Origin of the sequence: Halalkalibacter akibai JCM 9157 (genome assembly GCF_000513135.1) — a bacterium.
GTDB lineage: Bacteria > Bacillota > Bacilli > Bacillales > Bacillaceae_D > Halalkalibacter > Halalkalibacter akibai.
In genome coordinates, this window is sequence record NZ_BAUV01000010.1 from 57,672 (window position 1) to 106,015 (window position 48,344).

The 48,344-nt window shown below is 37.0% G+C and carries 51 protein-coding genes and 1 pseudogene; 39 read left to right on the forward strand and 13 right to left on the reverse strand.

Annotated features, from left to right (window positions below):
* Positions 1 to 28 precede the first annotated feature (28 nt).
* From JCM9157_RS08185 to wrbA, 4 genes are all read left to right on the forward strand, one after another.
* Complete coding sequence (locus JCM9157_RS08185) at positions 29 to 448, forward strand: hypothetical protein (RefSeq protein WP_035663746.1); 420 nt, start codon at positions 29 to 31, stop codon at positions 446 to 448.
* A gap of 135 nt (positions 449 to 583) precedes the next feature.
* Positions 584 to 1,705 carry an alanine dehydrogenase gene (ald, locus tag JCM9157_RS08190; protein WP_035663747.1) on the forward strand — a complete coding sequence of 374 codons (1,122 nt, stop codon included), beginning with the start codon at positions 584 to 586 and terminating at the stop codon, positions 1,703 to 1,705.
* A 136-nt stretch (positions 1,706 to 1,841) separates the two neighbouring features.
* A complete protein-coding gene (gene ykzS, locus JCM9157_RS08195) occupies positions 1,842 to 2,036 on the forward strand; it encodes a protein YkzS (RefSeq protein WP_035663748.1) in 195 nt (64 codons plus the stop codon).
* A 171-nt stretch (positions 2,037 to 2,207) separates the two neighbouring features.
* Entirely contained in the window at positions 2,208 to 2,807 is a 600-nt protein-coding gene (wrbA, locus tag JCM9157_RS08200; protein ID WP_035663751.1) for an NAD(P)H:quinone oxidoreductase, read from the forward strand.
* An 81-nt stretch (positions 2,808 to 2,888) separates the two neighbouring features.
* On the opposite strand, the gene JCM9157_RS23925 is transcribed toward wrbA, so the two are convergent.
* Entirely contained in the window at positions 2,889 to 2,978 is a 90-nt protein-coding gene (locus JCM9157_RS23925; RefSeq protein ID WP_035663752.1) for a YjcZ family sporulation protein, read from the reverse strand.
* A 212-nt stretch (positions 2,979 to 3,190) separates the two neighbouring features.
* On the opposite strand from JCM9157_RS23925, the gene JCM9157_RS08210 reads away from it, so the two are divergent.
* The 8 genes from JCM9157_RS08210 (at position 3,191) to JCM9157_RS08235 (ending at position 7,509) form a co-directional block, all read left to right on the forward strand.
* A complete protein-coding gene (locus tag JCM9157_RS08210) occupies positions 3,191 to 3,508 on the forward strand; it encodes a hypothetical protein (RefSeq protein ID WP_148296833.1) in 318 nt (105 codons plus the stop codon).
* Between the two features lie 46 nt (positions 3,509 to 3,554).
* A complete protein-coding gene (locus JCM9157_RS08215; protein ID WP_035663754.1) occupies positions 3,555 to 4,121 on the forward strand; it encodes a DUF4256 domain-containing protein in 567 nt (188 codons plus the stop codon).
* A gap of 83 nt (positions 4,122 to 4,204) precedes the next feature.
* Positions 4,205 to 4,354: a hypothetical protein gene (locus JCM9157_RS24590; protein WP_156321478.1), complete on the forward strand. Its 150-nt coding sequence runs from the start codon at positions 4,205 to 4,207 to the stop codon at positions 4,352 to 4,354.
* A 30-nt stretch (positions 4,355 to 4,384) separates the two neighbouring features.
* A complete protein-coding gene (locus JCM9157_RS08220; protein ID WP_035663756.1) occupies positions 4,385 to 4,915 on the forward strand; it encodes a GNAT family N-acetyltransferase in 531 nt (176 codons plus the stop codon).
* A gap of 434 nt (positions 4,916 to 5,349) precedes the next feature.
* Entirely contained in the window at positions 5,350 to 6,255 is a 906-nt protein-coding gene (locus tag JCM9157_RS08225; protein ID WP_035663757.1) for a phosphatase PAP2 family protein, read from the forward strand.
* 76 nt (positions 6,256 to 6,331) lie between these two features.
* Positions 6,332 to 6,724: a serine aminopeptidase domain-containing protein gene (locus tag JCM9157_RS25710; protein WP_052013024.1), complete on the forward strand. Its 393-nt coding sequence runs from the start codon at positions 6,332 to 6,334 to the stop codon at positions 6,722 to 6,724.
* 10 nt (positions 6,725 to 6,734) lie between these two features.
* Entirely contained in the window at positions 6,735 to 7,259 is a 525-nt protein-coding gene (locus JCM9157_RS25715) for a serine aminopeptidase domain-containing protein (RefSeq protein WP_052013025.1), read from the forward strand.
* A gap of 40 nt (positions 7,260 to 7,299) precedes the next feature.
* The gene (locus tag JCM9157_RS08235) at positions 7,300 to 7,509 is read left to right on the forward strand and encodes a CDGSH iron-sulfur domain-containing protein (protein WP_035663759.1); all 210 of its coding nucleotides are present in this window, start codon (positions 7,300 to 7,302) and stop codon (positions 7,507 to 7,509) included.
* Positions 7,510 to 7,595: 86 nt separating this feature from the next.
* Here the strand turns inward: JCM9157_RS08235 and JCM9157_RS08240 are convergent, their stop codons facing one another.
* The 3 genes from JCM9157_RS08240 to JCM9157_RS08245 form a co-directional block, all read right to left on the reverse strand.
* Positions 7,596 to 7,814, reverse strand: coding sequence for a hypothetical protein (locus JCM9157_RS08240; RefSeq protein WP_035663762.1), 219 nt, complete (start codon positions 7,812 to 7,814; stop codon positions 7,596 to 7,598).
* An 82-nt stretch (positions 7,815 to 7,896) separates the two neighbouring features.
* Complete coding sequence (locus tag JCM9157_RS24595; protein ID WP_156321479.1) at positions 7,897 to 8,061, reverse strand: hypothetical protein; 165 nt, start codon at positions 8,059 to 8,061, stop codon at positions 7,897 to 7,899.
* A 103-nt stretch (positions 8,062 to 8,164) separates the two neighbouring features.
* Complete coding sequence (locus JCM9157_RS08245) at positions 8,165 to 8,536, reverse strand: hypothetical protein (RefSeq protein WP_035663764.1); 372 nt, start codon at positions 8,534 to 8,536, stop codon at positions 8,165 to 8,167.
* A gap of 361 nt (positions 8,537 to 8,897) precedes the next feature.
* Here JCM9157_RS08245 and megL point away from each other — a divergent pair.
* Positions 8,898 to 10,080 (forward strand): annotated as a pseudogene (gene megL, locus JCM9157_RS08250) (methionine gamma-lyase).
* A 126-nt stretch (positions 10,081 to 10,206) separates the two neighbouring features.
* Here megL and JCM9157_RS08255 read toward each other — a convergent pair.
* Positions 10,207 to 10,635, reverse strand: a complete 429-nt coding sequence (locus JCM9157_RS08255; RefSeq protein WP_035663765.1) for a hypothetical protein — start codon at positions 10,633 to 10,635, stop codon at positions 10,207 to 10,209.
* A 198-nt stretch (positions 10,636 to 10,833) separates the two neighbouring features.
* Here JCM9157_RS08255 and JCM9157_RS24600 point away from each other — a divergent pair, with 198 nt between their 5' ends.
* Positions 10,834 to 10,995 carry a hypothetical protein gene (locus tag JCM9157_RS24600; RefSeq protein ID WP_156321480.1) on the forward strand — a complete coding sequence of 54 codons (162 nt, stop codon included), beginning with the start codon at positions 10,834 to 10,836 and terminating at the stop codon, positions 10,993 to 10,995.
* 65 nt (positions 10,996 to 11,060) lie between these two features.
* Here JCM9157_RS24600 and JCM9157_RS25265 read toward each other — a convergent pair whose 3' ends face one another.
* Together JCM9157_RS25265 and JCM9157_RS08260 are read right to left on the reverse strand one after the other, a co-directional pair.
* Positions 11,061 to 11,282: a hypothetical protein gene (locus JCM9157_RS25265; RefSeq protein ID WP_235714857.1), complete on the reverse strand. Its 222-nt coding sequence runs from the start codon at positions 11,280 to 11,282 to the stop codon at positions 11,061 to 11,063.
* 17 nt (positions 11,283 to 11,299) lie between these two features.
* The gene (locus tag JCM9157_RS08260) at positions 11,300 to 11,992 is read right to left on the reverse strand and encodes a 3'-5' exonuclease (protein WP_235714863.1); all 693 of its coding nucleotides are present in this window, start codon (positions 11,990 to 11,992) and stop codon (positions 11,300 to 11,302) included.
* A gap of 608 nt (positions 11,993 to 12,600) precedes the next feature.
* Between JCM9157_RS08260 and JCM9157_RS08265 the strand changes: the two genes are divergently transcribed.
* Together JCM9157_RS08265 and JCM9157_RS08270 are read left to right on the forward strand one after the other, a co-directional pair.
* Positions 12,601 to 14,349 (forward strand): ABC transporter ATP-binding protein, encoded by a 1,749-nt coding sequence (locus JCM9157_RS08265; RefSeq protein WP_035663767.1) that lies wholly within the window; start codon positions 12,601 to 12,603, stop codon positions 14,347 to 14,349.
* Positions 14,350 to 16,383, forward strand: a complete 2,034-nt coding sequence (locus JCM9157_RS08270; protein ID WP_035663768.1) for an ABC transporter ATP-binding protein — start codon at positions 14,350 to 14,352, stop codon at positions 16,381 to 16,383.
* A gap of 157 nt (positions 16,384 to 16,540) precedes the next feature.
* On the opposite strand, the gene JCM9157_RS08275 is transcribed toward JCM9157_RS08270, so the two are convergent.
* Positions 16,541 to 17,776, reverse strand: coding sequence for a helix-turn-helix domain-containing protein (locus tag JCM9157_RS08275; RefSeq protein ID WP_035663770.1), 1,236 nt, complete (start codon positions 17,774 to 17,776; stop codon positions 16,541 to 16,543).
* Positions 17,777 to 17,922: 146 nt separating this feature from the next.
* Between JCM9157_RS08275 and JCM9157_RS08280 the strand changes: the two genes are divergently transcribed.
* From JCM9157_RS08280 to JCM9157_RS08295, 4 genes are all read left to right on the forward strand, one after another.
* Complete coding sequence (locus JCM9157_RS08280) at positions 17,923 to 20,205, forward strand: beta-glucosidase (protein ID WP_035663773.1); 2,283 nt, start codon at positions 17,923 to 17,925, stop codon at positions 20,203 to 20,205.
* Between the two features lie 99 nt (positions 20,206 to 20,304).
* On the forward strand, positions 20,305 to 21,690 hold the full coding sequence (locus tag JCM9157_RS08285) for an MFS transporter (RefSeq protein ID WP_052013026.1): 1,386 nt from the start codon (positions 20,305 to 20,307) through the stop codon (positions 21,688 to 21,690).
* Positions 21,691 to 22,101: 411 nt separating this feature from the next.
* Positions 22,102 to 23,013: a LysR family transcriptional regulator gene (locus JCM9157_RS08290; protein WP_035663777.1), complete on the forward strand. Its 912-nt coding sequence runs from the start codon at positions 22,102 to 22,104 to the stop codon at positions 23,011 to 23,013.
* Between the two features lie 117 nt (positions 23,014 to 23,130).
* On the forward strand, positions 23,131 to 24,240 hold the full coding sequence (locus JCM9157_RS08295) for a 5-methyltetrahydropteroyltriglutamate--homocysteine S-methyltransferase (protein WP_035663779.1): 1,110 nt from the start codon (positions 23,131 to 23,133) through the stop codon (positions 24,238 to 24,240).
* A gap of 173 nt (positions 24,241 to 24,413) precedes the next feature.
* On the opposite strand, the gene JCM9157_RS08300 is transcribed toward JCM9157_RS08295, so the two are convergent.
* Entirely contained in the window at positions 24,414 to 25,292 is an 879-nt protein-coding gene (locus tag JCM9157_RS08300) for a Cof-type HAD-IIB family hydrolase (RefSeq protein ID WP_035663781.1), read from the reverse strand.
* A 221-nt stretch (positions 25,293 to 25,513) separates the two neighbouring features.
* On the opposite strand from JCM9157_RS08300, the gene JCM9157_RS08305 reads away from it, so the two are divergent.
* The 9 genes from JCM9157_RS08305 to cysK all read left to right on the forward strand — a co-directional run bounded on the left by JCM9157_RS08305 (position 25,514) and on the right by cysK (position 33,727).
* Positions 25,514 to 26,743 (forward strand): Bcr/CflA family efflux MFS transporter, encoded by a 1,230-nt coding sequence (locus tag JCM9157_RS08305; RefSeq protein ID WP_035663784.1) that lies wholly within the window; start codon positions 25,514 to 25,516, stop codon positions 26,741 to 26,743.
* Positions 26,744 to 26,956: 213 nt separating this feature from the next.
* Positions 26,957 to 27,217, forward strand: coding sequence for a GNAT family N-acetyltransferase (locus JCM9157_RS26020; RefSeq protein ID WP_369384714.1), 261 nt, complete (start codon positions 26,957 to 26,959; stop codon positions 27,215 to 27,217).
* A gap of 35 nt (positions 27,218 to 27,252) precedes the next feature.
* On the forward strand, positions 27,253 to 27,540 hold the full coding sequence (locus JCM9157_RS26025; RefSeq protein ID WP_369384715.1) for a GNAT family N-acetyltransferase: 288 nt from the start codon (positions 27,253 to 27,255) through the stop codon (positions 27,538 to 27,540).
* A gap of 149 nt (positions 27,541 to 27,689) precedes the next feature.
* The gene (locus tag JCM9157_RS08315) at positions 27,690 to 28,382 is read left to right on the forward strand and encodes a nuclease-related domain-containing protein (protein ID WP_035663786.1); all 693 of its coding nucleotides are present in this window, start codon (positions 27,690 to 27,692) and stop codon (positions 28,380 to 28,382) included.
* 223 nt (positions 28,383 to 28,605) lie between these two features.
* Complete coding sequence (locus tag JCM9157_RS08320; protein WP_035663788.1) at positions 28,606 to 29,451, forward strand: ABC transporter ATP-binding protein; 846 nt, start codon at positions 28,606 to 28,608, stop codon at positions 29,449 to 29,451.
* The gene (locus JCM9157_RS08325) at positions 29,384 to 30,151 is read left to right on the forward strand and encodes an ABC transporter permease (RefSeq protein WP_035663791.1); all 768 of its coding nucleotides are present in this window, start codon (positions 29,384 to 29,386) and stop codon (positions 30,149 to 30,151) included. Before JCM9157_RS08320 ends, JCM9157_RS08325 begins: the two co-directional genes overlap by 68 nt.
* A gap of 29 nt (positions 30,152 to 30,180) precedes the next feature.
* A complete protein-coding gene (locus JCM9157_RS08330) occupies positions 30,181 to 31,188 on the forward strand; it encodes an aliphatic sulfonate ABC transporter substrate-binding protein (RefSeq protein WP_035663794.1) in 1,008 nt (335 codons plus the stop codon).
* A gap of 82 nt (positions 31,189 to 31,270) precedes the next feature.
* On the forward strand, positions 31,271 to 32,686 hold the full coding sequence (locus JCM9157_RS08335) for a copper resistance CopC/CopD family protein (RefSeq protein ID WP_035663797.1): 1,416 nt from the start codon (positions 31,271 to 31,273) through the stop codon (positions 32,684 to 32,686).
* A 111-nt stretch (positions 32,687 to 32,797) separates the two neighbouring features.
* Positions 32,798 to 33,727, forward strand: coding sequence for a cysteine synthase A (cysK, locus tag JCM9157_RS08340; protein ID WP_035663800.1), 930 nt, complete (start codon positions 32,798 to 32,800; stop codon positions 33,725 to 33,727).
* Between the two features lie 301 nt (positions 33,728 to 34,028).
* Here cysK and JCM9157_RS08345 read toward each other — a convergent pair whose 3' ends face one another.
* A complete protein-coding gene (locus JCM9157_RS08345; RefSeq protein ID WP_035663801.1) occupies positions 34,029 to 34,259 on the reverse strand; it encodes a hypothetical protein in 231 nt (76 codons plus the stop codon).
* Positions 34,260 to 34,623: 364 nt separating this feature from the next.
* Here JCM9157_RS08345 and JCM9157_RS08350 point away from each other — a divergent pair, with 364 nt between their 5' ends.
* Complete coding sequence (locus JCM9157_RS08350) at positions 34,624 to 35,625, forward strand: DUF3231 family protein (protein WP_035663802.1); 1,002 nt, start codon at positions 34,624 to 34,626, stop codon at positions 35,623 to 35,625.
* Positions 35,626 to 36,335: 710 nt separating this feature from the next.
* Positions 36,336 to 37,334: a DUF3231 family protein gene (locus tag JCM9157_RS08360; protein WP_035663805.1), complete on the forward strand. Its 999-nt coding sequence runs from the start codon at positions 36,336 to 36,338 to the stop codon at positions 37,332 to 37,334.
* A gap of 57 nt (positions 37,335 to 37,391) precedes the next feature.
* On the opposite strand, the gene JCM9157_RS08365 is transcribed toward JCM9157_RS08360, so the two are convergent.
* Entirely contained in the window at positions 37,392 to 38,432 is a 1,041-nt protein-coding gene (locus JCM9157_RS08365) for an ATP-binding protein (protein WP_035663806.1), read from the reverse strand.
* A 165-nt stretch (positions 38,433 to 38,597) separates the two neighbouring features.
* Here JCM9157_RS08365 and JCM9157_RS08370 point away from each other — a divergent pair, with 165 nt between their 5' ends.
* The 3 genes from JCM9157_RS08370 to JCM9157_RS08380 all read left to right on the forward strand — a co-directional run bounded on the left by JCM9157_RS08370 (position 38,598) and on the right by JCM9157_RS08380 (position 41,863).
* The gene (locus tag JCM9157_RS08370) at positions 38,598 to 40,139 is read left to right on the forward strand and encodes a S41 family peptidase (protein ID WP_035663808.1); all 1,542 of its coding nucleotides are present in this window, start codon (positions 38,598 to 38,600) and stop codon (positions 40,137 to 40,139) included.
* Between the two features lie 284 nt (positions 40,140 to 40,423).
* Complete coding sequence (locus JCM9157_RS08375) at positions 40,424 to 40,756, forward strand: SRPBCC family protein (RefSeq protein WP_035663809.1); 333 nt, start codon at positions 40,424 to 40,426, stop codon at positions 40,754 to 40,756.
* A 141-nt stretch (positions 40,757 to 40,897) separates the two neighbouring features.
* Positions 40,898 to 41,863, forward strand: a complete 966-nt coding sequence (locus JCM9157_RS08380; protein ID WP_035663810.1) for an alpha/beta hydrolase — start codon at positions 40,898 to 40,900, stop codon at positions 41,861 to 41,863.
* Positions 41,864 to 42,163: 300 nt separating this feature from the next.
* Here JCM9157_RS08380 and JCM9157_RS08385 read toward each other — a convergent pair whose 3' ends face one another.
* On the reverse strand, positions 42,164 to 43,537 hold the full coding sequence (locus JCM9157_RS08385) for a hypothetical protein (protein ID WP_035663812.1): 1,374 nt from the start codon (positions 43,535 to 43,537) through the stop codon (positions 42,164 to 42,166).
* Positions 43,538 to 43,745: 208 nt separating this feature from the next.
* Entirely contained in the window at positions 43,746 to 44,600 is an 855-nt protein-coding gene (locus JCM9157_RS08390) for an HAD family hydrolase (protein WP_148296834.1), read from the reverse strand.
* Positions 44,601 to 44,669: 69 nt separating this feature from the next.
* Here JCM9157_RS08390 and JCM9157_RS08395 point away from each other — a divergent pair, with 69 nt between their 5' ends.
* From JCM9157_RS08395 to JCM9157_RS08410, 5 genes are all read left to right on the forward strand, one after another.
* The gene (locus JCM9157_RS08395; RefSeq protein ID WP_035663814.1) at positions 44,670 to 44,888 is read left to right on the forward strand and encodes a hypothetical protein; all 219 of its coding nucleotides are present in this window, start codon (positions 44,670 to 44,672) and stop codon (positions 44,886 to 44,888) included.
* Positions 44,889 to 45,045: 157 nt separating this feature from the next.
* A complete protein-coding gene (locus JCM9157_RS24890) occupies positions 45,046 to 45,192 on the forward strand; it encodes a hypothetical protein (RefSeq protein WP_162831758.1) in 147 nt (48 codons plus the stop codon).
* Positions 45,193 to 45,315: 123 nt separating this feature from the next.
* Positions 45,316 to 45,951 carry an FMN-dependent NADH-azoreductase gene (locus JCM9157_RS08400; protein WP_035663815.1) on the forward strand — a complete coding sequence of 212 codons (636 nt, stop codon included), beginning with the start codon at positions 45,316 to 45,318 and terminating at the stop codon, positions 45,949 to 45,951.
* Between the two features lie 234 nt (positions 45,952 to 46,185).
* Complete coding sequence (locus JCM9157_RS08405; RefSeq protein WP_035663816.1) at positions 46,186 to 46,386, forward strand: cold-shock protein; 201 nt, start codon at positions 46,186 to 46,188, stop codon at positions 46,384 to 46,386.
* Between the two features lie 139 nt (positions 46,387 to 46,525).
* Positions 46,526 to 47,971 (forward strand): DEAD/DEAH box helicase, encoded by a 1,446-nt coding sequence (locus tag JCM9157_RS08410; protein WP_035663818.1) that lies wholly within the window; start codon positions 46,526 to 46,528, stop codon positions 47,969 to 47,971.
* The last annotated feature ends 373 nt before the right edge of the window (positions 47,972 to 48,344 follow it).

Sequence of the window (48,344 nt, forward strand, 5' to 3'; positions counted from 1 at the left end):
GGTAAGATTAATAGCTGAGGTGAAAATTATGATTATAATTATAAGTTATGCATTACATATGCTTGTTTCAGTTCTATTCTTTTTACTTATCCCGTTTCCTTTTTTAATTAAAGGAAGTTTACTGGACGAGCCTGGTAGATTTGAGCTTTTGTTAAAAATCTACAAACGAATCATTTGGGTTGCTCATGGAGGGGTGATCGTTTCGCTAGTTTCTGGCTTTCTTTTAACTTCCTCATGGACGACAGTTTGGTTTATCATTGTTATCTTGATATGGCTTGTCCTCAGTGCATTTCTTGGAATGTCTGCAAAAATGATTAGAATAATTTTAGAAAGAATAACCGGTAAGGAAAAAGCTGAAGATGAGATTGCTAAATTAAGATTCTACAGCTTTATGTTAATGATCTCAATTTTATCGATGTTTCTAATGAAATTCGTAGTGTATCTTTAGGTTTTGGCAAATATTTGTAAGCTCTTTTGTGTAAATTAACAAAAGGGCTATAAAATATTTTGCAATCTAGACAATGTCAGCTCTTCATAAAATGGCTATACTGACATTAATAAGGAAGTTTGAGGAGGACATAAAATGTTAATAGGTGTACCTAAGGAAATAAAAAACAACGAAAACCGAGTAGCGATGACACCTGCAAGTGTAATGACACTAGTGCAGGGTGGACATAGAGTTATTATTGAGAAACAAGCAGGAGTAGGTAGTGGGTTTGAAGACGAAGCTTATATCCAAGCTGGAGCGGAAATTGAAGAAGATGTAGCCTCTATTTGGAGCAATGTTGATATGATTATGAAGGTGAAGGAACCTTTACCATCGGAATATGCTTTTTTTCGTAAAGGATTAATTTTATTCACATATCTTCATCTTGCGGCTGAACCTCAATTGGCAAAAGCATTAGTGGAAAATGAAGTAACTTCGATCGCCTATGAAACAGTTCAAGTAGGACGTACTTTACCTCTTCTAACACCAATGAGCGAAGTGGCTGGACGTATGGCGGCTCAAATAGGAGCTCAGTTTCTTGAAAAGCCAAAAGGTGGAAAAGGTATTCTCCTTTCAGGTGTACCAGGAGTAAAAAGAGGAAAAGTAACTGTAATTGGCGGTGGGGTAGTTGGAACAAATGCTGCTAAAATTGCAATGGGTCTTGGAGCGGATGTTACGATCATGGATTTAAGTCCCGATCGACTACGTCAATTAGATGATTTATATGGAACCGATATCCAAACATTAATGTCTAATCCCCTTAATATTGCAGAAGCTGTAGCAGATTCTGATTTAGTCATTGGAGCTGTTTTAATCCCTGGAGCAAAAGCGCCAAAGCTTGTGACGGAAGAAATGATTCAATCGATGAAGCCAGGATCTGTTGTAGTGGATGTTGCAATAGACCAAGGTGGTATTATTGAGACGGTTGATCGTATTACGACTCATGACGAACCAACTTATACTAAGCATGATGTCGTTCATTATGCTGTAGCCAATATGCCTGGAGCTGTACCAAGAACTTCTACAATTGCTTTAACAAATGTGACAATTCCTTATGCCCTTCAAATTGCTAACAAAGGTGTTAAACAAGCACTTATTGAAAATCATGCTTTAGAATTAGGTTTGAATACAGCTGCTGGCGCAGTAACATACGCAGCCGTCGCAAATGACCTTGGTTATGATTATTTAACTGCTGCAGAAGCTTTAGAAAGAATTTAATTTGTAATTTGTGCTAAGACTAAATCTTTAAATTGATTTAGTCTTTTTTCTGCTTGTTATACTAGATCTAATAGGAATTATATTGAACCTTTGATAAAATAGGTAGGAACATCGAAGGGTGAAAGGAAGTTTAAGCATGGAAAAACAAGAAATACTAGAGATCATTGAGAAATTACGAAAGAGAGAGATAGATTCATACTTAGTTCCCAAAATGCATTTTCTACTATTTTGTCAAGTGTTACTTAAGCAAGAGGATGCGATTGACTTTAGAGGAAATGCGCAACATGGTGGAGATACTATTTACACTTATGAACCTGGCTGGACAAAATAAAAGGAATACAAAAAGCTGTTAATGCATAAAAGTGAGGAAACGATCGCAAAGCAAGCACCTGTTACCGTCTAATGGGTGCTTGCTTTTTTGTATAAAAAGGATGTATTGGCGCAAAATAGATTAGAAATTATGTCTAACTATAACGTTAATAGTTGATAAAGGAGAATGTCAATGACAGTTAAACTTGCAGTAATCTATTATAGTTCAACAGGTACAAATTATCAGTTAGCTCAGTGGGCAGAAAAAGGAGGGAAAGAAGCAGGTGCAGAAGTAAAAGTATTAAAAGTACCTGAACTAGCTCCACAGTCTGCAATTGAACAGAATCCAGCTTGGAAAGCTCATGTTAAAGCAACAAAGGACGTACCAGAAGTCAGTTTGGATGACTTAGAATGGGCTGATGCTATTATTTTCAGTGTCCCAACTCGATTCGGAAATATGCCAGCTCAAATGAAACAATTCTTAGATCAAACAGGTGGATTATGGTATCACGGCAAATTAATAAACAAAGTTGTAAGCGCGATGTCCTCCGCTCAAAATTTACATGGTGGTCAAGAAGCGACGATATTGTCACTGTATACAACGATGCATCATTGGGGTGCATTGATTGCTAGCCCAGGCTATACGGATCCTGTTTTATTTACTACTGGAGGAAACCCTTATGGTACGAGCGTAACCGTTGATCAGGATGGGAAGATGCAAGAAAATGTTGAACCAGCGGTGATGCATCAAGTAAAAAGAACGATAGATATAGCTAAGAAGATTAAATCTTAAGGCTTGTGGAATAAGGCTATAATAATTAGAAAAGGATGTTCCAAAGAAGCAACTCTCTGGAACATCCTTTTTTTAGTCTACTTACGCGATGTAAGCAGAACCTACAATTACTAATAAAATAAATAACACTACGATTAGTGTAAAGCTACTAGCTCCTGCAAAGTGAGTCATGTGAAATTCCTCCTTTTTTAGTTGCTACACCATATGTGTATGTAGTCAGTTTGAAAATGTGAAAGAAATTCATTTTCTATGCAAATGAAAATATGGTCGGGAGAATGAGAATCCAAAAGCACGTGTTTAATGTTAAAGTAAAAGGTAGGAATAAATCTTCTTACATAAAGCAAGTTTCGTATCATACGAAAGGGAAAAAAGGGGGGATTTTCGTGTTAACATTTATAAAAGATGTTGGAAGATCAATGGAATTGTTATTTTTTGTAGTAATAGGATTTTATTTAACTACAAGTACAGCTGGTCTTTTTTATGAAAGTTATGGAATTGCATTTTCAGGGAATATATGGGTTAATTGGTTTGGGATTTCTTATTTTCTCTTTGCTGTTTATACAGCTTTCATGGGGTTTTTTATCTTAAAAGATGTTGAATTTTATCATCGTTTTATTTCATCAAGAATTTTTTGGATCTTATTCGTTGGCGCAACTTCTATTATTATAGTGCCTATTTTCAGAGGAGAAAATCCATTTTAAATAGAGGAACAGAAAAAACATGAGAAAAAACAAGGGAGAATCTATTATGCAAAAAGGACATAAGGCGTTGTCACAAGAGCAACTTGAAGAATTATTTAGAACGTTAAAAGCCCGCTTTGAGAAAAATATGAACCGACATGAAGGTATCGAATGGGCAGATGTACAGGGGAAGCTGGAAGGTAATGCTGAAAAGCTGTGGTCGCTTAAGGAAATGGAAGAAACCGGTGGGGAACCGGATGTTGTTGGTCATGATCAAGAAACGGGTGCATACATCTTTTTTGATTGCTCACCGGAAAGCCCTAAAGGGCGCAGAAGCGTTTGCTATGACCGAGAAGCGCTAGAATCACGAAAAAAACACAAACCAGAGAATAGCGCTATTGATATGGCTACAAATATGGGCATCGAACTGCTAACAGAAGATCAATACCGTGAGTTACAGAAACTTGGGAATTTTGATAGGAAAACGTCGAGCTGGGTGCAGACACCTGCTAATATTAGAAAGCTTGGCGGTGCCCTCTTTTGTGATCGGCGCTACGATACGATCTTTTTGTACCACAATGGAGCAGATTCCTACTATGGGGCAAGGGGTTTCCGTGGCTCGTTAAGGGTTTAATGTTGAAGAGCTGGTAAATAGAAACCACGACGGAAGCTAAGTTAAAGTTAAATATATTTTTGGTTAAGGGAGATTACATAAAAATGATTGGGTTTTTAATAGCTTTAGGTATAGGAGTATTCGCTTTTATTAAGTTAGATGAAAAACAACGAGAAATAAAGAAATTAGTTAAAGAGTGTAATGAGACAAATCAAGTAATCTTGAGTGAATTAAAAAAAATGAAGAGTCCGTAAGCTGTATTCAATTTTAAGGGAGAGAACAAGATGGTTCCTAAACTAGAAACGGAGAGATTACTATTAAGAGAAATTGAAAAAGATGATGTTACTGATATATTCAGGTGTTTCTCCAACGATAAGGTAACACGTTACTATGGTCAAGAGACATTAGAAAATGTCGGACAAGCGGATGCGATTATAGAATTTTTCTCAAATAGTTACAAAGAAAAAAGAGCGATACGTTGGGGGATTGAAAGAAAAGAAACTGAAGGTTTAATTGGTACCATTGGATTTAACGCTTGGTCTCCTAAACATAAACGAGCAGAAATAGGCTATGAAATTCATCCTGATCACTGGAGAAAGGGTTATACCTCTGAAGCGTTATTAAGAATTATACAGTACGGATTTAATGAATTAGGTCTTACTCGAATAGGGGCTGTAGTTTTCATAGAAAATGAAGCATCAAATAAGTTGCTAACTAAAATGGGGTTTCAACAAGAAGGGATTTTAAGGGAGTATATGTATCAAAATGGTAGAGCATATGATACATTCGTTTATTCCATTCTGAAAGACAATTAAATTATTGAGGGAGCCTGTGCGAAAGAATAGTGCACTTGTGATTAAGACACACTTGTGGACAATGAGGATCCTATTTGCTTTAAAAACACACATTTCGGTTACTTCGCGGACTCACATACTCTTATTCCCCTAAAACTAGAGAAAATCACTACAGTTTTTCTTAAATAAGAGATCCCTCTGGCCTCTTGACTGTAACTGGTCATTGTTTTTATAGAAGTAAAGTACTGTGAGTCCGGGTCTAGTTTTCTATGATATAAGCTCTAATTTTCTAACAACTATATTGAGATGTAAGTTTCGAAGATTGCCACTGATATCTCATAAACAAGAGTACCTACTTCTTGCCAAAACCCGACAAATATCTTCAAACAATTAAAGGATTTTAATAATGAAGGTGGAAATAGTATAGGATCTTATCATACATCAGGAGGACGCAAATGAATCAAACGGAGATTTTACGTTTTATGACTCAATTACAACATCCTTTTTTTGACGGAATTGCTGCCGTGCTTACTTTTTTAGGAAACGAAGAGTTTTATTTTTTAGTGATTCCGCTAGTTTACTGGTGCTTTTCGAAAAAAGCTGGCTTCAGATTGTTTTACATCTTTTTGCTTTCTGTTACAGTAAATTCTTTTTTGAAGATCACGTATGCTATTCAACGTCCAATCGGAGTGGAAGGAGTTCACTCCCTTTTTATTTCGTCGGCTGAAGTAGGAAGTCATTATCCATATGATTCTTTTCCGAGTGGCCATGCTCAAGGCTCAGCAACTTTATGGGGGTATTTAGCTTATTTAATTGCTAGACCTTCTTTCTGGGTATTCTCTATTGTTCTAGTTCTCTTTATTTCACTTTCTAGACTTTATTCGGGATTACACTGGCCAACAGATGTGGTAGTTGGTATGATCCTAGCAGTAATCATCTTGATGTTAGCCATTTATCTTCAATCTAAACTATCGAAACTTTCGAAGAAAGTGAAATGGATGTTAGCGATTGGTGTTCCATTTGTAATTATTGCTATTTTTCCTGAAGAAGAAGGAATTAAATATGCTGGTTTTCTATTGGGGGCAGGTCTAGGTTATTTACTTGAAACAAAAAAAGTTAAGATGATCATCAGTGGAGCAATTATTCGTAAAATACTTGCCTATGGCATTGGGATCATTGGTTTATTTGCTCTTCAAATAGGGTTGAAGATGATTTTCCCAGAAGCGCTTCTATTTGATTTTGTTCGCTATGCTTTCATCGGTTTATGGGGTTTGCTTGGTGCACCTTATTTATTTGTTTTATTAAAACTTTATAAGAGTGAACAAAATATAACCACCTCAAAAGGGAATGTTTCAGTTTAGAAAAGGATATGAATATTAATAACCAAAGGAGATCAAATGAAGTAATGATTGATCTCTTTTTTAAGGGGGAACTAGCATGGGAAAAGAAATGTGGATACCGATGAAGGATGGCCATGAAGTCTTTCTATGCAATTGGATTGAGGAATTCAAGCCTCCAAGAGCAATTCTTCAATTAGCCCACGGAATGGCGGAGCATTCAGCGCGTTATCAAGAGTTTGCAATGGAATTAGCGGCGCTAGGTATCGGTGTTTATGCAAATGATCACCGGGGACATGGTAGGACGGGAGAGAAAAGTGGTACGATGGGCCACCTCAATAATGAAAACGGTTTCGAGAGGGTGGTGGCTGATTTGAAGGAGATAAATGAGTTTATTCATTTGAATCATCCAGATATACCTGTATTTCTGATGGGGCACAGTATGATCATTCTTCGTCCGTCGGTTCATTCAAAAATACCCAGCTGCAGTTAAAGGGGTAATCTTGTCAGGAACAGGTGGGGATCCAGGGTTTAGTGGCAGAGTGGCTAAAACAGTTGTGGCGAGTCAATTAAAAATAAAAGGCACACAAACCCCAAGCCCATTGTTAAACCAATTATTCTTTGGTGATTTTAATAAAAGTGTAAAGTCACCTGAAACAAAGTTTGATTGGTTAACAAGAGATAGAGATGAAGTTCAAAAATATATAGATGATCCTTTTTGTGGATTTATCCCGACAGTTGGTTTTTTTGCTGATTTACTAGAAGGTCTAAATACGATTCATCAAGACAATGAAATTGCTAAAATAGAAAAAGATTTGCCTTTCTATTTTATTAGCGGTGATCAAGATCCTGTTGGAAAAAAAACAAAAGCTGTTAGTCGAATTATTAATCAATACAAAAAACACGGAGTGAAGCGAATTGAATATAAGTTTTACAAAGATGGTCGTCACGAGATGTTAAATGAAATAAATCGGCAAGAAGTTGTAAATGACATTGTGAATTGGTTACAGAAACAGCTGTTATACTAGTTTTTAATGATATAATTGTTAAAAAGAGGGGTGAGATAAAATGAGTGAAACAAAAAAAGTGGTTCTAAAAGTAAATGATAATGGTTCTATTCGTGTAATGGGCGATGTTGAATTGGTAGATGCAGAAGGAAATGCCTATGAGGCAAAGCCAGCTTTCTCTATCTGTAGATGCGGCGCATCTAAAAATAAACCATATTGCGATGGTACGCATAAAGCAATAGGATTTGAGAGTGCGCCGAGAGCAAAATAAATGAGGAAAACGAAGCAGTCGTCTAAACGATTGCTTCGTTTTTTGCGTAACAGGGAACGTTTTTCTAATAAGCGAATAGGATATTATTATTTCTTACCCCAAGCTCTTCCTTTTGTCAGGATACAAGGGACGCCTTTGCCGATAGCTCCTGGTTTTTTCATTTTTTCTAAATAATCTAATCCTCTAGAACATTGCTGTTTACATGAATAACAAGTATCAGAGGTTACAATTTTCATGGTAAATGCATACTTCTCATTTGCAGAAATTTTAGGTATTACTTTTGATTTTTTGTTATTCTTAGCCATAACTCATCTCTCCGTATCATTTGATGCTTTATCTTATGCTACGATTTAAAAGGAGTGATGAGCGGGAAAGAATAATTTTTTGTCAAAGCCAATAATCCATTTCCCTAATATCATCTTTATACTGTTCTCTAATAAGCGTTTCTTCTTCTTTCATTTGTTCTTGCGCTCGTTCTTCAGTTTCGGAAGAGCCATATTGAAGTACATAATCACCATTTTTTAAAATGGCAGTAACTTTCCAATGTACCATAGACACCACCTCCGTTAGGGAATTTAAGAAAATATATTCAGCAGTATTCCCATTTATTAAAAACAAAAACAAAAACATAATGAAAATTTTATATTGGTTCCGTTTAGCCTCTCTCTTTTGTAGTAAACCCTTCTTCTCTTAGTGGACTATACGTATCAATTGAATGGGCCATTATCGCACCTGATCTCGGTAATTGTTCCCGAAGAATTGTACAAGCTCTAACTCTATAATCATTTAAATGTGTAATCTCAGGATCATACTTTACAAGTACTTCTGCTTTTACTGAGAGTGAGGTAACTGTTTCTCCGTAACTCTCATCAAAAGCAGTTTTTACTATATCTATCCCTGTAACTAAAACTGTTGGACTTTTATATCGTGATATCGTATCAATTCTTCTTTGTAACTGCTGTTCTGGTACATCAGGTTTGGAAAATAAATGAATGCTAGCTTCGCAAAAAGCTTTTCCCTTAAACAAAAAAAGACCTCCCTAATAAAAAAGCTATATTACTATTTTATCAGATGATCAGGGAATCAAACAATAAACATGGACATGATATAGTAAGAACTATTTTTTCTGCAAGTTCGGCGTTTTAAGAAAGCTCGCTCATACATATAAATAAATATCTAGAGCAAAGGAATGAGAGGGTGATCACAGTTGAAAAGATTAGATTACTTAAGACCATTTTTAACAGCCGGTGTCATTGGGTGCGCGATTGCTGCCATTATTATTCTATTATTTGGGGGAGCCTAGCCCCGTGAAAAAGTGCTGTAACAAAAATTACAAAGAGAAAATATGATGATTGTAGAAAGCGCTTACAAATAGTGAGGAGGATCTTATGACTAAACAGCACAGGTTTGAAACGAAGGCCATCCACTCTGGTTATAGTAAGAAGGAACATACCGATAGCTTAACCCCTCCCATTTATCAAACATCTACATTTACATTTTCTTCAGTCGAACAAGGAGCAAACAGATTTGCAGGTCATGAACAAGGCTATATCTATTCAAGACTCTCAAATCCAACGGTTAAGGTTTTAGAAGATCGAATGGCAGACTTAGAAGAGGGGGAGGCTGCTTTAGCCTTTGGCTCTGGTATGGCAGCTGTTTCAGCTGTTCTCATTGCGTTAACAAAAGCTAATGATCATATTTTATGTTCGAAGGGTGTTTATGGGTGCACATTTGGACTGCTAGAGATGTTACAAGATAAATATAATATCGGCCATACATTTTCTACCTTACATTCTCGTGAAGCAATCTTGTCACAAATCAAAGAGAATACAAGTTGCATTTATATTGAAACTCCAATTAATCCAACGATGAAACTAATCGACTTAGAATTAATAGTTCGTATTGCGAAGGAAAAAGGAATACCCGTTATTGTCGATAATACATTTTCAACTCCTTATCTTCAGAAACCTCTACGATTAGGTTGTGATCTAGTTGTACACAGTGCTACGAAATATATCGGGGGGCACGGTGATGTAGTGGGGGGGGATCGTTGTAGGTAATTCTAAAACAATTAGTAAAATAAAAAGTACGACTCAAAAAGACATCGGTGGTATTATTTCACCGTTTGATGCATGGCTATTAATACGTGGTTTAAAAACACTAGCTGTTAGAATGGATAAACACTGTGCAACGGCTGAGAAGATTGCATCAGAATTAAATCGTCACCCAAAAGTGAAAGCTGTTTATTACCCAGGGCTTCAAGCAAACTCTGAACATGTTGTCATGAAAAAACAAATGAGAAAAGCCGGGGGACTTCTTTCATTTGAATTAAACGGAACGTATGAAGATACGATACGGGTTGTAAACCAATTAAAGTTAATCCCCATTGCCGTTAGCTTAGGTGATGCCGAAACACTCATTCAACATCCTGCTTCAATGACGCATGCGGTTGTGCCTAAACCTATTCGTGAAGAGATGGGAATTTCTGATACACTTCTTAGATTATCACTTGGCCTTGAAGCGTGGGAAGATATTTGGAATGACTTAAAACAGGCATTGGAATATTTATAAGCAACAACAAACGAAAAAGTAAGTTCCCTGACAGAGCTATGTTTTCAACCTATTCAGTGCCCTCCTAGATAATCGAGAATGATAAGATGCCTCTATGTAATCTTACCGAGATTTGATCTTTGTTTGTTACTGATTTGTTACTAGACCTTCGCGTTTTTGCACGATGTCTTCAATTATTTTTGAATGAACGGTTGCCCATGAGCGCTCACGGAAATGTATACTAACACTGATTGTAACAGCTATTAAATAAAGGAAAACAAATAGAAGCCACAAATAACTATCATCATTCTCGAAAAAAGCTTGTACTTGAGTCCCGAAAATAAATAAAATCCAAGGAACTGCCGTTACGAGGATGGGAATCAGTCCAGAACCGTTTTTTTCTTTTAACACTCGGTAATGAATGTTTCTAAGAGTTGAAGTGTTAATCGTTTCATAAAAACTTTGAATATCCGTCAGTTCCTGAATTTCTTTTACTTGGGTTGGATCTATTCCTTTGTTTGCTTTTTTTTGCAACCTTAAATAAAATTTATGTGCGTCGCCGCGAAACGAAATCATAAAACCCTCCAAACATAAACTACATGAATTACTTTGTATTATTCTAGACAAGTAAAGTTGTAGTTAAACAGAATGTAGGGAGATGTTGGGGCAAAAAATAAAATCACAAGTTTTAATGGGGTCATTTGAAATTCGCTTTTTGGTCTAACTATAAGTCGTCCTCCATATAGTTAAATCAAGGGGGAATCGGGATGGCAATTGATCGTTGTGCAGATTGTGGAAGTATCGGGGCTACCGATTCAAATGGGAAAGAATGTCCTTATTGTGAACGGTATTTATGTCCAAGTTGCATGTCTAAACAGCTCAAGGTTTATAATTGGAATGGCTGTGCAACATGCTGTATCTACTACAGAAGGTTAATGCTGAAGTAGGCGCCGAAGCAGGCGTCTATTTTAGTTTGGAAAGTTATGTATGAAGGAAGATTTTCATCCTCTCTTCAAAGTAAGTTGTTCAACTGAAGTGATTACATAATCACTTAGTATTAAGATGTTTGAAGAATAAGCTTTATGTTCCTCGTACGTCACGATGAAATCGTGATAAAAAGAAATAAGCTGTTCAACTAACATTTGATTTTCTTTGTTAAAGATTCCTGAGCGATTGATAAGAATGTTGTGATATTTTTTCACTAGATTTCTAGTTTGTTTCAACCGCTTCTTAGCTTCTTTTATATGAAATATATCAGTTTCTCCGAAAAGGATGATACTTCTTTCATTAATTTACGCTGGAGTTGTTTATTCATCTGTTCAATTGGAAAATCTTCAGTTTCAAATATAAATGTTTTTAACATAATTAAATCAGATGCTAATGGCTGATCTAGGAACTGAAGATAAATTCGAAGAGTATTGTAAGCATCATACATAGGGTTGTGTTTTTCTCCGATAAAATCAAGCTCGTAAAGCTTGAGAGCCCCTTCAACTGAAACATTTGAATTTGATACGCGCTTAGTAAAAATTGCTTGAAAATCAACATAACGTTTCTCTATTTTGTTGATCGTTGACTGTGAAACCTCGTGTTTCAAAGCATCTAGTTTTAACCGAGATAGATCACTAGGTGACCATGAAAAAAATCTAGATTTTTTTACTCCGCCAACCCAGGTTAAAAAATCTTTAAAAACAACTTTAAACGAAGCTGCGTCTTGAAGATCTTCATCCTTAATTCCGGTAAGTGTCTTACAAAAATTACTTAAAGGTTTAGTTGAGATTGGTTTAATGAATTGATCAAAAGAGGTGATCTGTTCTGTTTCAAGATCGTATTTAACGGCACCTAAGCGGATAGCTTCCATTGCTTCAAACGTTAACCCTTTATTAGCACAAAGCATCTCAAAGTCAAAAAAAATAAATTGCTTTACTTTTGCCATAATCATACTCCTTCCTTCAACGGGAAATTATATCGGGAATTTGTGAAAAAAGATAGCGTTAAAAGCTTCCAATTCATTTAACAGCTTGATTCAGAGGAGAGCGATAATGACTAAAAAGAAATAAGTGAACATAATTCTTTCGGTGATGGAAGCACAAATTCAATTAAAATGTGAAAATTTATTGACAACAATAATTGGAAATTATAAACTAATCTTTGTTAGATATTAAATTGAATGGAGGGTTACAAGTGACAATGACACCGGTAAGAAATCAAACAACTTCATATAAATTTGTGGCCCGTACTTTTTTATAAAGTTAGTAGATTAGACTTTTTTTTATCCACTAAACTTGCAGGTCACTATGTTAGTGACGTGCGCTTTGTTATGGTTTTATAAGACATTGTGCAACTGACGCATGATGTCTTTTTTGTGTCCAATTTTAACTACTTTTTTGTTTGTAACAAGCTATTGCTTGTTCACAATATATATCAATATTGAAAGGAGAGGTTTTTGATGAAGCAGGAAAAGGTGATTCGTATGATTTATTTGGATTGGATTAAAGGTGGCTAACGGCAATTTCTCAGTGATAAATTGAAGGAGGGACTTATTTGTTCTCAGTTCTTGGAAAGTTAAGTTGGTTTTTTAAGCAATATTGGAAGCGTTACACAGTAGCGGTGACGTTACTAATTATAGTGAGTGTGTTAGATGTAATTCCACCAAAGCTTATTGGAATGGCGATTGATGATATCCAGTTCGGGCAAATGACAGGAGAAAGATTACGAGAAATTCTGTTATTTTACGGCGGATTGATTGTTGTTAGCTATGTTATTACGTACGTATGGATGTATCAATTGTTTGGTGGAGCTTTTTTAATAGAGCGGATATTACGGTTGCGCTTTATGCGACATCTTCTTTCTATGACTCCTCGTTTTTATGAGAAAAATAGAACTGGAGATTTAATGGCTCGTGCCACAAATGATTTAAAAGCTATCTCAATGACAGCTGGCTTTGGGATTTTAACGTTAATTGATTCAACAATTTTTATGATTATTATCATTGCAGTAATGGGGTTTACGATAAGCTGGCAACTAACATTAGCGGCTTTACTTCCTCTTCCACTTATGGCGATTGCCATTAATTATTACGGGAAGCAAATTCATAAGCGGTTCACTGTTGCTCAGAATGCGTTTGGTGATTTAAACGACAATGTTCTGGAGTCGATTGCTGGTGTCAGGGTCGTTCGGGCATACGTTCAAGAGAAGGCTGATGAGAAACGTTTTAATGATTCGACTGAGGATGTGTTTGAAAAAAACATGGCGGTTGCTAGAGTCGATGCATTATTTGAACCAACGATTAAGATTCTCGTAGGACTTAGTTATGTTATTGGACTCGGTTACGGAGCTTATCTTGTTTTCTATCAAACCATTACTCTTGGAGAATTAGTTAGCTTTAATATTTATTTAGGAATGTTAATATGGCCTATGTTTGCAGTTGGAGAATTAATAAATGTCCTTCAACGTGGAAATGCTTCATTAGATCGTGTGAATGAAACGATCACGTACAAATCAGATGTTTGGGATCATGAAAATGTGACACAAGTTCCAGTGGCGGAAACCATTTCTTTTAAAGATGTTACATTCCGGTATCCTTCATCGACGATTGATAATCTGAAAAATGTTAGCTTACATGTAAACAGAGGTCAGACAATTGGGATTGTCGGCAAGACAGGTAGTGGCAAGACGACATTGCTTAAGCAGTTGTTAAGGGAGTATCCATTAGGCACAGGTACGGTAGAGATATCTGGGGTTCCAATTGAGCAAATCTCTATTGATCAAGTGTTGTCATGGGTAGGGTATGTTCCTCAGGAGCAAATTTTATTTTCTCGTACGATTCGGGAAAATCTTTATTTCGGTAAAGATGAAGTCAGTGAATCTGAAATTGAACGTGCGCTTGAACTCGCTTCCTTTCACTTCGATAAATCAACCATGCCTAAGGGGTTAGATACCCTTGTTGGAGAGAAAGGTGTTGCCTTGTCTGGTGGACAAAAACAAAGAATTTCCATTGCAAGAGCGTTAATTAAAGATCCGGAAATCTTATTATTAGATGATGCGATGTCAGCAGTGGACGGAAAAACAGAAGCGAAAATCATTGAAAACATTCGTCAAGAAAGAGCTGGCAAAACAACCTTTATCACAGCACATCGTCTTTCAGCAGTACAGCATGCGGATTGGATTATTGTGATGGAGGACGGAGTAATAGTTGAAGAAGGAACTCACCAACAACTTCTAGCAGAAAATGGCTGGTACAAAGAGCAATTCGATCGCCAACAGGCTGATTCATATGGAGAGGTGAGTTAAATGGCAGAAAAAAAGACAGGTAAACGCCTTTTTCAATATGCACTTCTTTACAAAAGGACTATCCTTATTGCGCTTGCGATGCTTACTGTAGCTGTTGCGGCTGAGTTAACAGGTCCTTTTATCGCTAAGAAAATGATTGATGACCATATGATGGGAATTGAAACACCTTGGGTAGAAGTTGAAAATCAAGGAGAGAAAACAGTCCTTTATAACGGTCAGTATTTTAAAAGAGAATCGTACGTCGCTGATGGTGATGTAATAGCGGATGGCAAATTGCAATTAGTTCAAGTTGGACGCTCTTTCTATGAAACGAGAGAATCGTTGTCCTTTGATGGCGAGCGAACCGTTACAGGAGATATATTAACGGTTAGACAGGGTGCTAATGAAGCGACTTATTTAGTTGAAAGGTTAAATCAAGAACAGTTATTTGCCTTCTATCAACCCGAAATTAAGCCGATTATTTCCTTGCTTGCTTTTTATGTAGGGTTGTTAGTAATTGCTGCCTTTTTTCAATATGGAAAATCACTATTACTTCAAAAAGCAGCTAATCGAATTATTCAAAAGATGAGAACCGACGTGTTTGAACATATTCAACGAGTTCCAATCTCGTATTTTGATAATCGTCCTGCGGGGAAAATAGTAGCTCGCGTGACCAATGATACAGAAGCGATTCGTGAGTTATACGTGAAAGTATTAGCAACCTTTTTTACAAGTACAATCTACATGACAGGTATCTTTATCGCGCTATTCTTCTTAGATAAGAAACTAGCTCTTATGACCATGATTGTTGTCCCGATTATTATTCTCTGGATGATTCTTTATCGAAAATATGCTTCGAAATACAATCACTTAATTCGAACACGAAATAGTGACATTAATGGGATGATTAATGAATCTATTCAAGGGATGCCGATCATACGGGCATTCCGAAGAAAAGAACATACTTCTAAAGAGTTTGAAACGTTAAATGAAGAACATTTCACGTACCAAAATAAATTGCTTAGCTTAAATGCATTAACGTCTCACAACTTAGTCTTTGTTCTTCGTAACGTTGCATTTGTCGTTTTAATTTGGTATTTCGCAGGTCAATCAATGACGGCTGCTGGGATTGTTTCAATTGGAATGTTGTATGCATTTGTTGATTATTTAAACCGTTTGTTCCAACCAGTAACAGACATTGTGAATCAATTGGCACAACTCGAACAAGCGCGTGTGGCTTCGGAGAGGGTATTTGAGTTACTTGATGAAAAAGGTGAAGAGGTTAATGTAGAGCCCTTGCCTAGATACGAAGGAAATGTTCGCTTTAATCAGGTTTCATTTTCATATGACGGTGAAAATGATGTATTAAAGAACATTAGTTTTGATGCGAGAAAAGGAGAAACAGTCGCGTTAGTTGGGCATACCGGTTCTGGGAAAAGTTCAATTATTAATCTTTTGTTTCGATATTACGACATTGAACGAGGCCAAATTACGATTGATGGGATTGATGCAAGCACACTTCCGCGTCAACAATTAAGAAAACATATGGGAATTGTGTTGCAGGATCCGTTTTTATTCACAGGGACAATTGAGTCAAATGTCAGCTTGGATAATCCGGAAATTTCCAAACGACAAATTAAAGCAGCACTACAAGCTGTTGGGGCGAATCGTTTTATTGAAAAGCTTCCTAATCAATATGACGAGAAAGTTGTTGAGAAAGGAAGTACCCTATCAGCAGGGGAAAGACAATTGATCTCATTTGCACGAGCACTCGCCTATGATCCAGCCGTTCTCATTTTAGATGAGGCGACGGCCAATATTGATACAGAAACAGAAGCGATGATTCAACATGCCCTAAACATCGTAAAAGAAGGAAGGACCACGTTTATCATTGCACATCGTCTTTCTACTATAAGAAACGCTGACCAAATTCTAGTATTAGATAGAGGAGAAATTGTGGAAAGAGGAAACCATGATGAGCTCTTAGCTCAAAAAGGGAAGTATTTTCAAATGTATCAGCTTCAACAAGGCAAGAAAATTGCTGAAGTTGTGTAGGAGGTAAAACATATAGAATAAACACCAAAAAATGCTTGGATATAAATCTAAGCATTTTTTGGTTGGTTCAAATAAATAACTTAGATGTCCAAAACCCTTCAGTGTGTTCATAATTGAAAAGTTCGGATAGAATTGATCTAGTTTCTATAATATGACCTCACCCATTACTCTTCTTAAACTCTTTTGGTGTCATCCCCGTCACTTTCTTAAACACCTTAGTAAAATAACTCTGATCAGTAAAGTTTAACATCGTATAAATATCTGTGAGAGAATACTGCGAAAAAATGAGCAACTTTTTCGCTTCGTCAATCCGTTCATTTTGAATAAAAACACTTAATGACATGCCGACTTCCTTCTTAAACAATTTAGACAAATAGCTTGGGCTCATTCCTGTTACATCAGCAAGCTCTGTTAAGGAGAGATCCTCGTATAAATTCTTAAATATATGAGCTTGGCATGTGTTTATCGGTTGAGAGTATTTTTTTTGTCTGGAATTTTTCACGCGGTCCGTAAAATCACTCAAAGCCTCTGTTTGTATTCTTTCCACTTGAACGACTGTTCCTGCTTCTTCAATTGTTTGAATGTAAAGATCACTTAACGTATAAGCCGTTTCTTGTTCAAGTCCACCGTCCATTGCCGCTCTAGTTGCCAAAGTGATAGCGGTAATAGCTAAATTTTTGTGATTTCGGATATGGCTTCGCTTTGAAAGCACGCCTAGTTGACCTGCACCAACCATAGAGGCGATCTTTGAAAACAGCTTATCTTTATTGCCCTCAGTGATACAGCCAAATACTTCTTTTTCACGCAAATAGGAATGATGAAATAATTTTGTTTGTCTATTTTCAGATAATTGTAAATCTGAATTTTCTATTTCAGGAATTCTATGATCAGTTGTATTGTGTAATTCAACGATGTCCAAAATATCAATCTTTTTATGATAAAGAAGATAGTAAGTCATTTGACCAATATGTAGTAACGTTGATTTTGGAACAATGGGAAGAGAGGAAAAATAGTTCTTTAATCTTTCTTCGTCAACTGTTAGGTGAAGGTCATTTTTAAAACCTTTAATCATTTCATTTTGAACGACATGGTAGAGTGAAGGGCCGATTATCATAGTCCCTAACTGATCTCCGGAAAAGTCAACGACTAATGAAAGAAAGTTTTCGATGGGATAGGAAGATGTTAAAACGGGTGCTCCTGATCGAGCCTTTTGAACTGAATTTAATAACTCTAATTGAGCTTTTTTAGAAGGTGTAAAAGTAGGAGGTTTAGCTCTAACTCCAAATTCAAAAATGGGTTCATCGTTTTGATTATAGTAAACAACTGGTAACTTAAACGTATCGTAAACAAGCTTACAGATATACTCGACTTCTGTTAAAAACGAAGAACTCATAATGAACACCTCAAATTCTAGAATATTCAGAACAAATAAATACAAAACTTAACTAAATAATACCATACATAAAGATTGTATCAACTTATAATTCAAATATGAAAGCGCTTCATAAACTTTTTGCAAACACTAAAGGAGGAAGCAAGATGACGAGAGATATTAAAGAATTAATTAAACAAATGACAATAGAAGAAAAGGCAAGTTTGTGTTCAGGTAAGAACTTCTGGAATACAAAGGGAATTGAAAGACTTGGAATTCCTTCTATTATGGTGACAGACGGACCTCATGGACTAAGAAAACAAGATGGCAGTGGCGATCACCTCGGCTTACATGATAGTGTACCAGCCACTTGTTTTCCATCAGCCGCAGGTTTAGCTGGATCATGGGATCGTGATTTAATAACTCAAGTCGGTGTTGCCCTCGGAGAAGAATGTCAGGCAGAGGATGTAGCTGTTTTATTAGGGCCTGGTGCTAATATTAAGCGTTCACCTTTATGCGGTCGTAATTTCGAATACTTTTCAGAAGATCCATTTTTATCTTCAGAACTAGCAGCGAGTCATATTAACGGAGTGCAAAGTCAAGGAGTCGGTACATCACTGAAGCACTTTGCAGCCAATAACCAAGAGCACCGTCGTATGTCAACGGATGCTGTAATTGACGAAAGAACGTTGCGTGAAATTTATCTTGCAAGCTTTGAAGGAGCAGTGAAGAAGGCTCAGCCTTGGACAGTGATGTGCTCGTATAATCAAGTGAACGGTGAATTTGCTGGCGAAAACAAAACATTGCTAACAGATATCTTAAAAGAAGAATGGGGTCATGAAGGGTTTGTTGTATCAGATTGGGGAGCTGTGAACGAACGAATAGATGCCCTAGCGGCGGGACTTGAGCTTGAAATGCCTTCAAGTAACGGCATGGGTGACCGCAAAATCGTTGAAGCTATTAAAAATGGCAGTCTTTCAGAAGAAAAGCTCGATCAAGCTGTTGAACGCTTACTAAGAATCACGTTTAAAGCTGTTGACAACAAAGTAGCGAATGCAACCTATGATAAAGCCGCACACCATGAACTTGCGAGAAAAGTAGCTAGTGAGAGTATGGTATTGCTAAAAAATGAAAACAATATTCTACCTTTAGCGAAAGAGACAACACTATCAATAATTGGAGCATTTGCGAAAACACCAAGATATCAAGGCGGTGGAAGCTCACACGTGAATCCAACGAAACTAGATAATATTTTAGAAGAAATCGAGCAGGTAGTTGGTACAGAGATCGCGTTTGCTCCAGGCTACGATTTAAAAACAGATGACATTGACCAAGCGTTATTAGAGGAAGCAAAAGAGGTTGCTAGTAAATCTGATGTAGCTGTGTTGTTTGTCGGGTTACCAGACCGCTATGAATCAGAAGGTTATGACCGTGAGCATCTTCACATTCCTGAGAATCACCGCAGTTTAATTGAAGCTGTTGCCGAAGTACAAAGCAATATTATTGTTGTATTAAGCAATGGTGCACCAATTGAAATGCCGTGGCTAGATAAGGTAAAAGGATTGTTTGAAGGCTACTTAGGAGGGCAAGCATTAGGTGGAGCAATTGCGGATCTTCTATTCGGCACAGTTAACCCTTCTGGAAAGCTAGCTGAAACATTCCCTGTTGATGTGAGCCACAACCCATCTTATCTAAATTTCCCTGGTGAGGGAGATAAGGTTGAATACAAAGAAGGAATTTTTGTTGGCTATCGCTACTATGATACGAAGCGAATCAAGCCATTGTTCCCATTCGGTTACGGCTTAAGCTATACCACTTTTGAGTATACGAATCTAGTTGTAGATAAGAAGGAATTACAAGATACAGAAACAGTCGACGTTCAAGTCACCGTGAAAAATACGGGCAATGTAGCAGGAAAAGAAATTGTTCAACTGTACGTGAAAGATGTAAAAAGCAGTGTTGTCAGACCTGAAAAAGAATTAAAAGGCTTTGAAAAAGTAGAACTACAACCAGGAGAAGAGAAAAAGTTTACGATTACGTTAGACAAACGTGCTTTTGCTTACTATCACGTTGATCTTGCAGACTGGTATGTTGAAAGCGGGGAATTCACTATTTTAGTAGGAAGCTCTTCTGTAGACATTGCCTTAACGGAAACGGTTATGGTCCACTCCACAACACCTGCTATCACGAAACCAGTAACGAGAAACACAACCATTGGAGATCTACTTCAAAATCCAGATCACGCTGTTGTGATACAAGCTGCGATGGCTGAAATGAATCAAGACAGTGGAATGGCTGAGGCATTAGAGGATAACCCAGAAATGTTCGAGGCGATGATGAAATACATGCCACTCCGTGCATTAGCAGCGTTCAACAATGAGCGTTTCTCAGAACAAATGCTAAATGAGCTGATTGATCAATTAAATAATAAGAAATCACAAATAGTATAAAAACTAAAAAGGGGCTGTAGAAATACAGCCCAAATAAAAAACATTCATCATTTTCCAAATATATGTAAGCGTTTTACCAGTTGTAAAGGAGGGTTTAAAATGGCAGTACGTAAGTTGAAGGAAAAGACACCGGTTACACCGGCGGGAGCAAACATCAGTTTTAAAGAAAAAGTAGGATATGGGTTCGGGGACTTAGCAAGTAACTTAGTCTTCGCAGCAGTCGGCATGTTTTTACTTTTTTACTATACCGATGTTGCAGGAGCTTCTGCAGCAGCAGTCGGGACGATTATTTTATTCTCACGTTTACTTGATGGTTTCACAGATATCGGAATGGGAGCAATAGTTGATAAAACACAATCAAAACATGGCAAAGCACGACCATGGTTATTATGGATGGCAATTCCTTATGCCGTAGCAGCAGTTCTCCTTTTTAGTGTCCCTGATTTAGGGCCAGTTGCGATGCTTGTATATATTGCGATTACCTATAATCTGATTCACATTATTTATACAGCAATCAATATTCCTTATGGTGTTTTAAATTCCTTAATCACTCAAGATCAATATCAACGCTCTCAACTAAATATTTACAGAATGCTTATGGCACTTATTGGAACAGTTCTTATTATGTATTGCACTTTCCCTCTTGTTCAAGCATTTGGTGGAGGCAAGCAAGGCTGGCAACTTGCATTTGGGGTGTTTGCAGTGCTATCAGCGGTTCTTTTTATCATTACATTTTTAACGACGAAAGAGCGGGTAAAGCCAGCTGGTGAAGGCGAATCACATACAAATACAGTACCATTAAAAGTTGGTCTAAGAGCATTAATGAAAAACAAATACTGGGCAATCATGCTTGGCTTCGCTGTTGTTACTTATGCTTCAATGGGACTAGGTCAAGGGCTAAACGTATACTACGCACAATATATTTTAGGCAACCCTGCTTTAGTCGGTCCAATGGGGCTAGCTGGTTTATTCCCAATGATGGTTGGAATCCTATTTGTAGCACCAATTATCAAAAAATTCGGTAAACGTAATGCCATTATCGGAGGTCTTCTAATCGGAGCAATCGGAACAATCATCATTGCGATTGATCCTTCAAGCTGGACTCTAGTTTTAATCGGTTCGGTGATTCGCGGAATTGGCGGCGTACCATTAATCGCGTCAATCTTTGCGATGCTAGCAGATACGATTGAATACGGTGAATGGAAATCAGGCGTTCGAACAGAAGGGCTAGTCTATAGCGCTGGAAGCTTCGGAACAAAAGTAGGAATGGGTCTAGGTGCTGCGATGATGGGTTGGGCGTTATCATTTGGTGGATATGTAGGAGGAGTAGCGGAGCAGTCAGCATCAGCAAACGCGACACTCATAGCTCTATTCGTTTATATTCCGTTAGTGTTTTCAGTCATTCAAATTATTTTCCTCTATTTTTATAAGTTAGATAAAGAGTATCCGCAGATTTTAAAAGAGTTACAAGAGAGAAAGGCGTAATTGTTTAAATCCACAAGTTTGGAAACAGGTATTTATTTGGTATAAAGCAATTAAGAATAATAGAAGAGTTTTACTAGCAAAAGAAGGGGGGATCCCTTCTTTTTTCTATGTAGAAACATGTATTGGCTCATAAAAGTGGTGTATAGGCACATAAAAACGCTTAGTCGGATCAGAAAAGGACGATTTCAGATCATAAATTAGTTGAATGGGATCACAAATTTAATGGGTTGCTCATTTGAAGAGAATCGTACTACCTTTTTCAGTTTTCTGATGACTATAAAAAAGATGTATAATAGTTACATTGAACCAAGAGCTGGTAGTTAGAAAATAGTCTATCAAAGAATCTAGGAAACTACGGCTTTCCTCTATGAAAATGAAGAAAATCATACAGTAAGTACAGGGGGAATTCAAATGACTTTACAACAATTAAAGTATGTAATAGAAATCGTACTTTGTGGTTCTATCAACGAAGCGGCTAGAAGGCTTTATGTTTCACAACCGAGCTTATCGAAAGCAGTAAAAGAGCTTGAAACAGAGCTAGGTATTACTATTTTTACAAGGACATCTAGGGGAATCACACTCTCACCAGATGGGGCGGAGTTTCTTGGATATGCTAGACAAGTCGTTGAACAGACTGAATTGTTGGAGCGTCGCTATTTTAATAGTGCTCCTTCCCAACAGTTGTTTTCCGTTTCGACGCAGCATTATGCGTTCGCAGTTAACGCATTTGTGGAAATGATTAAAAAGCATGGTGCTGATGAATATCAATTTACGTTAAGAGAAACAAGAACGTATGAGATTATTGAAGATGTGAAAAATCTACGTAGCGAAATTGGGATCTTATATAAGAGCTCTTTTAATGAGAAAGTAATGATGCAAATGTTGAGGGAGGAAGGTTTGGAGTTTCATCCACTTTTTGAGGCAACCCCACATATTTTTGTGAGTTCTGAAAATCCGCTCGCTTCTCAAACGTCAGTTAAATTAGAGGATTTAGAGAGTTATCCACGCTTATCCTTTGAGCAGGGAGAATTTAATTCCTTTTATTATTCAGAGGAAATCTTCAGCACGATTCCACGGAAAAAGAGTATCCAGGTTAGTGACCGTGCGACACTGTTTAATCTTCTAATTGGTTTAAATGGATATACAATTTCTACTGGAATTTTAAATTCAGATTTAAATGGTTCTGATATTGTGTCTGTTCCTCTTGATGAAGGAGAGATTATTTCGGTTGGGTGGATTGTTCATAAAAAAACACAGTTAACGAGAATGGCGAAACTGTATCTAGAGGAGTTAAAGAAGATTATTGATGTTAACGCATCTTGATATAACTTTTAGTTATAACCAATTATTAATATTAGCAGTTACGCTATATCTTCTCTCCCATGCTAAGATACATAACAAATAGAATTATATTTACAGAAAAAGGGAGTTGGAGAGTGAATGTCAAAAGTAAAAACGAAAGTAATAGCACCTTTCCGTGCTGATCATGTAGGGAGTTTCCTAAGACCTGAACGTTTAAAACAGGCCCGCTTAAAAAAGGAAAGACTCGAAATTACGGCTGAGCAATTACGAGCAGTTGAAGACGAGGAAATCATTCGTATCGTTGAAAAGCAAAAAGAATTAGGTTTACAGGCAATCACAGACGGAGAACTGAGACGTGCCTACTGGCATTATGATTTTCTAGCTGAGTTAGATGGAGTGGAACTCTTTGAAGTGGAATCTGGTATTCAATTTAAAGGAGTGAAAACCAAGCCACACGCTATTAAGGTTACTGGGAAAGTTGATTTCACTAACCACTCCATGATAGATGATTATAAGTTCTTACATCAGATTGCTGGCGATCATGTCGCTAAATATATGATTCCTAGTCCAAACATGTTATTTTTTAGAGAAGAGACCGATGACACGACTTACAAGACTGACGTTGAGTTATTTGATGACTTGGTTTTGGCCTATCAAAAAGTTATTCAAGCTTTTTATGATGCAGGTTGTCGCTACCTTCAATTAGATGATACATCATGGTCTCTGTTCTTTTCTGCAGAAGGGCACCAACTCATCACTGCGAAGGGACATGATCCTGAAGGACTGGCAAATCTGTTTGCTCGGGCGATTAATGAATCCATTGCTAAAAGGCCTGATGACATGGTGATTACGATGCACATTTGCCGGGGGAACTTCAAATCTACGTATGTGGCAAGTGGTGGTTATGATAATGTCGCAGAAACCATTTTTGGAAGATTGGATGTGGATGGGTTATTTTTGGAATTTGATGATGAGCGTTCAGGAGGATTTGAACCATTACGCTATGTGAAACGAGATAATCTACAACTTGTGTTAGGGCTTATCACATCAAAATTCGGTGAATTAGAAAATCCAGAGAATGTAAAAGCCCGAATTAAAGAAGCAAGTGCGTATATTAATTTGGATCAAATTTGCTTAAGTCCGCAATGTGGTTTTGCTTCAACAGAAGAAGGGAACTTACTAACAGAAGAGCAGCAATGGGAGAAAATTCGTCACGTGATTCAGATTGCGGGAGAGGTGTGGAACTAAAGAGTAAGAAGAATCTTCTTGTAAAACGAGGTTGTTTTATTATCTTAATTAATAAAAAAGAAGCTAGGGACAGTCCCTAGCTTCTTTTATAGTGATGATAAGATTGGTGATCCTTTTTGCTATTTTAGGAGTCCAATCCTGCTTGTCTGTTAGAATTACATTTCGATACCTCTTTAAAAAGTCTGCTTTGAGAATTCTCCCTCAAGAACTTTTTCAATCGCAAAAGCAACGCCATGTTCAGAATTTTTTTTAGTAGTAAAGTCACAGAGTTCTTTGATGGCTGGATCAGCATTTTCCATTGCGACACTGAAACCAGCTATTTCAAGCATGGAATAATCGTTGAAATTATCACCAAGAGCCATTACATCCTCTAATTCAATTCCTAACCTATTAGCGTAAAAGGAGAGGGCTGCTCCTTTATTAGCATCACGGTGATTGATTTCGAGATTTAAGTGACCAGATGATGTAATAGCAAGGTCTTGTTCATCTTTCAACTGCTCACGAACTCTGTGTAAAGTCACGTCTTCTAAAGAAAAAGCAAGAAACTTATAAACATCAATATTAGGGTTGTTGAAAATAACATCAAAATCATCTGTAGCTTGAATCTTTTCATCTTGGAAACGTTGCTGAATTCTTTCTTTTAGTACATCTGTTTCAACATTTGGAAAATGAGATTTCATCATATTGATTAATACGTGAATGAATTTATCACGGTTAACGGAATAACCTCCATTACTCGTGTAAATTTCAAAATACATATGTTCACTTTCACATGCTAGTTGAATTTTTCTACAAGATTCTTTATCTAAAGGGATTGTACGAATTATTTCGCCACTTTTTAAGTATACAAGTGATCCATTTACACAGATTATTGGACAAGATAATCCTGCTTCCATTAAAGGTTTTTTTGCGGCTTCATAAGAACGACCAGTTGCTATAACAACCTCTATCCCGCTTTCCTGAGCCTTGCGAATTGCCAGGATATTTTTTGAACTCACTTCGCTTTTCTCGTTTAATAATGTACCATCCAAATCAGTTGCGATCAGCTTCATAAGTTTCTCCTCTCTAAAAATCTACTACTATCATAAATGATATTTGTGAGACAAAGAAGAGGGGAATTTTATGATCAGATGTAATATTAACTGATTAATGATCAATTGATTTGAACTATATGTATAGTAGGAATCAAATTCAATATGTATTATACTTAGTGAATGTTATAAATTTAGAGTTCCTAAACTATTACTTATTATCAGAAAGGTGTCTTACATTTATGCTTCAAAACCCAACAGGAAAAGAGCGTCTAGCCCTAGCGTTGTTACTCGGAATGCTGGCTGTATTAGGACCTCTTAATATTGATATGTATCTACCGAGTTTTCCAGAAATCGCGGATGATTTAGGGGCTCGAGCCTCGTTAGTGCAACTTAGTTTAACAGCTTGTTTGCTTGGTCTTGCGTTGGGACAGATTGTTGTCGGTCCGATAAGTGACGCACAGGGGCGGAAAAAGCCGTTATTAATCTCTATCTTTTTATTTGCTATTGCGTCACTTCTTTGCGCGCTGGCGCCAAATATTGTTGTGTTAGTTATCGCACGATTTTTACAAGGTTTTACTGCTGCTGCTGGGGTTGTTATTTCGCGAGCGGTTGTTCGTGATGTGTTTAGCGGACGAGAGTTGACGAAATTTTTTGCGCTTTTAATGGTCATTAATGCCGTGGCGCCAATGGCAGCACCACTTGCTGGGGGAGCGATTCTACTTTTGCCGTTTGCAAGCTGGAATTCTATTTTTTATTTTCTAAGTTTAATTGGTTTATTTATAGTTTTAATGGTTTCGTTAAAGCTTAAGGAGACGTTGCCAGAGGAGAAACGAATTCCTAGCTCATTTGGAAGTTCAGTAAGGACAATGGGAAGTTTGTTTAAGGATCGTAGTTTTATCGGGTACGCATTAACGGTTGGCTTCATTCATGGTGGGAGCTTTGCTTATGTGGCGGGGACTCCGTTTGTGTACCAGGGTATTTATGATGTGTCACCTCAGGTGTTCAGTGTGTTGTTCGGAATTAACGGTATAGCAATTATTTTGGGAAGTTTCATTATTGGTCGTTTTGGCGGGATCTTTCATGAAAGGAACCTACTCAAAGTTGGTGTAATAATTGCAGTTAGTGCAACAGCTTTCTTGTTAGTGATGACGATCGTTGAAGGACCGCTCGCACTATTAGTCATTCCAATATTTATTTACATGACATCTATGGGAATGGTCACAACGAGTACTTTTACTTTAGCGATGGAACATCAGGCTCATCGTGCCGGTAGTGCGAGTGCTTTACTAGGGACGTTCTCGTTATTGCTTGGTTCGTTCGTGTCACCGTTTGTTGGGATAAATGAGACAACCGCTGTACCGATGGGGGCAATCATGTTTGGTACCTCATTTATTGGTGCAATGATGTTTTTTAAGTTGACAAAAGCGAGTCAGGTAGAAGAAGAACTTCTGCTAAAGAAGGAAGGGTGAGCCCTTCCTTTTTTCTTTGCATTTGAAGATGAAACCTTAACTTTTAGCATTCACTAGCATATGGATTCCTCTAGTTAGAAAAATAATAGGTTGTTTTGTAACTTGCCACTGAAAATATGGATATTTATGTTAATATTATTTTAGTTATGGTGAGATTGTACTTGAACAAACTAGTATTCTATCGCTATTTTAGTGGCTTGGAGGTCAGAATAAATGGTTTATAGTGAAAAAGAAAAAACAATTGAAACAAACTGGATTCTTCTGCGTTTATTTGATGAATCCGATGCAAAAGACGTAAGCATCCTATGTAATGACTATGACATCTATAAGAACACTTTATATCTACCTTATCCGTATGTAGTAGAGGATGCTCTATCTTGGTTGCAAAATCACCTTGATAACTTTACTAATAATAAGAGCTTTGAATTTGCTATTACAGATAAGGTGACAGGAAAATTATTTGGAGCGCGATAGCATTATCGAACAATCATCTTTTTAATCATGGCGAAATGGCTTATTGGGTAGGGAAGAAATATTGGGGAAACGGTTATGCTACTGAAGCCGCTAAAGCTGTACTTGAATTTGCTTTTTATGAAAAAAATTACAATAAGGTATTTGCTCGTTGCTTTCTTTCAAATACAGCCTCAGGAAGAGTGATTGAGAAATCAGGGATTAAGAAAGAGGGGATCTTGAGGCAACATGTGAAAAAGGATAACGAGTTTATTGACCTAGTTTATTATGGAATCCTCAAAAATGAAGTTTCTAAAATAAAAGAAAACTCTAATTCCAACGTATAACAAATTTTAATTAATTCTGGTGGAACTTGAATAAAATTTTATTACTAGATGTATCGGGTTGAGAATAGTTTCTCACACTGGACTTTACATACTATTTCGTGAACAAACTAATTAACTAAACTTGGATAACAGTTGAATAAGGGGTAACTATGGAAATCATTTTATTTTTAATTGTACTGGCCGCTATCATCATTGGACCAAAATATAAACAATTTAGAGACTCAGAATATGAGGTTGCAAGCGGCAATACGTTTTTTAAGACGCTACTGGATAAAGGCAATTACGGCGAGTACTTAACTTATCTAAGTTTAAAGAAGCAAACTGGTTACCATCGAATTATGACCAATTTATACATTCCGAAACAGGATGGAACAACGACAGAGATTGATGTTCTGTTCATTACAGAATCAGGGTTGTTTGTACTAGAATCTAAGAATTACAGTGGTTGGATTTTTGGCGATGAGAAGCATAAGAACTGGACGCAGATGCTGCCAAATAGAAAAAAGTATTCATTTTTTAATCCAATTTGGCAGAATAAAGCTCATATCAATGCGTTGAAGCTGAAAGTCGGTGTAAGTGATGATCGTTTATATAAATCTTATATAATTTTTAGTGAGCGCTGTCAGTTGAAAAAGATCACAGTGACTTCACCTGAGATTAAGGTGATTAAACGAGATCAACTGCAGCAAATGTTACAGAATGAGTTGGCTCAACCTGATAAAGTTCTAACGCCGATTTTGATTGAGCAAATCTTTGCAAAATTAAAGAAGTATTCGTGTGTAGACGATGTCATAAAAAGGGTTCATATTGACGAAGTGAAGCGGAAAAGCAAACGAGCATAAGTTAGAAAGTCTACCTATTTAATGGTGGGCTTTTTTCTTAGGCTATTATCAATATAAAAAAGATGAAATATTTTACCATTTTTTGTAATGAGAAATCAAGCCCTTAATCGTGAATTTTGTTGACACTCTTTGTACTTAATTATATACTTTTAAAGGTATATAAAGCCGAGTAAAAAGATATGGATAATTTTTGCCTTTGTTTTTTAAAAGGAGGGACAGAGACATGGCTGGAATTCAAATTAAAGATGTTAGTAAAACATTTCAAAATAAAGAAGAAAAAACAAGCTACACAGTCTTTGAAAATATTAATCTTGATGTAAAGTCAGGAGAATTTATTTCATTGCTAGGTCCTTCTGGTTGTGGAAAGTCAACTTTGCTAAATATAGTGGCTGGACTAGATCATGCATCTACTGGAGAAGTGAAGGCTGGCGATCAAATTGTAAAAGAACCAGGATCGGATCGTGGAGTTGTTTTCCAAGAAGCTGCGCTTATGCCTTGGATGACAGTGCTTGAGAACGTGATGTTTGCATTGAAAAAGAAAATGACTAAAGAAGATGCGAAAAGCCGTGCAATAGATTATTTAAAGCTTGTTCATCTAAGCAAATTTATAAATTCGTATCCGCATGAACTATCCGGTGGAATGAAACAGCGTGTGTCAATTGCTCGTGCGCTAGCGATGGATCCTAGTATTCTCTTAATGGATGAACCGTTTGGGGCGCTAGATGAGCAAACTCGTTCTACGCTTCATAAGGAAGTTCAGTTTATTTGGGAGACGACACGTAAAACGATCTTGTTCGTAACGCATAACATTCGTGAGTCCATATTATTGTCGGATCGTATTATTTTAATGGGAACTAGACCGGGTGGAATTATTGGTGAATTTAAAGTGGATTTACCAAGACCACGGAAGCAAGCAAGTCCTGAATTTGTTGAGCTAGAAGAGAAAATTATGTCTCAATTAGCTGGAGAAATAGAGAAAGTAATGAGGGAGGAAATGGGAGATGACTACAGTTCTCAGAAGGCTTCTCTTCTTTACGGTTCTAATCGTAATATGGGAGAGCATATATAGATTAAATTTAACTTTAGAATTCCGTTCAACTACCCTTTTTCCCTCTCCGTTTGGGGCAATTGTTCAGCTTTATAAAGGTTTCTTTGAAACAGGGATTTTAGCGACTGCGTTATTTACGAGTTTACAGCGAATCGGAATTGGGTTTGTATTAGCTCTTATTATTGGTACTGTGTTAGGAATTATTTTAGCTCGTTCGAAATTCGCAGATGAAACGCTTGGTTCGCTTGTCATTGCCTTGCAATCTGTTCCGAGTATCGTTTGGTTGCCAATTGCTTTAATTATTTTCCAAGGTGGCGGCACGGCAATCATCTTTATTATCGTCCTTGGTGGTACGTGGTCAATGACGATGAATATGAGAATGGGACTAAAAAATGTTCAGCCTCTCTTGATTCGGGCAGCGAGGACAATGGGATACAAAGGGTCTGAGCTGGTCTGGAAAGTAATGATCCCAGCTTCGATTCCTTCCGCTTTAACAGGTGCTCGTCTTGCTTGGGCTTTTGGTTGGCGTGCATTAATGGCCGGAGAACTTCTTGGTACAGGGGGATTAGGGCGTACGTTAATGGATGCAAAAGATTTCTACAATATGGATTTAGTTATTTCCATTATCATTATCATTGCGATAACGGGATTAATTATTGAATACCTCGTTTTCAATAAAATTGAAAAACGAGTGCTGGCACGTTGGGGCTATGCAAAATAAATAGAGAAGAATTATAGGGGGAAGAGAGAATGAAGAAATTAGTAAGTGTGTTGTCAGTTGGTCTACTTGCAACTGTGTTAACGGCATGTGGTTCAGGCTCTGCAACTGGCGGAGGCGCTGTTGAAGATGTTACGATTGGATATTTTCCCAATTTAGACCATGCTGCAGCGATTGTTGGGAAAGAATTAGGATTTTTTGAAGAAGAATTAGGTGAGATTGAAGCGGAATTTAGACATTTTCCAAATGGAAATGACTTTATGGATGCGTTAGATACAGGGAATATTGATATTGGCTATGTTGGACCAGGTCCGGCGATTAACTATTTCTTAACAGGTGGAGACGTTGTCGTGTTAGGTTCAGCTGCGAACGGTGCAACATTAATCGTTGCTCGTGATGGTTCTGGGATAGAGAGCTTAGAAGATTTTGACGGTAAGTCATTCTGTACACCAGGTAACGGTTGTACACATAATGTTCAACTTGAAATTATGTTAAAAGAGCTTGGCTTAGAATCAAATCGTGTTGGTGGTACAGTTGAGCATCAATCTCGTGTTGCACCATCAAGTATGATCGGGATGTTTGAGCAAGGTCAAATTGATGCAGCTGCAGCTCCAGAGCCTTGGGGTACGTACCTTGTTGAAGAACTAGGAGCAAAAGTTATTGCTGAGTGGAATGAAGTGTATCTTGGTGAAACTTTACCGAGTGTGGTTGTTGTAACTACAAACAAATTCCTAGAAGAAAACCCGGAAGTGGTGGATAGCTTCTTACGTGGACACAAAGCGGCTGTTGATTTTGCGAATGAAAATACAGACGAAACGTTAACAGCAATTAATGATTTAATTTTTAACCTAACACAAAGTCGTCTTCCGGAACAAGTATTAGTGAACGCATGGGATAGAATGAAGGTAACAACAGAAACTCATGCTGACGCTCTTCAAGCTTGGGCAGATGCATCATATGAACTTGCTTTCATGGATAAAGACCCTAACTTAGATGGATTTGTTGATACAAGTCGTTTAGATGCTATATTAGGCCAATAAGGTATAGAATTCCCTGCAGAGACGGAAGCTTCTGCAGGGTTTCTATTTTGGTAATCATACATAATAGAAAGGGGTGTCTTACATGAGAAAGCAGTTGATCGCATGGTTGTTAGTTATCTCTGCCGTTATGTTTCTTCCTTCTGTTGTAGGCGGACACTCATATATGGAGCTTTCTTCACCAGCGCCAGGTTCGACGTTAGAGGAAGCGCCGACTGGGGTGTGGGTACAGTTTTCTGAACCAATTGATACGAATTTGAGTCAGTTGCGTATTGAAAATGAAGTTGGAGATGTGATTGAAGCTGAGCAATATAGCGTTGATAATTCTTCGATGACGTTAAGGCTTCCACCTTTAGAAAATGGGGAGTATGTTGTTTATTGGCAAATTCTTGCGTTAGATACTCATGTTACGGACGGTTCATTCCAATTTTTTGTGGATGCGGAAGAAATTGAAGAGCCGGTTGTGATCGAGGAGCCTGTTGATGAAGAAGTAGAGGAAGAAGAACAAAATGTTTTCATAAGTGAAGAAGAAGAAGTCGAGCAATTGAAAGAACAGAATCAACCGATTTGGCCAATCTTTAGTCGTATTAACACAGGATTGCGAATCATAGATATTTTTGCAGTGACCTTGATGGGAGGGTGGCTCTTTTTCCACAGAGTACTTTGGCGCAAAGAAGGAGAGGCCTTTACAAAATGGAAGAAGTCTAATCACTGGTTTGAAAAATGGCTTTATCTGATTATCTTCTTTTTATTTATAGCAACTGGGTTTGGACATATGGCGTCGCGTTCGATTCACTTAACACAAACTGCAGTAACAGATCGGATTTTCTGGCAAACACTGGAAGTGCTTTTTACAACGACGACACTCGGAATGGTCAGTATCATCAAGCCAGTCGTTGCGGCGGTGTTGTTTGCGTTCACGTTTAATCAAAGACAATTAGTGGTGGTCATTAAAGGACTTCTTGTGATTCTGTTGATTGCTACATTTGGCTACACAGGTCATGCGTACCATTCCGAACAAATATTGGTGCATACCATTCATATGCTAGCTTTAGTCGTTTGGTTTGGTGGATTAGTCGGATTTATTGTTTATTCCTTCCTGATTAAGAAGCAGCCAGATGCCCTTCGATTCTTGCATGAGAAGTTAAAGGTTTTTTCGAAAATCGCGCTTTTTCTCGTCGTCATTATGGCTAGCTCTGGGTTTGTTTTAACAAATGTGTATCTAGAGTCTTGGAGTGATTTATGGACGACAATATACGGACAGATTTTGTCTTGGAAGATTGGTTTGTTCGCGCTAATTATGGTGATTGCTACCTGTCATCGCTTTGTTTGGTTGCCGAAGTTAGCGAAAGTACAAGAAAGCGAAGAGGTAAGAGGTTTAGTGTGGGGGTTACGATTAGAATTGGTGTTAATCGTTGTTGTGTTGGTGATTGCAGGCATGCTCTCAACAGCATCGCCACCTGCTGATATCCATGGTGATCATCATTACTACTACCACTAAGGCTTGATTCTATTGACGATCTAAGAAAACTAGTGATACCTTTAGTAATGTGAACGAGTACGATTTTTGTTAAAAGTGATAGAAACATAAAAGTTGTTAGGAGAATCAAAAATGACGAATGTGTTTAATGATATGAGTGAGCTAGTAGGGAGAACCCCTCTTGTTCGTTTACAAAAAATCGTTCCTGACGGAGCGGCAGACGTTTATGTAAAGCTAGAGTATTTCAATCCTTCTAGAAGTGTTAAAGATCGTGCAGCTTACAGTCTGATTGTCACAGCTGAAGAACAAGGGTTGATTAAGCCTGGAGATACGATTATTGAGCCGACAAGCGGAAATACGGGAATTGGCTTAGCGATGATGGCAGCAGCAAGAGGATATAAGTCAATTCTCATTATGCCTGACAATTCATCAAAAGAGAGAATTAATATTTTAAAAGCGTACGGGGCGGAGGTGTATCTAACTCCTGCAAGTGAACGTATGCCTGGTGCGATTGCGAAAGCGTTAGAGTTAAAAGCGCAGATTCCAGGTAGTTTTATTCCCCAGCAATTTGAAAATCATGCTAATCCTGATATTCATCGAACAACAACAGCGGTGGAAATCTTGGAGCAAACGAAACAACAGCTAGATGCTTTCGTCGCAACAGCAGGTACGGGCGGAACCATTACGGGTACAGGTGAAACGTTACGTGACCATCTTCCGCATATTCACATTGCTGTTGTCGAGCCAAAGGGATCACCAGTTTTATCAGGAGGAGAACCAGGTCCGCACAAGCTAGTGGGAACGAGCCCAGGTTTTGTCCCGAGCATTTTGAACACAGATGTCTATGATGAAATTGTTCAAATTGCCGATGAGGAAGCTATTCATACAATGAGAGACTTAGCGAAAAAAGAGGGAATTCTAGTTGGTCCTTCTTCGGGTGCTTCGGTGTTTGCTGCAATTTCTATTGCCAAGAAGTTAGGTTCAGGGAAAACGGTCGTTTGTATTGCGCCTGATACAGGTGAGAGATATTTGAGCATGGGTGTGTTTGGAGAAGACGAATAATAAGTTGGAAAAGACCGAATCGTGTAGAGATTCGGTCTTTTTGTGAATGCTTTTTGTGGGATGATTAATTACTATGAACGATTTGTAAGTATTCGAAACAAATGTTTGGCGGACGCCAAGGCTCTTATTTGCGCAAAAAACAATACTTTTATAGGGTGTGAGGACACAGGAGTCTTTAGTGCTAATAATAACAGGAGTTTCACGTTAGAAATAGGTTAATAAAGGCTTTATAGTACTTTTACTCCTGAAAACGCTGATTAAGGGCTCTGGTGTCCTCGCAATATGTAGTTATGCTGTCAAGCTAAACTCTTACATCAAACAAGACACTGTTTTTTCTTAAGGCTAATGTTCCAGAGCCATTTTCATCATAGATATGTATGTTCGGTGAAAGTGTTTCTTCCTTCTGTCGTTTTACCTCTTTAAAGGTTTGGGTCCATTTTGTTTGATTTTGGCGACGATCTCGGGCTTTAAAGACCTGTGTTGGCTTCGGGATTAGTGGATTTTGGACAGAGTAAGGTATGTTGGATATCATGTTGGTTAATCTCCTATCTGTTATGTATTTTAGTAAATTAAATAATTGTCTCTTACTTATCTATATGTAAGAAACACAGGTTTTTAGGGGGTTTGAAGGATAATTGGGGAATAAGTAATGGTTGATTGTGGATTTAACGGATCATCTAGGAAGAAAGTATAGATTTAAGGTAGGACTATTTTTCTGGATTTCTAACTAGGTCCTTCCAAGTATTATGGTTACCATTTTTGGTAGGTTAAATAAGTACTTTGAGAATGTTTAAAAACTTTATACATGCATATAACAATTCTGAAAGTGAGAATACATATTTTGTACAATTTAAGATGATGATAATCCTAACTAGTTTACATAGGGAGGCTTTTGAATGAAAGTTTCAAACATATCACTCACATCTGCAGAATTAGGCTCTATATGGGCTAGTTATATGCAAGAAAGTGGCTCCTTACCTTTATTAAAGTATTTCTTGCAAAAGGTTGAAGATACAGATGTACAACCTATCGTCAATAAAGCAGTTGTTTTTTCAGAAGAACATTTGAATGATTTAACCAGCATTTTTAAAAGCGAAGGGCACGAAGTACCAAGAGGTTATTCCAAGGAAGATGTGGATGTGGATGCTCCTAAGTTATATTCGGATATTTTTGTTCTTCACTTTCTAAAAAATCTTGGGAAAAATGGTGTATCCGCTAACGGATTATCGTTATCTTCTTCTACTAGGGAGGATATTAGAGCATTGTATCTAAGGTTCTTACAGCACTCCATTGAAATTGAAGAAGAGACAAAAAGTATGATGTTATCTAAAGGAATTTATGTTCGACCTCCCGTTATGGAAAATAAACATAAATTAAATTTTATTCAAAAAGAAGCTTTTTTAAGAGGGTGGTTCGGTGAACGAAGGACTTTAACGGCTGATGAGATTGCCCATATATTTATGAATTATCAAAACAATGTTCTTGGGAAAGCCTTGTTGACTGGTTTTGCCCAAACAGCTCAAGATAAAAAGGTTAAAAAGTATTTATTAAGAGGGATAGAACTAGCAACAGATATTGTTGATACATTAAGACTACTATTCGAAGAAAGTTCCCTACCTGTTCCGATGACATGGGATGCAGGAATAACAGACGTAACAACACCAGTATTCTCGGATCAGTTAATGATGTTTCTAAACAACAGTTTATCAGCTGTTTCTTTAGCAAACATGGGAGGTTCACTTGCGCTTAGTATGAGACGTGATATAGCAACTAAATATCTAAATAGAATAAAGGATATAGCATTATATGCGGAGGATGGTTTTGAGTTAATGATTAATTATGGTTGGATGGAACGGCCACCGCAAGTTATTGATAGGGATCACTTGTTGAAAAAGTAGGATCAGAAAAACGGGTAAAGGACTAAGAGGTGGGTGTTGAAATGAAATTAAAACAACTGGTCGTAGTTTTGACATTATGCTTGTTTAATTTATACAGGAGAACATGGACTCTTGTCCCTAAGCATTATAAGAGCTTAGCCTATGTTACCTTTATCAACGCTTTTTATTACTATTTGTTTAAAAGGCATTTGTTATGGGAATTCAACCCCGGCAATAGTAACTGGAGGCTTGTAAGAGCAATACATATGATTTTTGTAGCACCGCTATTAGTGCTATTATATTTTTCTAAACTCCCTACTTCTAATAGTAGGCGAATTATTTATACATTTAATGCAGTTATTTTATCGGCTTTAATAGAACAGGTTATAGCAAAAAGAAACCTGATTAACTATAAACATGGCTGGAACGTTTTTTGGTCTGGTGTTATTTATCTTCAGATGTATGTGTTTAGTCTGCTTTTTAACAAAAGGCCTATTCTCACATGGATTCTTTCCGCTTTTTCGGTGTGGTTCTATATTAGAAAATTCAAGCTACCTTTTACACGCAGATTTTTGAAAGGTCCTTATTTTTTAATTTTTAAACAACAAAGGCCTTCACTATTGAAAAGAATAAAAACGGTTCTCTATCCTTATTACAGTTACCTTCATAAAAGATTTCCATTAATGAAGTCACTATAGGAAAATACTCAATTATTTTAAAGGAGAGAGTAAATGGAATCTAGAATAATCAGGTTGACGTCGGCAGAAATATCAACCCTTTGGACTGCTTATATGAATAACAGTATGGCTAGTTGTGTGTTAAGTTACTTTGTTGAGAAGGCGGAGGATCAAGAAATTAAATCTGTTTTGGAATTTGCTCTAAGTGTGGCAAAGAAAAATGTAAATGGTGCTAAAGTGATCTTTGAGGGGGAGAGTTACCCTATACCAAAGGGATTTACTGAGGAAGATGTAAATCTAAAAGCAAAAAGACTCTGGGCTGACACTTTATTTTTGCATTATGTTGATCAGATGGCTAAATCAGGTTTTGCTGCTTATGGTATGTCTGTTGCGTTGAGTTCTCGCTTAGATGTACGAGAATACTTTAATGACTGCTTAGACTTGAATCAAGAAATTAATAATAAAGCTAAAAATATTGCTTTATCTAAAGGGATTCATGTTAGACCACCAATACTTTCTTATCCAGAAAAAATTGATTTTGTTAAAGAGCAAAGTTTCTTAGCTGGTTGGTTTGGTGACCAAAAACCTTTACTCGCAAGCGAAATAATGCACTTTTTCCACAATGTCCAAACAAATGCGATTGGTAAAGCATTAATTATGGGATTTTCGCAAGTAGCGAGTTCACCGGATGTTAGAGATTACTTCAAAAGAGGAAAAGAGATTGCTATTAAACAAATCAAAGTATTCCATTCTATTTTACAGAATGAAGATATCCCGACACCTATGACTTGGGATAGCGAAGTAATGAATTCTATTGAGGCCCCTTTTTCAGACAAGCTAATGGTTTATCACATAGCTTTGCTGAATATAATGGGGTTAGGGAACTATGGTATGGCTATTTCAACAAGTACGCGCCGTGATCTCATAAAAGAATATATGCGTTTATCGGGTGAGATTGGTTTGTATGCAGAAGATGGAGCTAATTTAATGATTAAGCATGGTTGGATGGAAGAGCCACCGCAGGCTGTAGATAGGGAGAAATTAAGTAAATAACAACATTATTGACTATGAAAAAGCGCAGTAATAATTAACAGCGCTTTTTCATAGATTTTAGTTTCCACATGGTAGCTGTATGGCAAACGTAGTTCCCTTGCCGACTTCGCTTAGTACCTCAATGGTTCCATTATGATTATGAATGGTATTGTATACTTGTGTTAAGCCCATACCAGTACCTTCTGCTTTCGTTGAGAAGAAAGGTGTACCTAAATTTTTTATTTTATCTTGTGAAATACCTACACCGGTGTCTGAAATTTTAACATAAACAGCATTCTCTTTATAAAAATGCTCAACAAGAAGTTGTCCGTCACCTTCAATTGCTTCAAAGGCATTTTTTACAAGGTTAAAAAAAGCTTTCAACAATAAGTTCTTTTTTCCGATTATACTCTGCTCCTCATGATAGAAACGCGTTTCGACTTTAACTCGGTAAAACTGATCTTGAAAGAGAGAAAGCAAAGCTTCTAGTTCTGTAGTGAGATGAATAGATACCGAGGGTTCGTTTTCTAAATCAGGTTTGGCTACTTGAAGTAAGTTAGTCAAAGTCGCTATTGCATTGTCAAGTTCCTTTGAGACAATGTCTAAATATGGATGATAGTGTTCAGTCTTTAACAATTGAACGAAGCCTTTTACCGCTGTTAAGGGATTTTTGATCTCGTGGGCCACTCCTGTGGATATTTCCCCGATCGCAGATAGTTTCTCAGCGTGATATAATTTCTTTTCTGCTTGTTTTCTTTTGCTGATATCTCTTATCGTAACTTGTGCAAGTGCCTCTTCTTTATGTTGGTAGGGAACAGCCATAATCTCGATATCTATTTCTGTTCCATCTGCTTTAATTAGTTTTTGTTCAGACAGTTGAGCAATTTCTAATTCCTCTCTAACCCTTCTTAGACGCTCTTTACATAAATCATGGTAATCAGGATGGAGAAACGTATGGAAATCGACATGAAGTATGTCGAAGTGATTATCAATTCCGACTAACTCTAAAGCTGAGTCATTCGCATAGATAATCTCTTTGTTTCGAAGTACTATGATCGCATTTAATGAATGGTCTATTAATTTTTGAAAGTTTAATTCGTATGTATCATCTATAGCCATTGTGGTAGACTCCCTAAGTACTATTTTATTATAAGTTTAAAGTTTTTTAGATTTCTTGTCATCCTTTTTTGAAAAGTTAAATCATTTGAGAGATTTTATTAGACTTGTTAAAATTAGGAATAGGGATCTGGTATATAGACTTACAAAAATGTGGTGGGTGAGGTAATGAAAAGGTTATGCTGTCTAATTTTCATCGTATCTTTTTTATTAGGTTGTAGTAATAGGCAAACTATGACACTTGATGAGGAGGCCTTAAACATATTAACTTTAATTTCAAATGAAAACAGGTTTTATACTGAACAAGTTTTTGAAGAGTCACCATACTATTTATACGATTATTCAAAGAGCACCGAAGTAGAATTATCAGAAGAAACGCTAGAGTTGTTAAGAATAAGCAATGATACGAGTGTGCCTAAATTAACTATGGAAAACATGATTGAGGATGTTGAATTTTTGCATCTGACCTTAAAATATATGTATGCATTATATGAATATATGGGAGGAGATCAAGCTTTTGTTGATGCTAAGAATGATTTAATTGAATTCTTACTTCAAATAGATGATGACACAAATCTAACTCCAAATCAGTTTAGTGATCTGTTGAGAGAGTATTATGATTTTGTCGAAGATCTTCACTTTTATATCAATCACTCTCCAACTGTAGAAAATGAACATACTTTTTATTTCTCGGAAAGTGTCCATTTTCTTCAGGATGCTAGTGGAGACTATTATCTAGTTGATCATGAGCAGACTAAACTAATGACGATAAATGGAGATAATGATTTAGAGTCTTATTTAAAATACTCATTGACTGACGACGGGGAGATCGTTCTAATACCTGGAATGTTTACGACTTACATAAAACCTGAAGAGAGAGAATGGACGTTTACTTTTGAAGAAAATAGTAAACTGAAAACAAAAGTTATAACCCTAGAACCTATGCCAAATGAGTTACCTAGAAATCAAATAGGTGAATCGTTTGCGGTAACAGAAAAGGCCCGTGTTCCTTGGCTTCAATGGCGAAGTATGTTTGCTTTTGAAGGAGCTACTTATGATTACTATGATCTAATTTCAACAGCTAATCACTTTAAAGAAATGCCTTACTTTGTCCTTGATTTAAGAGGGAATGAAGGGGGAAGTATGATTTTAGTTGAAAAATGGCTAGAAGCTTTCTTTGATCAACCGCTGAGTTGGAGTTCGCAGTCGATTCATTTATTTTCAGATACAAGTAAGGCATTTATAGATGATACAATTAATCTCTATCAATCAACTGGAATATCAAAACAAACATTCGAGGATGATTTTACCGACTTGTTTAGGGTGAAGACTTGGGAAGAGTCTGTTATTCCCAAATGGGAAATAGAAGAAGAGGTAAAACAAACCGTTGAGAATAATTCGACACATATTTTTATATTGGTAGACCATCATACTGCTTCTGCGGCAGAGCATCTCGTCTCAAAATTAAAATTAGCAAACAACACAACCGTGCTTGGTGTAAATACAAGAGGAGCAATCATCAGTGCGAACTCTTTGATGTGGAAACTTCCTCATACACAAGTAGAGATGTTTACTCCAACATTTTTCAACTACAATCCTGATTTGCTGAACAAAGAAGCAATTGGCATACAACCAGATTTATGGGTTACATCAACACGTGTAGAAAATCGAATTATTGCTTTTATTCAGCAACATACTGATCAAGAGTAACATTGGCTAATAGTGTAGCCTTCTTTATAAAGTTCTTGCCATCGAGAGAGAGGTTCTTAATCAATGTAAGGACAAGTCGAAATTTGTGTTTATATGTATGTTTCAAGCTTTGCTGGAATATGATCTTTTGAGAAAAAGTCGAAAGGGGTTAAAAGAATGCCAGCAGCAAGTGAGCGTGGACAGGTAAATTGTAATATTGAAACGATGTGGGATTTCATTAAAAACATGGAAAACTGGGCCCCGTGTATGCAGGATATGTTTCTTTTAAGGAGATTGATGAAAATGTGTCTGTCTGGGCGCTAAAGGGAGATATGGGAATTTTCAAGAAAACGATGGACTTTAAAGTAACAGTGACAGAAAGAAAGATGCCAGAACGTGTGGCTTTTACACTAGAGGCAAGGAAAGAAGGCATAAAAGGTGAAGGGTCATACAAGGCGGTCGCAAAAGGAGAGGGCGTTACCGAGGTTGAATTTAACCTCGATATGACGGGAACAGGATTTCCTGCGAAGGTCGTCAACGCCCTTTTATCTAAAACATTGCCTCGTGACTGTGAAGAGTTAAAAGATAATTTGATTCAAGTGTTGGAAAAAGAAGGTCAGTCGGTTGATGCTAGATAAGTGGATTGTCTGTACAGTCTGTACATTATGAAGTCCTTACACTGCTGTGTAGAGGGCTTTTTTCTTTTTACAAGTATGGAAGAGATCTAGTATACTTGCAAGTAGATAGGAATTTGAAAAAATATCAGCGGGAGAGAGAATATGAAAAAGATAATCATCATTCTAGGATCCGTTGTTGCGATCCTGATCATTGCATACGGATTAGTTGGAAACTATTTTTATAATTTTGCGTTAAGTGTGGACCGGGAAAAGGAATTTATGGAGGATAATCCTAACCTAGCAGAAAGTGAAGCGGTGTTAGCCTCTGTTGCAGAAGAAGCAGAGCTTGCAGACGCGTTGTGGTTGGAACAACAACAGCCTACACAGTTAACGATTCAATCTGCGGACAAGCTAAACCTAAACTTAAATGCTTATGTTTATGAAAACGAATCAGCTAATCATAAATGGGCAATCGTTGTTCATGGTTATACCGGTGATGCGATTTCGATGAAAAGGTATGCGAGAAATTTTCATGAGAGAGGCTATCACGTCTTAGCACCTGACCTTCGTGGGCATGGTGAAAGTGAAGGGAATTACATAGGTATGGGATGGCATGATCGAAAAGATTTACTGCTTTGGATTGAGCAAGTGATAGAGGAAGACCCAGAGGCGGAGATTGTGTTGTTTGGTATTTCTATGGGAGGCGCAACTGTGATGATGACTTCAGGTGAAGAGGACTTGCCTGCAAATGTTAAAGTGATTGTCGAGGATTGTGGCTATAGTTCAGTGAGTGAAGTGTTTGTATATCAGTTAAATGATCTTTTTGGCTTACCGCCATTCCCTGTTATAAACGCAGCGAACACGGTAACTAACTTTCGTGCAGGTTATGATTTATATGAAGCCTCTGCTGTAGAGCAAGTGGCTAAAAGTCAAACACCTATTTTGTTTATCCATGGAGACGCCGATACGTTTGTACCATATGAAATGTTAGATGAAGTATATAACGCAGCAACTGTAGACAAAGATAAGCTTATTATCGAGGGTGCGGGCCACGGTGATGCGGAAAAGGTTGATCCTGTAAGGTATTGGAACAGTGTATGGAGTTTTGTTGAGAAGTATATTGATTAATGTGGTGAAGTAGTGTTTGAGGTGGGGACACAGAAGACCTTATATCATCAAATGCAGTATCTTTTACTTTTACCCTCTAAGTGGCTAGAGAAGCCTCTGTTGCCTAAAAGTGGGGTATGTTCTAGTAATTTAAATGTTATAACAAACCTGGTGGACCTTTTATGCTTGAGGAATAGCTATTTTTACGAGAATAGGGAACTGATTGCCCTCACGTTTTTGTTATTGAATTAAATAATGTAGAAAAAATTGAAGGGGTCTGTCCCCCAGTGCGTTAAAGCGCTGGGGGACAGACCCCTTTTTTTATTTATGTTTTAAAAGTTGCTGATAGGATTCTCCTTCCTCGTGTTTTCCTAGTTTGAAATACGTTTTCGCGAGCCATTGAACGGGTTCGGTTCTATTTGGGTTTAATTCCATGTCCCAACAAAAACACTCGATGGCTTGTTCGTACTGTTGTAAATCGAAGTAATGTGTACCGAGCTCTAATTGACAATCGGGGTTTTCTTTTAGTTTGACCATCTCGTTTATCTTCTGGACGATAGGTAACTCTTGAGAATAGGGTATTTCTTGTAACCAAGTTTGTAACTGAGTTAAGCTTTGCTCCTTTAAAAGGAGAGGAAGTTCAGTTAATAGAATCTTTTCTAAGTGAATTGGGTGATGCTTGAATAAACGAAATAATCGTTTAGACGTAACATCTATAGGAAGATTTAAGGTTGAAAGTGAGACCTTCTCAAATAAATCTGGGAGTTTCAATGTTTCTTTCTCGGAGAGTTGTATTGAATAGGCTAAGAGCAAATCAACGGCAGCTTTGAAATCTTGTTTCGTGATGAGACGTTGATAAACATCTTGATGAAGGCTTGATTTAGGTGAAACAGTGGGAAGTAGGGACTGAAGACATTGCAAAAGTTCATCTTCGTTAAGATATGTAGAAAGTGTTTGAATAAGGTTTGGATAGTTTAAAGCTTTAGGCTGTTTTAACCAGTTTGTGATTGAGATTATCATTAAATCTAGATGACGATTTTGTTGTTTATAGAGGTGTATCAGGAGATCATAATGGTTTTCTAAATCTAGAAAGCATGTTTGTTCTACATAAATCGGATCACTTGCTAGTAAGGAAGAGAGAGGTGCTTGAAAATGCTTGGAAGCTGAACTGTAGTCGGGATGCTGTGAAGTGGAAAGGAGCCAATTTTGCTTATAACCTCTAGAAAAAAGAATTTCTGCAAGGCGATAGGCCCCTAGTATTTTCCCGTCGCGACGGTGGGTAAAGAAGCAGTCTTTTAATAGGTTTTCAAGTTCTAGAACAGTAAGATATGAATCAAAATAGGAAAAGATTAATACTGATTCTTCAATGGTAAAGTTTATTTTTATTTTACGTAGAAGTTGGGTAATGGGTGTGACCGATATAGTTGTCGTAGGGGAAAGTAGTTTTGAAAACAGTGGATTAGGTGTTTGAATGTGTGAGCCAAATTGCTTAACCTGACCGAGAAAAGAAGCTCCATCAAATTTGACTAAGGGCTGAACTGTTAGGAATTGATCTTTGTAGAAAAATAGCAAGTAATTCAGGTCATTGGAAGCTGTACATTCTATGATCTTACATTGTTGAAAAAGCGTCAATTTCTGTGCTTGGAGTGTTATTGGTTGGTTATTATCATTTAAAGTCCAGACGGTTGGATGCATAAGGCAACCTCCTTTTTTCTTACTATAACATATATTTCATGTTGAAGTGAAAGTGGTCTAGAGGTGAGGAGGTTGGAAGAGAGAGGGGAATGAAAAAGCTATGCTTTTCTGATTGTTTTGAGAGGAATATCTATTCCTCTCAAAGCTTTAAACACGAAGGTGGAACGTGACTTAAGGAAATGGTGACTTCCTAAAACGTCTTTACTTCTTAAAGAATAAAATGTTTTCTGAGATACTGATAAACTCCATCTTCATCACAAGTGAACTCAGTTACGTCATCAGCTAGATCTTTAATATGCTCTGGAGCATTCTTCATAGCAACAGAGAAATGTACGAATTTTAACATAGGTATATCATTGTCACTGTCACCGATAGCCATGATCTCAGACTCTGTTAAGTTGAACTTTTCTAGTATTTGTTTAATACCTGTAGCCTTATTAATATTTGCTACCATGACTTCGACGTTATGTAAAGACGAAATGGATGTTGTAAAATCTATCTCTTTTTTTAAAAGATTAAGTTCGTTTTTCCATTTATTAATGTGATCTTTTGTTCTAGCAAAGAAATAGAATTTTGAATATTTATCCCCAACTATATGATCAGCCCAAACTATCTCTTCTTTGATAGCTTGCTTGCGAGAAAGCCATTCATTGATTCCGACATCATCTGGTTTTGGATCATTGATTTCCGCTTCTACATATGATTGGTCTTGTTTTAAAGTAATTCGATCTGTGCCGTATGGGAAGAGTTCGTAATATACTTTGTTTTCTCTTGCCTTTTCAATTATTCTTTCTACTAATTCTTTTGACAGAGAATGTTCAAACGCAGTTTTTTCTCCGATGTATCCTGCCATTCCATTTGAAGTGATGTAACCATCTACTTGGAAACCATCTGGTACAACACCTTTTATTTCATCATAAGATCTACCTGTTGCAATAAAAACGAGTAATCCTCGGTTTCGCAATTGATCAATGATTTCTTTTGTATGGATCGTTACTCTGTTCGAATGATTCAAGATTGTGCCATCCATATCTAAAAAGATCGCCCTTGGTGAAAATTCCACTTTCATTCCCCCTATATATTTGGTTATTCGGTAAGTATACACGTTTTTTATATAGTTGAAAAAATAATTATGAACTTTTTATTTATAGAGGAAATTGAACTTGCTAAAGCCCTTGATGATGTCACAAAAGGGAAATACGAGAAGCTTCCATTGAAAACAGGTGAGTTTGAACAGCCATTCCTTGCTTATAACATTATGATTGAAGAATTAAGCTATCCTTTTCTCTTTTCTTACCTATGGTGTAGAACACCTAGTCATAAGTTTCAGGATCTGTTTATTTCTAGGTAAATGGCATAAAAATAATGGTTACTTCCAATAATATACGGGAAACCATTTTGTTTAAAATCAAGTTAATTATATTTTTAATTTTTAAAAAACGTCTTTGCATAGGAATAAAATACTAGTAAAATATAGTTATAATAGCAGTTGTTGGAGGTGAATACATATGGAAAATAAGCCTAATCATTATGATGGAAGCTTACAAAAGGTTGAGTCTTCTGTGGGTGAAACTGCAATTGAGCCTTTTAAACTAACTGATGAGATGAGAATAAACATTAGTGGAAATCCTTATAACGATGTTAATAATGATTAAACTGGGAGGTGTCTTTTTTAGACATCTCTTTTTGATTTAACTAAATTTGATTGAAGTTGAAGAATGGATTTCAATGCTGAGGATATAACTAAGATGCAAATAAATAACGGAAGGAAGAGAAGTATGGCTAAAGTATTATACATTACAGCTCACCCGCATGATGACACACAATCTTACAGTATGGCAGTAGGGAAAGCATTTATAGACACTTATCAAAACGAGCATCCAGATCATGAGATTGTCAATGTTGATCTTTATAAAGAGGACATTCCTCATATTGATGTTGATGTATTTAGTGGATGGGGGAAACTCAGATCTGGCGAGGAGTTTGATCAACTATATGCTGAAGAAAAAGCGAAGGTTGGTCGACTTTCTGAATTGTGCGAGCAGTTTATTGGAGCAGATAAATATATCTTTGTGACCCCTTTATGGAATTTCTCCTTTCCTCCAGTGCTAAAAGCTTACATTGATGCTGTAGCAGTGGCAGGTAAAACGTTTAAATATACTGAAGAAGGTCCTGTTGGTCTACTCACTGATAAGAAAGCCCTACATATTCAAGCGCGAGGTGGTATCTATTCAGAAGGACCTGCAGCTCCAATGGAAATGGGGCATCGCTATTTGGATATTATGATGCAATTCTTTGGAGTGCCGTCTTTTGAGGGGCTTTTTGTAGAAGGCCATGCTGCTATGCCTGAAAAAGCTCAGGAAATTAAAGAAAATGCGATTGCGCGTGCAAAAGATTTAGCTCATACTTTTTAAAAGGTAGTGAAAAGAGCTAACTAATTTGTTAGCTCTTTTTGTTAAATGATAAATGTTTTTAGGAAGTTTACATTAAAAGGTTGCATTTTTAAAAAATACCTGCTATTCTAAAGAAGTTATTTTTGTTCGGTCTATTAAGGAAAGAATAAGTATTTAAACTTTTCGCCTTTGATATCTAATTGAGCAACGATAGTAATAAATGGTGGACAAAGATCCACAAAGGAGATTATACACATGCAACAAGGTACAGTTAAATGGTTTAATGCAGAAAAAGGTTTCGGTTTTATCGAAGTTGAAGGTGGAGACGATGTATTCGTACATTTCTCAGCTATCCAAGGCGAAGGTTTTAAATCATTAGAAGAAGGCCAAAAAGTTACATTTGACACTGAGCAAGGTCAACGTGGACTTCAAGCTACTAACGTAAACAAAGCATAATAATGAAAGGACTCTGTTTTAGAGTCCTTTTTTTGTTGTTTACTGCAAAATAAGTGATACCAGTGTGTCATTTGAGTTGCATATGATGAATGGATCAAGAGAATCCTATATAAAAAGAATAATAAAAAGAGGTTAATATATGAGTGAACGAACATTTAGTCATTATCAATTAAGTGATGAAATTAAAAGATCCCTTACTGTTATGAAATACGATACTCCTACAGAAGTTCAAGATAAAGTAATTCCAAAAGCGATGGAAAACCAAGATCTAGTTGTAAAATCACAGACAGGAAGTGGGAAAACGGCAGCCTTTGGAATTCCGGTGTGTGAAATGATTGAATGGGAAGAGAAAAAACCCCAAGCTTTAATTCTTACTCCGACTCGCGAACTTGCAGCCCAAGTGCGAGAAGATATAATGAATATTGGTAGGTTCAAACGAATTAAAGCAACTGCTGTCTATGGAAAAGAACCTTTTTCCAAACAGAAAGAAGAACTGAAGCAAAAAACACATGTTGTTGTCGGTACGCCAGGTAGAGTGATGGATCATATCGAAAGAGGAACTCTTGTCTTAGATCAAATTAAGTACTTAATTATTGATGAAGCAGATGAAATGCTTAATATGGGTTTTATACAAGATGTCGAGACAATTATTAAACAAGTACCTAAAACCAGAGTAACAATGGTTTTTTCAGCAACGTTACCGCAAGATGTTGAAAATCTTTGCCATAAATATATGAATAATCCTGTCCAAATTGAAATTGTCTCTTCGGGTGTTACAACGAATTTAATTGAACACAGGGTTATTGAAGTAAGGCCGGAAGGGAAGCTTGCGTTACTCAAAGACATAGCAACGGTTGAAAATCCGGATAGTTGCATTGTGTTCTGTAATACGAAAGAACAAGTAGATACGGTGTTTAATGATTTAACTCATGCTCAGTTTTCTTGCGAGAAATTGCACGGGGGATTAGAGCAAGAAGAGCGTTTTTCTGTAATGAATGGATTTAAAACGGGGGAATTCCGTTATCTTGTTGCGACAGATGTGGCGGCGAGAGGGATTGATATAGACAATGTGACGCTTGTTGTTAATTTTGACGTTCCGATGGAAAGGGAGAGCTATGTTCACCGTACAGGAAGAACAGGGCGTGCGGGGAATCAAGGTTTAGCCATCTCCTTTGTTTCATCTAATGAAGGAAAATACCTTCATGCAATTGAAAAATATATTGGATTTCCGATTGAGCAAGCGAAAATTCCTAGTCAAAATGAAGTTTTAGGTGGCAAGGCGGCTTTTGAAGAAAAAATGAGTGGTCGGAGAATTGTCAAAAATAATAAAACGGCTAGAATTAATAAGGATATTACAAAACTGCACTTCTCGGGTGGGAAAAAGAAAAAGCTTAGAGCGATCGACTTTGTTGGCACGATTGCAAAAATACCAGGAGTAACAGCAGAGGATATTGGTATTATTACAATTCAGGAATCTCTAACCTATGTTGATATCTTAAATGGAAAAGGTTCATTAGTGTTACAAGCGATGGAAAACACGCCGGTTAAGGGTAAGAAGTTAAAGGTTAGTAAAGCAATTAAATAATTAAGATAGTATAATGACGATTGTTCCGATGAGGGGTGATCGTCTTTTGGGTTCAAGGTAAGGGTTGTTTAGTTTTAATATTTCAGGGTAATAGTAATTTAATGCTTGCTACTGATGGTGGGCTATGATAGATTATTAAATCTACCCAAAAAAATACTCAATTTCACTATTGCGTAGAATTAATTGGTGTGATATAGTTTTACTTGTCGCTGTTAACAATTGGTTCTAACCTAAACAAATTGCAATAATATTTTACGGAAGTTGTTGCGTAGAATGATTTGTTATGTTAAGATAATAAATGTCGCTACTGATGAGCGGTGAATTAGAGTTCTTTGAAAACTGAACAAAAGCCAAGCGAAAAGAGAAAACGCGG

Excerpts from the sequence above, each read along its gene's own strand:
- JCM9157_RS08185 (WP_035663746.1), top strand. The coding sequence starts at position 29 with ATGATTATAATTATAAGTTATGCATTACATATGCTTGTTTCAGTTCTA.
- ald (WP_035663747.1), top strand. The coding sequence starts at position 584 with ATGTTAATAGGTGTACCTAAGGAAATAAAAAACAACGAAAACCGAGTA.
- ykzS (WP_035663748.1), top strand. The coding sequence starts at position 1,842 with ATGGAAAAACAAGAAATACTAGAGATCATTGAGAAATTACGAAAGAGA.
- wrbA (WP_035663751.1), top strand. The coding sequence starts at position 2,208 with ATGACAGTTAAACTTGCAGTAATCTATTATAGTTCAACAGGTACAAAT.
- JCM9157_RS23925 (WP_035663752.1), bottom strand. The coding sequence starts at position 2,978 with ATGACTCACTTTGCAGGAGCTAGTAGCTTTACACTAATCGTAGTGTTA.
- JCM9157_RS08215 (WP_035663754.1), top strand. The coding sequence starts at position 3,555 with ATGCAAAAAGGACATAAGGCGTTGTCACAAGAGCAACTTGAAGAATTA.
- JCM9157_RS24590 (WP_156321478.1), top strand. The coding sequence starts at position 4,205 with ATGATTGGGTTTTTAATAGCTTTAGGTATAGGAGTATTCGCTTTTATT.
- JCM9157_RS08220 (WP_035663756.1), top strand. The coding sequence starts at position 4,385 with ATGGTTCCTAAACTAGAAACGGAGAGATTACTATTAAGAGAAATTGAA.
- JCM9157_RS08225 (WP_035663757.1), top strand. The coding sequence starts at position 5,350 with ATGAATCAAACGGAGATTTTACGTTTTATGACTCAATTACAACATCCT.
- JCM9157_RS25710 (WP_052013024.1), top strand. The coding sequence starts at position 6,332 with ATGGGAAAAGAAATGTGGATACCGATGAAGGATGGCCATGAAGTCTTT.
- JCM9157_RS08235 (WP_035663759.1), top strand. The coding sequence starts at position 7,300 with ATGAGTGAAACAAAAAAAGTGGTTCTAAAAGTAAATGATAATGGTTCT.
- JCM9157_RS08240 (WP_035663762.1), bottom strand. The coding sequence starts at position 7,814 with ATGGCTAAGAATAACAAAAAATCAAAAGTAATACCTAAAATTTCTGCA.
- JCM9157_RS24595 (WP_156321479.1), bottom strand. The coding sequence starts at position 8,061 with ATGGTACATTGGAAAGTTACTGCCATTTTAAAAAATGGTGATTATGTA.
- JCM9157_RS08255 (WP_035663765.1), bottom strand. The coding sequence starts at position 10,635 with ATGATTTCGTTTCGCGGCGACGCACATAAATTTTATTTAAGGTTGCAA.
- JCM9157_RS08260 (WP_235714863.1), bottom strand. The coding sequence starts at position 11,992 with ATGGCAAAAGTAAAGCAATTTATTTTTTTTGACTTTGAGATGCTTTGT.
- JCM9157_RS08270 (WP_035663768.1), top strand. The coding sequence starts at position 14,350 with ATGGCAGAAAAAAAGACAGGTAAACGCCTTTTTCAATATGCACTTCTT.
- JCM9157_RS08275 (WP_035663770.1), bottom strand. The coding sequence starts at position 17,776 with ATGAGTTCTTCGTTTTTAACAGAAGTCGAGTATATCTGTAAGCTTGTT.
- JCM9157_RS08280 (WP_035663773.1), top strand. The coding sequence starts at position 17,923 with ATGACGAGAGATATTAAAGAATTAATTAAACAAATGACAATAGAAGAA.
- JCM9157_RS08285 (WP_052013026.1), top strand. The coding sequence starts at position 20,305 with ATGGCAGTACGTAAGTTGAAGGAAAAGACACCGGTTACACCGGCGGGA.
- JCM9157_RS08290 (WP_035663777.1), top strand. The coding sequence starts at position 22,102 with ATGACTTTACAACAATTAAAGTATGTAATAGAAATCGTACTTTGTGGT.
- JCM9157_RS08295 (WP_035663779.1), top strand. The coding sequence starts at position 23,131 with ATGTCAAAAGTAAAAACGAAAGTAATAGCACCTTTCCGTGCTGATCAT.
- JCM9157_RS08300 (WP_035663781.1), bottom strand. The coding sequence starts at position 25,292 with ATGAAGCTGATCGCAACTGATTTGGATGGTACATTATTAAACGAGAAA.
- JCM9157_RS08305 (WP_035663784.1), top strand. The coding sequence starts at position 25,514 with ATGCTTCAAAACCCAACAGGAAAAGAGCGTCTAGCCCTAGCGTTGTTA.
- JCM9157_RS26020 (WP_369384714.1), top strand. The coding sequence starts at position 26,957 with ATGGTTTATAGTGAAAAAGAAAAAACAATTGAAACAAACTGGATTCTT.
- JCM9157_RS26025 (WP_369384715.1), top strand. The coding sequence starts at position 27,253 with ATGGCTTATTGGGTAGGGAAGAAATATTGGGGAAACGGTTATGCTACT.
- JCM9157_RS08315 (WP_035663786.1), top strand. The coding sequence starts at position 27,690 with ATGGAAATCATTTTATTTTTAATTGTACTGGCCGCTATCATCATTGGA.
- JCM9157_RS08320 (WP_035663788.1), top strand. The coding sequence starts at position 28,606 with ATGGCTGGAATTCAAATTAAAGATGTTAGTAAAACATTTCAAAATAAA.
- JCM9157_RS08325 (WP_035663791.1), top strand. The coding sequence starts at position 29,384 with ATGACTACAGTTCTCAGAAGGCTTCTCTTCTTTACGGTTCTAATCGTA.
- JCM9157_RS08330 (WP_035663794.1), top strand. The coding sequence starts at position 30,181 with ATGAAGAAATTAGTAAGTGTGTTGTCAGTTGGTCTACTTGCAACTGTG.
- JCM9157_RS08335 (WP_035663797.1), top strand. The coding sequence starts at position 31,271 with ATGAGAAAGCAGTTGATCGCATGGTTGTTAGTTATCTCTGCCGTTATG.
- cysK (WP_035663800.1), top strand. The coding sequence starts at position 32,798 with ATGACGAATGTGTTTAATGATATGAGTGAGCTAGTAGGGAGAACCCCT.
- JCM9157_RS08345 (WP_035663801.1), bottom strand. The coding sequence starts at position 34,259 with ATGATATCCAACATACCTTACTCTGTCCAAAATCCACTAATCCCGAAG.
- JCM9157_RS08350 (WP_035663802.1), top strand. The coding sequence starts at position 34,624 with ATGAAAGTTTCAAACATATCACTCACATCTGCAGAATTAGGCTCTATA.
- JCM9157_RS08360 (WP_035663805.1), top strand. The coding sequence starts at position 36,336 with ATGGAATCTAGAATAATCAGGTTGACGTCGGCAGAAATATCAACCCTT.
- JCM9157_RS08365 (WP_035663806.1), bottom strand. The coding sequence starts at position 38,432 with ATGGCTATAGATGATACATACGAATTAAACTTTCAAAAATTAATAGAC.
- JCM9157_RS08370 (WP_035663808.1), top strand. The coding sequence starts at position 38,598 with ATGAAAAGGTTATGCTGTCTAATTTTCATCGTATCTTTTTTATTAGGT.
- JCM9157_RS08380 (WP_035663810.1), top strand. The coding sequence starts at position 40,898 with ATGAAAAAGATAATCATCATTCTAGGATCCGTTGTTGCGATCCTGATC.
- JCM9157_RS08385 (WP_035663812.1), bottom strand. The coding sequence starts at position 43,537 with ATGCATCCAACCGTCTGGACTTTAAATGATAATAACCAACCAATAACA.
- JCM9157_RS08395 (WP_035663814.1), top strand. The coding sequence starts at position 44,670 with ATGAACTTTTTATTTATAGAGGAAATTGAACTTGCTAAAGCCCTTGAT.
- JCM9157_RS24890 (WP_162831758.1), top strand. The coding sequence starts at position 45,046 with ATGGAAAATAAGCCTAATCATTATGATGGAAGCTTACAAAAGGTTGAG.
- JCM9157_RS08400 (WP_035663815.1), top strand. The coding sequence starts at position 45,316 with ATGGCTAAAGTATTATACATTACAGCTCACCCGCATGATGACACACAA.
- JCM9157_RS08405 (WP_035663816.1), top strand. The coding sequence starts at position 46,186 with ATGCAACAAGGTACAGTTAAATGGTTTAATGCAGAAAAAGGTTTCGGT.
- JCM9157_RS08410 (WP_035663818.1), top strand. The coding sequence starts at position 46,526 with ATGAGTGAACGAACATTTAGTCATTATCAATTAAGTGATGAAATTAAA.